The organism is Pedobacter polaris (assembly GCF_005116505.1).
GTDB classification, from domain to species: Bacteria; Bacteroidota; Bacteroidia; order Sphingobacteriales; family Sphingobacteriaceae; genus Pedobacter; species Pedobacter polaris.
Genome location: NZ_SWBR01000001.1, coordinates 922,741 through 980,411, shown reverse-complemented (window position 1 = coordinate 980,411; position 57,671 = coordinate 922,741). Strand labels below are relative to the sequence as shown.

General features: G+C 35.6%; 45 protein-coding genes and 1 pseudogene (2 of these 46 only partly in view). 19 read left to right on the top strand and 27 right to left on the bottom strand.

Annotated elements, in window-relative coordinates; genetic code table 11:
- The 3 genes from FA048_RS04340 to FA048_RS04330 form a co-directional block, all read right to left on the bottom strand.
- Positions 1-722, bottom strand: partial view of a hypothetical protein gene (locus FA048_RS04340; protein WP_136838976.1) — the 5' portion only. Its footprint begins 235 nt before the window's first position; the window shows 722 of its 957 coding nt (coding positions 1-722); its start codon is at positions 720-722; its stop codon lies off the left edge, out of view.
- Between the two features lie 9 nt (positions 723-731).
- On the bottom strand, positions 732-1,286 hold the full coding sequence (locus tag FA048_RS04335) for an ORF6N domain-containing protein (RefSeq protein WP_136838975.1): 555 nt from the start codon (positions 1,284-1,286) through the stop codon (positions 732-734).
- Between the two features lie 123 nt (positions 1,287-1,409).
- Positions 1,410-2,027, bottom strand: coding sequence for a DUF1579 domain-containing protein (locus FA048_RS04330; protein WP_136838974.1), 618 nt, complete (start codon positions 2,025-2,027; stop codon positions 1,410-1,412).
- Positions 2,028-2,522: 495 nt separating this feature from the next.
- On the opposite strand from FA048_RS04330, the gene FA048_RS04325 reads away from it, so the two are divergent.
- Together FA048_RS04325 and FA048_RS04320 are read left to right on the top strand one after the other, a co-directional pair.
- Positions 2,523-2,729, top strand: coding sequence for a YtxH domain-containing protein (locus FA048_RS04325; RefSeq protein WP_136838973.1), 207 nt, complete (start codon positions 2,523-2,525; stop codon positions 2,727-2,729).
- 25 nt (positions 2,730-2,754) lie between these two features.
- Positions 2,755-3,441 carry a class I SAM-dependent methyltransferase gene (locus tag FA048_RS04320; protein ID WP_136838972.1) on the top strand — a complete coding sequence of 229 codons (687 nt, stop codon included), beginning with the start codon at positions 2,755-2,757 and terminating at the stop codon, positions 3,439-3,441.
- A 25-nt stretch (positions 3,442-3,466) separates the two neighbouring features.
- Here the strand turns inward: FA048_RS04320 and pepT are convergent.
- Positions 3,467-4,719: pseudogene (pepT, locus tag FA048_RS04315) on the bottom strand (peptidase T).
- Between the two features lie 173 nt (positions 4,720-4,892).
- Between pepT and FA048_RS04310 the strand changes: the two are divergent.
- The 3 genes from FA048_RS04310 to FA048_RS04300 are packed head-to-tail and all read left to right on the top strand — an operon-like array spanning position 4,893 to position 7,985.
- A complete protein-coding gene (locus FA048_RS04310; RefSeq protein ID WP_136838971.1) occupies positions 4,893-5,573 on the top strand; it encodes a porin family protein in 681 nt (226 codons plus the stop codon).
- Between the two features lie 50 nt (positions 5,574-5,623).
- Entirely contained in the window at positions 5,624-7,366 is a 1,743-nt protein-coding gene (locus tag FA048_RS04305) for a M14 family zinc carboxypeptidase (protein ID WP_136838970.1), read from the top strand.
- 4 nt (positions 7,367-7,370) lie between these two features.
- A complete protein-coding gene (locus tag FA048_RS04300; protein ID WP_136839408.1) occupies positions 7,371-7,985 on the top strand; it encodes a rhomboid family intramembrane serine protease in 615 nt (204 codons plus the stop codon).
- On the opposite strand, the gene FA048_RS04295 is transcribed toward FA048_RS04300, so the two are convergent.
- On the bottom strand, positions 7,968-8,936 hold the full coding sequence (locus FA048_RS04295) for a hypothetical protein (protein ID WP_136838969.1): 969 nt from the start codon (positions 8,934-8,936) through the stop codon (positions 7,968-7,970). The two genes, FA048_RS04300 and FA048_RS04295, sit on opposite strands and share 18 nt — an antisense overlap.
- Before the next feature lie 139 nt (positions 8,937-9,075).
- Positions 9,076-10,209 carry a hypothetical protein gene (locus FA048_RS04290; RefSeq protein WP_136838968.1) on the bottom strand — a complete coding sequence of 378 codons (1,134 nt, stop codon included), beginning with the start codon at positions 10,207-10,209 and terminating at the stop codon, positions 9,076-9,078.
- A gap of 69 nt (positions 10,210-10,278) precedes the next feature.
- Here FA048_RS04290 and FA048_RS04285 point away from each other — a divergent pair, with 69 nt between their 5' ends.
- Entirely contained in the window at positions 10,279-11,310 is a 1,032-nt protein-coding gene (locus FA048_RS04285) for a dipeptide epimerase (RefSeq protein ID WP_136838967.1), read from the top strand.
- A 49-nt stretch (positions 11,311-11,359) separates the two neighbouring features.
- Here FA048_RS04285 and FA048_RS04280 read toward each other — a convergent pair whose 3' ends face one another.
- The 3 genes from FA048_RS04280 to FA048_RS04270 all read right to left on the bottom strand — a co-directional run bounded on the left by FA048_RS04280 (position 11,360) and on the right by FA048_RS04270 (position 12,720).
- Positions 11,360-11,545: a DUF6358 family protein gene (locus FA048_RS04280; protein ID WP_136838966.1), complete on the bottom strand. Its 186-nt coding sequence runs from the start codon at positions 11,543-11,545 to the stop codon at positions 11,360-11,362.
- Positions 11,545-11,862: a rhodanese-like domain-containing protein gene (locus FA048_RS04275; RefSeq protein ID WP_136838965.1), complete on the bottom strand. Its 318-nt coding sequence runs from the start codon at positions 11,860-11,862 to the stop codon at positions 11,545-11,547. Before FA048_RS04275 ends, FA048_RS04280 begins: the two co-directional genes overlap by 1 nt.
- A gap of 228 nt (positions 11,863-12,090) precedes the next feature.
- The gene (locus tag FA048_RS04270; protein ID WP_136838964.1) at positions 12,091-12,720 is read right to left on the bottom strand and encodes a hypothetical protein; all 630 of its coding nucleotides are present in this window, start codon (positions 12,718-12,720) and stop codon (positions 12,091-12,093) included.
- 310 nt (positions 12,721-13,030) lie between these two features.
- Between FA048_RS04270 and FA048_RS04265 the strand changes: the two genes are divergently transcribed.
- The 4 genes from FA048_RS04265 (at position 13,031) to FA048_RS04250 (ending at position 20,777) form a co-directional block, all read left to right on the top strand.
- Positions 13,031-14,143, top strand: a complete 1,113-nt coding sequence (locus tag FA048_RS04265) for a DUF4407 domain-containing protein (RefSeq protein ID WP_136838963.1) — start codon at positions 13,031-13,033, stop codon at positions 14,141-14,143.
- A 123-nt stretch (positions 14,144-14,266) separates the two neighbouring features.
- Positions 14,267-16,096: a M61 family metallopeptidase gene (locus FA048_RS04260; protein WP_136838962.1), complete on the top strand. Its 1,830-nt coding sequence runs from the start codon at positions 14,267-14,269 to the stop codon at positions 16,094-16,096.
- Between the two features lie 39 nt (positions 16,097-16,135).
- Positions 16,136-17,449, top strand: coding sequence for a M20/M25/M40 family metallo-hydrolase (locus tag FA048_RS04255; RefSeq protein WP_136838961.1), 1,314 nt, complete (start codon positions 16,136-16,138; stop codon positions 17,447-17,449).
- A 25-nt stretch (positions 17,450-17,474) separates the two neighbouring features.
- Entirely contained in the window at positions 17,475-20,777 is a 3,303-nt protein-coding gene (locus FA048_RS04250; protein ID WP_136838960.1) for a S41 family peptidase, read from the top strand.
- Positions 20,778-20,949: 172 nt separating this feature from the next.
- Here FA048_RS04250 and FA048_RS04245 read toward each other — a convergent pair whose 3' ends face one another.
- From FA048_RS04245 to FA048_RS04235, 3 genes are all read right to left on the bottom strand, one after another.
- On the bottom strand, positions 20,950-21,447 hold the full coding sequence (locus FA048_RS04245) for a GNAT family N-acetyltransferase (RefSeq protein WP_136838959.1): 498 nt from the start codon (positions 21,445-21,447) through the stop codon (positions 20,950-20,952).
- A gap of 132 nt (positions 21,448-21,579) precedes the next feature.
- Positions 21,580-22,146 carry a thiamine pyrophosphokinase gene (locus FA048_RS04240; RefSeq protein WP_136838958.1) on the bottom strand — a complete coding sequence of 189 codons (567 nt, stop codon included), beginning with the start codon at positions 22,144-22,146 and terminating at the stop codon, positions 21,580-21,582.
- A gap of 105 nt (positions 22,147-22,251) precedes the next feature.
- Positions 22,252-22,857, bottom strand: a complete 606-nt coding sequence (locus tag FA048_RS04235) for a hypothetical protein (RefSeq protein ID WP_136838957.1) — start codon at positions 22,855-22,857, stop codon at positions 22,252-22,254.
- Positions 22,858-22,907: 50 nt separating this feature from the next.
- On the opposite strand from FA048_RS04235, the gene FA048_RS04230 reads away from it, so the two are divergent.
- Positions 22,908-23,408: a DUF1579 domain-containing protein gene (locus FA048_RS04230; protein ID WP_136838956.1), complete on the top strand. Its 501-nt coding sequence runs from the start codon at positions 22,908-22,910 to the stop codon at positions 23,406-23,408.
- Between the two features lie 24 nt (positions 23,409-23,432).
- Here the strand turns inward: FA048_RS04230 and FA048_RS04225 are convergent, their stop codons facing one another.
- A complete protein-coding gene (locus FA048_RS04225; RefSeq protein ID WP_136838955.1) occupies positions 23,433-24,533 on the bottom strand; it encodes a DNA alkylation repair protein in 1,101 nt (366 codons plus the stop codon).
- A gap of 410 nt (positions 24,534-24,943) precedes the next feature.
- On the opposite strand from FA048_RS04225, the gene FA048_RS04220 reads away from it, so the two are divergent.
- The 5 genes from FA048_RS04220 to FA048_RS04200 are packed head-to-tail and all read left to right on the top strand — an operon-like array spanning position 24,944 to position 29,263.
- Positions 24,944-26,281: a hypothetical protein gene (locus FA048_RS04220; protein WP_136838954.1), complete on the top strand. Its 1,338-nt coding sequence runs from the start codon at positions 24,944-24,946 to the stop codon at positions 26,279-26,281.
- Between the two features lie 5 nt (positions 26,282-26,286).
- Positions 26,287-26,814 carry a hypothetical protein gene (locus tag FA048_RS04215; RefSeq protein WP_136838953.1) on the top strand — a complete coding sequence of 176 codons (528 nt, stop codon included), beginning with the start codon at positions 26,287-26,289 and terminating at the stop codon, positions 26,812-26,814.
- Positions 26,815-26,820: 6 nt separating this feature from the next.
- Complete coding sequence (locus FA048_RS04210; protein ID WP_136838952.1) at positions 26,821-27,321, top strand: hypothetical protein; 501 nt, start codon at positions 26,821-26,823, stop codon at positions 27,319-27,321.
- An 11-nt stretch (positions 27,322-27,332) separates the two neighbouring features.
- Positions 27,333-28,292 (top strand): DUF6175 family protein, encoded by a 960-nt coding sequence (locus FA048_RS04205; protein ID WP_205943418.1) that lies wholly within the window; start codon positions 27,333-27,335, stop codon positions 28,290-28,292.
- 14 nt (positions 28,293-28,306) lie between these two features.
- Entirely contained in the window at positions 28,307-29,263 is a 957-nt protein-coding gene (locus FA048_RS04200; RefSeq protein WP_136838951.1) for a hypothetical protein, read from the top strand.
- Positions 29,264-29,398: 135 nt separating this feature from the next.
- Here the strand turns inward: FA048_RS04200 and FA048_RS04195 are convergent, their stop codons facing one another.
- Positions 29,399-30,214 (bottom strand): SDR family oxidoreductase, encoded by an 816-nt coding sequence (locus tag FA048_RS04195; RefSeq protein WP_136838950.1) that lies wholly within the window; start codon positions 30,212-30,214, stop codon positions 29,399-29,401.
- Positions 30,215-30,332: 118 nt separating this feature from the next.
- A complete protein-coding gene (locus tag FA048_RS04190) occupies positions 30,333-32,723 on the bottom strand; it encodes an outer membrane beta-barrel family protein (protein WP_136838949.1) in 2,391 nt (796 codons plus the stop codon).
- A 61-nt stretch (positions 32,724-32,784) separates the two neighbouring features.
- Here FA048_RS04190 and FA048_RS04185 point away from each other — a divergent pair, with 61 nt between their 5' ends.
- Positions 32,785-34,524, top strand: a complete 1,740-nt coding sequence (locus FA048_RS04185) for a histidine kinase (protein ID WP_136838948.1) — start codon at positions 32,785-32,787, stop codon at positions 34,522-34,524.
- The gene (locus FA048_RS04180) at positions 34,521-35,219 is read left to right on the top strand and encodes a LytR/AlgR family response regulator transcription factor (RefSeq protein WP_136838947.1); all 699 of its coding nucleotides are present in this window, start codon (positions 34,521-34,523) and stop codon (positions 35,217-35,219) included. Before FA048_RS04185 ends, FA048_RS04180 begins: the two co-directional genes overlap by 4 nt.
- Before the next feature lie 20 nt (positions 35,220-35,239).
- Here FA048_RS04180 and FA048_RS04175 read toward each other — a convergent pair whose 3' ends face one another.
- The 9 genes from FA048_RS04175 to FA048_RS04135 form a co-directional block, all read right to left on the bottom strand.
- Complete coding sequence (locus tag FA048_RS04175; RefSeq protein ID WP_225872471.1) at positions 35,240-38,386, bottom strand: GH92 family glycosyl hydrolase; 3,147 nt, start codon at positions 38,384-38,386, stop codon at positions 35,240-35,242.
- 46 nt (positions 38,387-38,432) lie between these two features.
- Positions 38,433-40,775, bottom strand: coding sequence for a GH92 family glycosyl hydrolase (locus tag FA048_RS04170; protein WP_136838945.1), 2,343 nt, complete (start codon positions 40,773-40,775; stop codon positions 38,433-38,435).
- 19 nt (positions 40,776-40,794) lie between these two features.
- Complete coding sequence (locus FA048_RS04165; protein WP_136838944.1) at positions 40,795-41,682, bottom strand: ROK family protein; 888 nt, start codon at positions 41,680-41,682, stop codon at positions 40,795-40,797.
- 15 nt (positions 41,683-41,697) lie between these two features.
- The gene (locus FA048_RS04160) at positions 41,698-43,107 is read right to left on the bottom strand and encodes a sugar porter family MFS transporter (protein ID WP_136838943.1); all 1,410 of its coding nucleotides are present in this window, start codon (positions 43,105-43,107) and stop codon (positions 41,698-41,700) included.
- Between the two features lie 24 nt (positions 43,108-43,131).
- Complete coding sequence (locus FA048_RS04155; protein ID WP_136838942.1) at positions 43,132-45,450, bottom strand: GH92 family glycosyl hydrolase; 2,319 nt, start codon at positions 45,448-45,450, stop codon at positions 43,132-43,134.
- A gap of 17 nt (positions 45,451-45,467) precedes the next feature.
- Positions 45,468-47,300, bottom strand: a complete 1,833-nt coding sequence (locus tag FA048_RS04150; protein ID WP_136838941.1) for a class I mannose-6-phosphate isomerase — start codon at positions 47,298-47,300, stop codon at positions 45,468-45,470.
- Positions 47,301-47,412: 112 nt separating this feature from the next.
- Entirely contained in the window at positions 47,413-48,168 is a 756-nt protein-coding gene (locus tag FA048_RS04145; RefSeq protein WP_136838940.1) for a DUF3823 domain-containing protein, read from the bottom strand.
- A gap of 10 nt (positions 48,169-48,178) precedes the next feature.
- Positions 48,179-50,110: a RagB/SusD family nutrient uptake outer membrane protein gene (locus tag FA048_RS04140; protein WP_136838939.1), complete on the bottom strand. Its 1,932-nt coding sequence runs from the start codon at positions 50,108-50,110 to the stop codon at positions 48,179-48,181.
- A gap of 101 nt (positions 50,111-50,211) precedes the next feature.
- Positions 50,212-53,277, bottom strand: coding sequence for a SusC/RagA family TonB-linked outer membrane protein (locus tag FA048_RS04135; protein WP_169306810.1), 3,066 nt, complete (start codon positions 53,275-53,277; stop codon positions 50,212-50,214).
- Between the two features lie 440 nt (positions 53,278-53,717).
- Here FA048_RS04135 and FA048_RS04130 point away from each other — a divergent pair, with 440 nt between their 5' ends.
- The gene (locus FA048_RS04130) at positions 53,718-54,446 is read left to right on the top strand and encodes a GntR family transcriptional regulator (protein ID WP_136838937.1); all 729 of its coding nucleotides are present in this window, start codon (positions 53,718-53,720) and stop codon (positions 54,444-54,446) included.
- A 7-nt stretch (positions 54,447-54,453) separates the two neighbouring features.
- Here the strand turns inward: FA048_RS04130 and FA048_RS04125 are convergent, their stop codons facing one another.
- The 3 genes from FA048_RS04125 to FA048_RS04115 all read right to left on the bottom strand — a co-directional run.
- Positions 54,454-55,296 (bottom strand): endonuclease/exonuclease/phosphatase family protein, encoded by an 843-nt coding sequence (locus tag FA048_RS04125; RefSeq protein WP_136838936.1) that lies wholly within the window; start codon positions 55,294-55,296, stop codon positions 54,454-54,456.
- Positions 55,297-55,336: 40 nt separating this feature from the next.
- Positions 55,337-56,884 carry a sulfatase family protein gene (locus tag FA048_RS04120; protein ID WP_136838935.1) on the bottom strand — a complete coding sequence of 516 codons (1,548 nt, stop codon included), beginning with the start codon at positions 56,882-56,884 and terminating at the stop codon, positions 55,337-55,339.
- Between the two features lie 158 nt (positions 56,885-57,042).
- Positions 57,043-57,671, bottom strand: partial view of an alpha/beta fold hydrolase gene (locus FA048_RS04115; protein WP_205943417.1) — the 3' portion only. 169 nt of this gene lie beyond the right edge of the window; 629 of the gene's 798 nt are visible here — the last part of the coding sequence; the start codon falls outside the window, past its right edge — the gene reads right to left on this strand; the stop codon is at positions 57,043-57,045.

Below are 57,671 nucleotides of genomic sequence, written 5' to 3'. Positions count from 1 at the left end.
AAAGAGGGCAAATCGTTAATCTTCCCAGAACTTTGAAAGTTATCGACTGAAAATTGATTGAAGTTTTTAGTGGTAAGGCTGTTTTCAATCATAAAGTTATAGAGTTTCCTTTGTTTTTTAACGTCTGTATATTCTTCATAAAAACTCGCTTTATTTTTTGAAGTTAAACCGTTGTCTAATAGGAGTTCGTATATGGGGATTTGATCTGAAGGTAAAGATGATTGTTTTTTAGGGGGGCGTGGAAGATAGGTTCTTTCGCCTTCGATCACCGATCTATATTCTGGGTACTTTTCTAACATTTTCGTAGTTAACCCTTCGTCATCTACATCACCATATTCTGGATATTTAGCTTTCACTATTTTAGCAAACTTTATTCTGGATAATTGTTTGTTGATAGTGGAAATTTTTGAGTTTGATTTCATTGAAGATAATGTCTGACCACCAAATTCAGCATACGGATCATCAAAAGCAGAAAGATCAAACTCAGCGAGGTCTATTTTTTTAATCGGTATTCCGAATTCGTCTAATTGTACTTGAAATGTTTTTCTTAAACTATCCAACTCTGCCTGTTTAGTTTTTAATTGTTGGCTGAGCTCAACTGTATTTTTCTTTTTTATAAAATTATAACTATATATGCCGCCATAAGTAAGTATGACAGTAATTACGCATAAAAAGAAAAGCAAAAACTCTCTTGCAATTATTTTTTTCTTTTTTAAATCCATAAGCTAAATCTACAAATCATCAGGCTTAAAACCAATTCGTTTTCTGGGCTGGTTTTCCTTGTCAATTAGCTTATCCAAATAACTAAAAACAAGTTCAATATTCTTATCGTGATTTTGGAGGTGTTTTTTAATATCGGCAATTTCGAGTTTTAATTCGCTATGTTCATTTAGCAGTTTCCGCAACCTTGTAAAAATTCTTACAATTTGGATGTTTACTTGGATGGCTTGCTGGCTGTTTAAAACACTTGAGAGCATTAGTACGCCATGTTCTGTAAAAACAAAAGGTAGTTTTCTTCTGCCTCCACGACCATCTTTCTTTGAAACAGTTTTTGATATCACAAATTGTGATATCAAAAGCTCCCACTCAGCTTCATTTAGCTGGAACATAAAGTCTTCAGGAAATCTTTCTAAATTTCGTTTTATAGATTGATTTAAAACACGAGTCTCAACCCCATAAAGCTCTGCTAAATCACTATCAAGCATTACTTTTTGATTTCTTATCTCATAGATTTTGTTCACAACAATATCATCAGATATTATTGCAAGGAATTGTTTGTTGGTCATAGGTAAACCAAATATAACCTAATATTTACTTTTTTAGCGCACAAACTACGACTTCAGGTTTGTAAGAGTTATTCTACAAAAAAGCCCAAACAAGTGCTTGGGCTTTTTAAAAGTCTATTTAAACTATCTTTTCTTCAGCACAATAGACATGGTTTTAACTTCTTTACCACCTTCTTTAGTATCAAACATTTCCATGTGTTGGGTTTTATCATCAATAATCTTCAATGTCTCTCTCATCATAATATCCTTACCAGTGACCACATCAGTAGCTTTCCCTTTTAGGTTCATGGTCATTGTCTTATCATCAAAAGCTCCTTCCAAATACATCAACCCAGTTCCCATATTATCAATCCAAGTGCTGATATATACTTTTCTTGAATTATCATAGGCTAAGGTATTCATTCCTTCAAATGGCATTCCATCAACATCTCCTTTATAACTAGACTGTTGATATCTTCCACCTAAAATCATTTCGGTTTCACAAACTGCTTTATTTACACTGGTATCCCCACCCATATAAAAAGTAATTTCGGCATCCCATTTACCATCAGCTTTTGCTAACATTTTATGTACATCACCAGGTGTCATATAGGCAGCCCAAGCTTTATTCATTGCAGCTGTATCAATTGGCTTTTCAGCTACATTTACTTTTGAAGTGTCAGACGATGCATCTTTCTTTTCACTATTACATGCTGCAGCAAGCAGTGCTAAGCAACACAAAGACATCATTAATTTTTTCATGTTTTTAATTTTTAAGTTTTCCTAATTGTTTAAACAAAAATCACATCCTTTGCTCTTTTAAGCCTTTTACTAAATATACGGTAAATTGTAATACTACAGCTAAACAAAAAGTAAAGCTAAGAGATAGAAATATTCGGGTATCATTACTTACAAAGTTGTACTCAAATGAAGATATTAGGATATTTATAGCCCCATACATTATAAAACATACGTAATACAAACTCCATGAGCCTGTTAAATAATGCCATATTTTCCATTTGTATTTGTCAAGTTGATAACTTCTTAAACAAAGCCAGTTAAAAATTATAACCATAAATATTCCGGCCGTAGAATTTAATGTGCCATCTTTAAGGTATATCAATACATAAACAATGGCAAATATTAAATTAAAGTAAGAGAGTTTTTGAAGCATGTTGTTGTTTAATGGTTTAAAATGCAACTTATAATGAACAATTACGTTTTAATATTGTTAGGAATTTATAAAAAACTTAGATTATGACAAAGCAAACAAAAATTTTAGCAGGATTATTAGCTGGCGCTGCTTTAGGTGCCGTAGTTGCATTAGTTATTGCTTCTGATAAAGATGATGAATTAAAAGGAAAAGTAAGTGACTGGTTTTGTGACCTTTTAGATAGTTCAAAAGACAAAATTGGCTCAGTAGGTAGTTTGGTAAAAGATACTTTATCAAAAGTTAAAGCTTAGTTCCTTCATTAGTTATCTTTGAAGCATGGATGTATTCGGAAATGCTTTATTAGATTTTTATAATAATGGGGTGGCCGATACCTTGTGGCTCCATAATTCTTACGGTGAGCCTGAAGAAATGCCAATCGACATTTTTTTTAGAACTGAAGAAGAAATGCCACCCTTAGAACATACAGCGCTAAGCTTGTGTTATGGTAAAATATTAGATATTGGCGCTGGAGTAGGGAGCCATGCATTAGTATTGGAAGAATTTGGAATGAATATTACAGCAATAGATATTTCGACTAATGCTGTAAAAATCATGAAACAACGTGGTGTTAAAAAGGCTTTTGCACAAGACATTTTTTTGGTAGCAGAAAAATATGACACTCTTTTATTTTTAATGAATGGCATTGGTTTAACTGGTACATTGCAAGGCTGTATAGCTTTTTTAGAAAAAGCAAAAAACTTAATTAATCCTGGTGGACAACTGCTTTTTGATAGCTCAGACATTTCTTATCTGTACGAAGACTTAAAAGAACCCGAAAATCAATACTTTGGTGAAGTAAGTTTTTGTTACGAGTATCAAAAACAAAAAGGAAATTGGTTTAATTGGTTGTACTTGGACCAAGAAACACTCATCCGTATAGCCAAGCAAATTGGTTGGCATTGTGAAATTATTTTTGAAGACGGTGAAGATCAATATTTAGCAAGGTTAAAATTGATTAGCTAATTTGCAAATTCACTAATTTATCACATTAGCTTCTCTCTTCCCAAATACAGGCAATATTGATAATGGTTTGTCGGCTTTCTCCATATCCTGAACAGAAACCCATTCTTGTTTACCATGAAAGGCATGTTCTCCAGCAAAAATATTAGGGCATGGTAGTCCCATGAAAGACAAACGAGAACCATCTGTTCCTCCTCTTATGCTACGCTTTTTAGGTATTATTCCTGCTCTTTTTATAGCTTCAATGCCATTTTCAATAACCTGAGGGTATTTATCCAATACCTTTTTCATATTACGATATTGTTCTGTTATTTTAAATTCATATGTAGAGTTTGGGTAAGATTTCAGCACATCTTTAACTAAATTTTCTAATGTAGTTTCATGAGCCTTTAACAAATCGTCATCAAAATCTCTAATTATAAATTGCGCATCTGCTTGTTCTGCTTGCCCATGAAAACTTACCGGATGAATAAATCCTTCTTTCCCGCTGGTAGTTTCAGGTGTTAATTTATCTTTAGGCAAGGCCGACATAAGATCTCCCATTGCTTTGATTGCACTTTCCATTTTTCCTTTGGCAAAACCAGGGTGAGCGCTCACACCATGAATGATCAGCTTAACGCCATCCGCAGAAAAAGTTTCATCTTCAATGGAGCCTAATGTTTCCCCATCTACTGTATATGCGAAATCAGCACCCAATTTCTTGAGGTCTGCCTTATCTACTCCCCTCCCAATCTCTTCATCAGGTGTAAATAGAATTTTCACTTCCCCATGCTTAATATGGTTATTATGAGTTAAAAAAGCAGCTGCTTCCATAATCGCAGCTAAACCTGCTTTATTGTCTGCTCCTAAAAGTGTAGTGCCACTTGCAGTAATAATATCATTACCTATCTGGTCTTTTAAATCTGGATGATCGCCCAATTTTAAAATTATTGAGCGATCATCTGGCAGAACCAAATCTTCTCCTTGGTAATTTTCATGAACAATTGGTTTTACATCTTCTCCACTACAATCTGGTGAGGTATCCATATGAGAACAAAAGCAAATTACTGGAACTTTTTTATTTGTGTTTGCTAAAATGGTTGCATATACATAACCATAATTATCCATATGGGCATCTTCAATGTCGATTTCCTTTAATTCATCTACTAATACCTTCGCTAAATTCTTCTGCTTTAAAGTAGATGGGCAAGTTGTAGAGTCTGCATTAGACTGTGTATCTATTTTAGCATATTTGATAAATCGCTCTTGAAGTTTTTGTTGCTTATTTGTATAAGTAGTCATGATTTTTCAAAAATACTTAATAAATACAATAAAGATTATATTTTTGTAGCTAAGGCAATTGATACCAAAACTTTAAAACCATCTTACTATTTCTGTTTTACCAGAGTATTTAGTTAAGATTAATTCAATTTTGGTTCAGTTGATTCGAAACATTTTCTAAACATACCCTACAATTGAAAAGAATAACGCTTATACTCACAATCCTATTCACAAGCTTGGGGCTTTTCGCTCAAACTAATTTTTACAAAATTAGCATTGGCGGCGGGGCTGGCACAACACTTGCCTTTGCAGATTTGAATAAGAAAACATTGGCATTTGCTGGCTATGGTACCCTTGATTACTTTATAACGCACTATGTTAACATTGGCTTTGAGTTTCAAAAAGGTGAGCTCGCAGGTGGCGATATTACTTTTGACCCTAACAATAGGCAATTTATTAACTCTTATATTTCTGGCACAGGCAATATCAAGGTTCAACTTGGTGAATTTTTAACTCAATACCACCTCAATAATGTTATTTTGAACAACCTTAGAGGTTTATATGCGGGTGTTGGATTTGGTTATATTAAAAATAAAATATCTAATGTTAGATATTATGGGGAGAATTATTATCCGGGTGCAGATAAAAGCGTAGAAGGCATTGTACCAATTAATTTAGGCATCAATTTTTATTTCCCAGACAAATGGGACCATACTCGCTATGCCATAAACTTAAATCTTCAAAATACGATTGCTATAGGAGAAGGCTTAGATGGTTATGGATCATCTGGCGCAAAACACAATGACATGTACTCTTATTTTTCTGTAGGAGTTAGGTATCATTTTGGACCTTTCGGTTTAGATAAAAGAAGATAATTCTTAAATAAAAAAAGTAATTTAGGAGGCTTTAACCAGTTCATCATTTTATGAAAAGACTATTCCTTTTTTTGTTGCTTTTTATTTCTATTTCGACTTTTGCCCAGCAAACTCCTTATGAGCTGAGTAATAAACTGGCAACTACCACTTATGAAGAAGCCATAAAATTTTATGAAGGTTTAGCAAAGAAATATCCTCAACAAGCTAAACTACTCACTTATGGACTTACAGATTTTGGCAAACCTTTACATCTGTTGGTGTTATCAAAAAATAAAATCTTTGACCCTGTTGCGTTAAGAAAAAGTGATAAAAGAATTTTTTTAATCAATAATGGCATTCATCCAGGAGAGCCAGAAGGTATAGATGCAAGCATGATGTTTGCTAGAGACTTACTTAAAAATAATAAGCTATCAGATGATGTGATAATCTGCATTATACCTATTTATAATATTGATGGGAGTCATAACCGTAGTGGAACATCTCGTGCAAACCAAAATGGACCAGTTGCTTACGGCTTTAGAGGAAATAGTAAAAATTACGATTTAAATAGAGATTTTATCAAAACTGATTCGAAAAACTCCCAAGCGTTTCAGCAAATCTTTAATACCTGGCAACCAGAAATTTTTGTAGACACTCATACAAGTAATGGTGCAGATTACCAATACACAATGACACTTATCCCAACTCAAAAGGATAAGTTAAATCCGATTTTATCTAGGTACCTAACTAATACTCTTGTACCTGATTTGTATAGTAAAATGAAAACCAAGGGCTTTGAATTAATTCCTTATGTAAATTCTATTAATGAAACTCCAGATGCTGGGATTACAGGATATATAGAATCTCCTCGCTACTCTACAGGTTATGCTGCCTTGCATAATTCTATCGGTTTTATGCCAGAAACACATATGCTTAAAAGCTTTGATAAACGTGTAGAATCAACTTATAAATTATTAAATACCTATACGGAAGTAATTGTAAGGGATGCAAAATTAATTGGTCAGAACAAACGTAAAGCAGATGAATACACAGCAAGTCAAAAAGATTTTACATTAGACTGGAAATTAAATCGCACAGTTTACGATAGCATTGAGTTTAAAGGTTATGCTGCCAAATATAAGTCTAGCGGGGTAAGTGGTACAGATAGACTGTATTATGATAGAAATGAACCTTACACTAAAAAAATTAAATACTGGGACAAGTTTGAACCAAGTTTAATAGTTACCAAACCAATTGCCTACATCATTCCAAAAGCTTGGGATAAAGTGATTGCACTGCTGAAACTAAACAATGTTAAAATGCAACAATTGGCTAATGATGCGAAGTTGGATTTAGACATGTATTACATAGGCGAAATGAAAACCGGAACTCGGCCTTACGAAGGACATTATTTACATTCGGGCGTTAACTTAAATACAGTAAAACAAAAGGTACAATACTATGCCGGTGATTATGTAGTGTATGTAAATCAATCTAATAACCGCTATATTGTTGAGACTTTGGAGCCGCAAGCCATCGACTCATTTTTTAATTGGAATTTTTTCGATTCTATTTTAGGTCAGAAGGAAGGGTATTCTAGTTATGTTTTTGAGGACACGGCAACTGAGCTACTAAAGAAAAACCCAGAGCTTAAACAAAAATTAGAAGAAGAAAAACAGAAAAATCCTGATTTAGCAAAAAGCGGAAGAACACAATTAGACTTTGTTTACAAGAACTCTGACTATTACGAAAAAACTTACATGCGCTATCCAATTGGAAGACTGCAGCAGGACACCAAACTAAACTTGAAATAACATGATGCAATATTTAAATGACACCCCTGTCGCTTCCATTATATTTTTATTTACAATAATTACTAGTGTTTATGCTTTTAATGATGCCACACTATACGGCAAATTTATGATGCATCCGTATTCTATAGCTAATGGTAAAAAGTATTATACATTTATTACCAGCGGACTAATTCATGCAGATTGGATGCACCTATTCTTTAATATGTTCACCTTTGTTGCATTTGCATTTAAGTTAGAAACTTTAATTGGCCATTGGCAGTTTGCACTACTGTATTTCGTAAGTATGGTATTGGCAGATATTCCATCCGTTATAAAACACAAAGCAAATTTTCGTTACAATAGCTTGGGAGCTTCAGGAGCGATAAGTGCAGTTTTGTTTAGCTATATTTTATTTTATCCGTTAAGCAAGTTGATGATTTTTCCAATACCGTTTGGCATTTGGGCGATAGCTTTTGGAGCATTGTATTTGATATATTGCTATTTCATGTCTAAACAATCTCGAGACAATATTAACCATGATGCTCACTTTTTTGGTGCATTAGCAGGCTTAGTAATTACGCTTATTTTAACACCAGGAATTATCCCTCACTTTTTAAATCAACTAGGAATAGGCGGGTAACAAAGGCTCCTCAAAATAACTCATTGGAGCAGTTGGATCCTTAATAATTTCAAAGAGTGTATGGCCCCAAGGTTTCCAAAAATTTTCTAACACTTGACCGTAAGTTTTATTCGTCCACACATCAAAAAGCGCCTTATTTTGAGTTCCTTTTAAGGGCATGGCGTCTATGTAAATTACACCCTCAACTGGCATAATATTATATTCTGGTAAACGATTAAATAAATAAGCTGAATAGAAAAAACGAGCGGCAATTTCTTCAAACTGTTGCTCTGATACCGCTTTTTTTTCTATCGAATTTAATATCTCTTGATGGTATCTTTTGTTTGTTCCATTATCTTGTAAACAAGCAATAATGCCAAAATCTTTAAACTTTAAAGAGAAAGTTAAGGTATTAATTTCATCTCTAAAACTAAAAGCAGTCTCAGCTTTTTCTAGTGGAACAATTATGATAGACCAAGGTGTAAAATCTTCTAAAACTACATCACGATATATGCTTTGTAACATGGTATGCAGGTTGCCAAATTTATGCATTAAACCTTGCGACATATTCATTCCATCACCACTTAATTGTTGTAAGCGAATAGCACCTTGCATTTCGATATACAAAAAGCTATACATTAATTTACCAATCCAGTTAAATAAATCTAGTTCAGGCAAAGCTGAAACCCCTTCGAAACCTTTGCCAAAAGCTAAAGCAATTTTATCTTCTAGTGGCGAAATGAACTGATCGAACACGGTTGTATTACAAGGAACTACTAAGCTTTTATAAGTTCTAATTGTTTCATCTAGTAATTGGATCTGCTCATTGCCTGTTAAGTTTGCCATAGATAAAAGCCAGTCTGGCAAAACATTAACAGTTACCAAAGGCGAGGGAAAAGCATCGCCACTTAAAAAGCATTTATCGTTTTTGAAATCGAAGTTTTTGAAAGGTTTGTATAAAGCAGTATTCATTGCTGCAATATTAGCTAATAAATTAATAAGGTAAATCAATACCAGGTCAAAAGAGTGCTGGGGTTAAAAGTTGAAGGTTACGAGTTACAGGTTTAAGCGCCTTATCCCATACCTCGTAACCTTTAACCCGCAACTCTTATTAATATTTATTATAAAAATAACTAATCTCATCTACCAATTGCGCATAAATTGGTTTGGTAAACTCAACAAATAATGCTGCTGGTGCAGGAGGTAATAACTCTCTTCTTTTAGTCATCTGCAATTGTTGTTTACTCAAAGCTCTTTCATCTCCTTTATAGCTTGCCCAGCTATCTTGCCATAGATAAGTTCCTGGCAATCTTTGCTGGCGGATGATTTTATTAGTTTGATAGTCAAAAATTGTCATCGCTAGCAAACCAGATGAGGAAACTTGTTTATCAAAAACACTTAATGTAGCTCTAACGGTTCCGTACACTTTACCATTTGCCCTGCTATCGCTAATTAAAACGCTATCCTTTTTCAATTTCTCTACTCTTTCTTTCACATAAGTCTGTCCAACAATAAAATCATCAAAGCTCATTCTTAATACTTGATCTGGTGTAATTTTCTGAGCATTTGCTTGTTGCTCTGAGTAAAAAATCACAAACCTATTTGTTTGGTAACTTCTCATGAATTCGCTAACCTGATCTTGAAAATATTGATTACTCAATTGGTAATAGCTACTATTTACTTTTACAGGTTGCACTACAACTTTAACAACCGCAGCCCAATATGCATCATCCATTTTATTTTTCACGTCTTTATAAGTAGGATAGAAATATTGTGCTTTTTCGAAATTGTAATATGCACTTTTAGCGCTAACACGATTGTTTTCACTCATTTGATTTACGCCCAAAGTATAACGAACTTCGGCAGCTTTGTATTTACTATCTTCAACTTCGTTAATATATTTTTGAGGGTTTTTTACCAAAGTTAAAGCAACTGGTGAACTATTAACCTCATCACTCAGTTGGTTAATTTTTTGATAATGGCTTAAAATGGTCTCCCATCTTAACACATCAGAAGAAACTTTTGCTTCATCAATTTTACGCAAATGTTCTTTTAAAGCTAAATCATATGCCACAGGCAGCACATACATCGCTTCTGCATTTTTAGGTGCACTTTTTAATCGATCAACCGATTTAAAAACAGATTGGTCATAGTTTCCTTTTTGCAAAGCTTTTTTTCCGGTGGTACATCCAACAATTAGTATGGATAAATAAAGAAAATACCGTAATCTTGAAATAGTTTTCATGGTAATAGTGTTTAGCGTTAACAAATATACTGTCGGCACGAATACCTTTTATAAACAAGACGATATAGAATGAAAATAAGTTGCAAGGAATTTGAATTAGAATTAAAACATCCATTTTCAATTTCGAAATTTACAAGAACAAGCACGCCATTATTGCTCCTAAAGTTAAATTATGAAGGCTTTATTGGCTATGGAGAAGCCAGCATGGTTCCATACATGGGAGAAAGCCAGGCCAGTGCCACAGCTTTTTTGTCTAAAGTAGACTGGAATAGGTTTAAACATCCATTTGATTTTGCAGAGATTCATCATTATTTAGATGAAATTGAACTTGGAAATCCAGCTGTAAAAGCAGCTATTGATATTGCCTTAAATGATATCAATGGAAAAATTTCAAATCAGTCTTGCTCAACAATTTATGGTGCAGACAAAGCTAAAATGCCAATTACTTCTTATACTTTGGGTATTGACACACCAGAGGTGCTGAAAGAAAAAGTTGCTGATGCTAAAGGTTTCAAAGTCTTAAAAATAAAACTAGGTAGGGATAACGATAAAGAATTGATCCAAACTATTAGAAGCGTAAGCGATTTGCCTTTATATGTTGATGCAAACCAAGGTTGGAGTGATAAAAAGCAGGCCATTGACATGTGCTATTGGCTACATGACCAAGGGGTTTTGTTAATTGAACAACCTATGGATAAAAATAATTTAGAGGGAAATGCCTGGTTAACACAAAGAAGTCCAATACCTATTTTAGCCGATGAAGCTGTACAGCGTTTAGGTGACATGGATAACCTGAAAGGTGCATACCATGGCATTAACATTAAGTTGATGAAGAGCGCAGGAATGTATGAAGCTCATCAGATGATATTAAAAGCTAGAAGCTTTGGAATGAAAATCTTGATAGGCTGTATGAGTGAAACTTCTATTGCTACTTTAGCAGGTGCAGCATTAGCCCCTCTTTGCGATTGGGCAGATTTAGATGGACCTTGGCTAACAAAAAATAATCCATTTGATGCACCAGAAATGAAAGATGGGAGATACGTACTAAACGATTTACCAGGTTTGGGATTGACAGGAATTGATGAGAGGTTGTTTGGGTAGGTAAAAGGTTAATGGCTCATAGACTATGATCCATTGACCATCAACCAAACTACTTCTTCAAATCTTTTTTCAAACTCTTAATCAACTGGATTTTAACATAAATAAACGCCACAAAAGTTGCTGCAAAAAATGCAACAACTAAAGGGCTATTATTATTGTAAGACCACCCCATACCAATAATGGATAGGATAATGCCTAAATTAAAAAGTACGTTAAGAATTATCTTTTTACGCATTAGTAAACTGGCATATTAGGATCATAAGCTTCTTGCCAAGCTAAAATTCCACCTTTTAAATTATATAAATTATCAAAACCATGTAATTGCTCTAATTGCATAATTGCAGCAGCACTTCTTTTACCGCTACGACATTGCACAATTACAGGTTTATCTGTAGCAATTTTATCAGTTTCAATTAAAATACCTCCCAATGGGATATTTAATCCATCAAGATTAGAGGTTTCATATTCAAAAGTTTCTCTAACATCAATCAATTGAAAATCTTCTTTGTTATCTATTTTTTGTTTTAGTTCTTGTACCGAAATCTCTTTCATATGTTTATTTTTATGTTCCTTATGGTTATATGGAGCCTTTGAGAATTTAAATAATCACTTCATAAAATTAATGATTATTTAAATTCTGTTGGGTTCATGATTTTAATATTTTTTCAAATGTACAAAAATCAATAGTAAGGTCAAGTCTTAGAAAAGTCTTAAAAACAAAAATCCCAGTTCAAAAAATGACTGAGATTTTTAAATGCTATTAAGCGTTTAATTTCGCTATTATTTTGATTTATTACCTGTCATCGCTTTGTTGGTAGCGATTAAGTTCTGCGTCATTTTAGCATTGTAAGAAATTTCTTGTTTTAAAGCGACAAAGGCATTTTTAATGTAAGCCATAGATTTTAAAGCTTTCATCGCTTTCATTACACCTGCACTTTTAATTTCACCTGGCATGGTTAATAATTCTTTAGATGATTTAACCAAATCTATACCCATGGTTACAAACATTTTAGACAATGCAATCAATTGATCTGGTTGTATTGGAGTTACATTAGTAGCTGCAGCACCATCCATTGTTTGGCCAGTTACACTTGCATAAAATTGCGGGATTGAACCCCTAGTAGTTTTCATTTGATCTATTAGCTTGGCTGCCATACTTGTTAAAGCATCTAGCCCTGCAATACCCGTTTCCTTTGGAGCTTGTAATTTATCTACTTTAGCTAATTTTTCTAGAAATTCTTCAGATTTAGCCAAGGCAAGTAAAGTAGCTCGCTGTGCTTTTAATTCGTCTAACGACATTGTTTTCGAATCAGAAACCTCGGCAGGATTTTCTGTAACATTCTCTTCTTGAGCACTTGCAGTAAAGCCTAAAGATAGTGCCAACACTGCGATTAGTAATAGTTTTTTCATCTGTTTAATTTGTTTAAGTGATGAAGCTATCATGGCCTTAATTTTTGATTGAAAGAACATGATGTTTCATGGTAATTATTTTTCAATAAATATCAGAACATCAATAACTTACATCAATACCGTGCTTTTGGTATTTTTATATACCCAATGCTACGTAGCCTGTTTTTGGTACTTAAACCATAATCCTTTAATACAACATAGAATACCTATTTTAGTAATTGCGAATGTCTTCGTACTTTTTTAAGAAAATCTGTAACAACTTGCTTGTAAAAGCGTTTAATAATTAAATCTTGATTAATTACTGCTAATTATGAATGGCATCTCTCGCTTCTTTTGGTTTTGCTCTGGCGCCCACCTATCTACTTTAGAAAAACATCCTACCGAGCACAACAAATACCTGGGCATCGGTGCAACCATATTTTTTACTGGATTATTTGCAGCACTATCTGGTGGTTATGCGATGTATTTCGTTTTTAAAGGCGGAGATTTTGCTTGGTTATTCGCTTTATTTTTTGGTATTATTTGGGGCTTGGCTATTTTTAATATGGATAGATATATCGTATCCAGTATCAATAAAAATGCAACAACAAATAAACAGCTTTGGCAAGCTACACCACGGATTCTTTTAGCTATTATGATTGGAATGGTTATATCTAGGCCCCTAGAATTAAAGATTTTTGATAAAGAAATCAAGGAACGTTTAAATGTGAGTTATTTAAATGGCCAACGCTCTAAAATTGATACTTTAAATAAAGCTTTTGAGAAAAAATACACCATTGAGATAGGGAAATTAAATGATGCTAAAGCAGAGCGAGATTCATTAGCAGCGGCCATAAAGGCGGATAGACAAAAGTTGAATTTCGAAATTTTTGGAAATAAAACCAATGAAACTTCTGGTGTAATGGGCTATGGACCATATGCTAAAAGAAAAGAAACAGAACTAAAGCAACGCGAACAAAATTTAGACACGTTAACGAAAGATGTGCGACAAATGGAAAAATTTGTTGATAACAGAAAGCAGTTTGATGGCTTAATGACCGAAAAGTTATATACCACAAAACAATTAGATAGTTTAAGTAATATTGCAGGTTTTGCTGATAGAAACTGGGCTTTAGGGCAGTTAAGTTATAATGTTGATGGTACGAGAGACACAAATACTGCAATAGCGGTTACATTTATTGGACTGCTATTTATTTTCTTTGAATGTTTACCCGTCTTTGTAAAACTAATGAGTAGTCGTGGCCCCTATGATGAAGCTGTAGAAAACATTGAAATTACGCAGGTTCATTTATCTAACAAAGACAGAGAATATGAAGTTGAAGTTGCCGATGGAATTCATGAGACTAGGGTAGGCACAGAGATAGAAAAAAGAAAAGAACAAATTCGAAATAAAGCTAGAAAAGATCTGTTAGCTGATGATTAATTTATTCTTTTTCTAGTATTTATGATGCAACCTTTCTACGATTTAATCGTCTTTTAAGTAATAATTGTCACACAATTTCTATTTTTTAACGAATAGCGCTAACTTAAGGCAATATTTAATTTTATGAAGAAAATTATCCTCAGCTTAAGTTTAATCTTAACTTGTTTAGCTGTGAGTGCGCAGCAAAACGCTGTTTTTTATGAAGTAAGTTTCCCAAATGCCATTCATCATGAGGCTGAAATTACTATGGTTTTAAGAGAGGTACCTACTGGTCCGCTGAAGATTAGGATGAGCCGATCTTCTCCTGGCAGGTATGCAACGCATGAATTTGGTAAAAATGTTTATAATTTCAAAGCATTTGATGGAAATGGCAAGGCTTTAAAAATAACTCAACCGGCGGGTGATGAATATACAATTCCAATTCATGGCACAAACGTAAAAATTACCTACACCTTATTTGGCAACTGGATTGATGGAACTTATACAGGTTTTGATGAAACACATGCTCACATTAGCATGCCAGCAACTTTCGCCTATCCTATTGGCTGGGATAATCGCCCAAGAAAAGTAAAATTCAATTATGATGAAAAACAGAATTGGAAAGTTGCAACCCAATTAAAGTTAGAAGGAAATGGCATTTATACTGCGCCAAATCTGCAGTATTTTATGGATAGCCCAACAGAAATTGCTGCCTATAAAACTGCCAGTTGGGAAGTAAAAAACCCAGATGGGAAAATTCAAACTATTCATTTGGTTTCTCATTCAAATGACGAACAAACTACTGTAGACAACTATGCAACAATGTTAAAAAAAATGGTTGCAGAGCAAGGTGCAGTTTGGGGAGAATTTCCAAATTACGATTATGGAAATTATTATTTCTTGCATGATGTACTACCAGAGTATGCAGGAGATGGAATGGAGCACAGAAACTCTACTGTAATTGTGCAGCGAACTCCTAAAATTGCTGGATATGAATCTAATTTACTGGGCACATTTTCTCATGAATTTTTTCATGCCTGGAATGTAGAAAGATTAAGACCAAAAACATTAGAACCATTTAATTTTGAACATTCTAATGTAAGTGATGGTCTCTGGTTAGCGGAAGGTTTTACCCAATATTATGGAAGTTTATTATTAACAAGAGCAGGTTTTAAAACACAGGAAAATGCTGCTCAAACCTTTAACGGCATAGTAAATACTGTATTAAATTCGCCTGGCGCAAAGAACTTCTCCCCAATACAAGCTAGTCAATATGCTGTTTTTGCCGATGCGGGTGTGGCGATTGATCAAACTAATAAAAGCAATATTTTTACCTCATATTATATCTACGGCGCGTCAGTTGCTTTAGCATTAGATTTACGTTTAAGAGCAGAATTTAAGCTCACACTTGATGATTACATGAGAGCGTTATGGAAAGCGCATGGAAAACCAGAAATTCCATACACTATTCCAGATTTAGAAAAAGTATTAAGCCAGTTAACTAACAATCAGTCATTTGCCTCAGATTTCTTTAAAAACTATGTTTACGGAACAGCGAAAAATGATTATGCTAAATTATTGCTAAATGCTGGTTATGTTTTAAGAAAAGCTAGTCCTGGTGTGGCATACGCAGGTTTTGGAAGAATAAATTTTGAAAATGGCAAAGCAACATTAGGTGGTACAATGCAAGGCACACCTGCTTATAATGCCGGTTTAGATATCGATAATATCCTTTTAACAATGGATGGTGTTGAAGTAAAAGATCAAGCTGCGATTACTAAAGTTACTGAGGCACACAAGCCAGGAGATGTAATTACAATCACTTACAATTATCATGGCCAAGAAAAATCAACCAAACTTACTTTCACTGAAAACCCTGCATTAGAAATAATTTCTATAGAAAAAACAGGTGGAGTTTTAACTCCTGCAATGCAAAATTTTAGAGATAGCTGGCTAAACTCTCAAGTAAAATAAAAACCCATTCCCTAAAGGGGCATACTAAACAATATAAAAATGAAAAAAACAATTTACACCCTACTTGTACTTTTAGTAGCAAGCGTTGCAAATGCACAAGACATCAATAAAATTATCACAAAAGATTATGTAGACCACTTGATTAAAAGTTTAAGTAGCGATGAAATGCAAGGCAGAAGGACTTTTACGCCAGGTATTGATAAGGCTGCTACTTTTATTGAAAATGAGTTTAAACAAATTGGTTTAAAACCATTGGAAGGTGCCACAGGTTATCGTCAAACTTTTTATAAATATCAGCTTAAGCCTACTGTAACATCAGTAACAATTGATGGGCAAGCAATTGCTAATGACAACATTGCTATAATAGGCAATAATGCGAAGGAGTTAAGTTTTGATCAAACCAACAGTGACGGTTGGATTAAATTAGACCCTGAAAAAGATTTCATGAGCCAATACAGAACAATTAGCAGAAGTGGCAAAAAACAAGTGGTGCTGGTTGATGTGAAGTTCATAGATATTTTCAAACGCTTAAAAAGCCAAGGAGGAAGAACAGTTGATGAAAAAGACCTAACTGTAACAAAACAAAGTGCTTTAGTTTTTATTTTAGATAAAGATACTATTGCTAAAGAATTCAAGGTAGAACTGAAAAACGATGTCGTAAAAATGCCTTTATTCAATGTAGCAGGTATTATTCCGGGTAAATCGAAAGCAAAAGAATTGGTAGTTTTCTCTGGCCATTATGATCACAATGGAATTGTTGCTTCAAAAGATGGCGATAGCATTATGAATGGTGCAGATGATGATGCTTCTGGAACATCAGCAATGATTGCTTTGGCTAAATATTATAAAAAACTAAACAATAACGAACGTACCTTAATCTTTGTAGCTTTTACAGGTGAAGAAATGGGAATGTTTGGTTCTCGTTATTTCTCTCAGCAACTAAATCCGGATGAAGTAGTTGCCATGTTTAATATAGAAATGATCGGAAAAGATAGCAAGTTTGGCAAAAACACAGCATTTATCACTGGTTACGATAAATCAGATCTTGGAAAAATATTGCAAAAAAACTTAGAAGGAACTGAGTTTACTTTTCATCCAGACCCATATACTGCACAAAGTTTATTTTACAGAAGCGATAATGCAACATTAGCTGCTTTAGGAGTTCCGGCACATACCATTAGTACAGATCAGATTGATATAGATCCACACTATCATCAGGTTACTGACGAATACAAAACTTTAGATGTAGAGAACATTTTATCTACCATAAAAGCGATTGCTAAAAGTGCGGTAAGTATAGTTAAAGGAGTAGATACACCAAGTCGCATTCCTAAATTAACTGGAGCTCAATAATATCAAAAACCAAAAAACTTAAAAAATGAAGATCAATAAATTAAATCGGCTTTTTTTATTAGCAGGCCTATCAGTTTGCTTCACAAATGTAGCCAACGCTCAAAACAATGAAACTTTACTACTCCGTAGTCCAGCTATAAGCAGTAATAATTTAGCTTTTGTTTATGGTGGAGATATTTGGATCTCAGATCTAAATGGAAGCAACCCAAGAAGGTTAACGGTAAATCCAGCAGTAGAACAAGCACCGGTATTTTCTCCCAATGGGAAATTTATCGCATTTACAGGAAATTATGATGGAAACAATGATATCTATATAATTCCTGTAGAAGGTGGTGCACCTAAAAGGGTAACTTATCACCCGAATGGAGATTTGGTAAAAGGTTGGTTAAGCAATGATGAATTGTATTTTACTTCTACTCGAGAATACAATTATGCATTAACATCAAGAATGCATCGCATTAAGGTTGACGGAACTGATGAGAAACCATTACCAATGCCAGAAGCTGTACAAGGTTCTCCTTCTGCAGATCAGCGTTATTGGGCCTATACAAAAAACACAGATCCATCAGACCGTTCAAATGTAGCTTTTAAACGTTACAGAGGCGGAGGCATGCCAAATGTTTGGATTTTTGATACCAATACTAAAGAAATCGAAATCATTCCTGGAAGTAATTCAAACAATGTAAAACCGCAATGGATTGGCAATAAAGTTTATTTCCTATCAGATAAAGATTTAACACTAAACCTTTACAGTTATGATGTAAAATCAAAAAAGGTGGATAAGTTAACTTCCTTTAAAGACTTCGACATTAAATCTTTATTGGCTGGTAACGGAAAATTAGCTTTCGAGCAAGGGGGTAAAATTCACATTTTTGATCCTGCTATTAACAAAGAAAACACAGTTAGCATTAGTATTCAGGCAGATGCTCCATATAAACGTGTTAACTACAAAGATTTAGCTAATGATGTTCGCAACTTTGATATTTCTCCAAAAGGCGTAAGAGCTTTATTCGAAAGTCGTGGTGAAATTTTTACAGTGCCTAAAGAAAAAGGCGATGCTAGAAATATCTCTAATTCTCCTGGTAGCTATGAGAAATATCCAGCTTGGTCACCAGATGGAAAATACATTTCTTATTTATCTGATAAGAATGGAAAATATCAATTGGTCTTGCAAAATCAAGTAACCAAAGGTGAACCGGAATATATTGATTTGGGAAGCACCCACTTTTATTTCTCACCTACTTGGTCGCCAGATAGCAAGAAATTATTCTATAGTGATGCTCACTTGAACTTGTACTATATTGATATCAATACTAAAAAACCAATCTTGGTAAAACAAGACAACCTAGGTTCGCATACCAATAGAACATACAATCAACTGCAACCATCTTGGTCGTTAGATTCTAAATGGATTTCTTACGTTGCAACTTTACAAAGTGGTGTAAGTGCGATTTATATTTACAATTTAGAAAAAGCAACCCATGCTCAAGTTACTGATGGAATGAGCAATACTGCCAATCCATCATTTAGTAAAGATGGAAAATATTTGTTTTTTATGGCTAGTACAGACATTGGTTTAGCCGGTAGTGGTTTGCACATGTCTGCATATCAACGTCCAGTTAGTTTTAATGCTTATGCTTTAATTCTTGCTAAAAAAACACCTTCATTATACAAAACAGAAAGTGATGAAGAAACTGTAAAAGCTGAAGAGCCTGCAACTCCTAAAAAGGAAGAGCCTAAAAAAGACGATAAAAAACCTGCTGACAAAAAAGAGGCGGATGCAAAGCCTAAAGCTCCTGAAAACAAAGCTATTGTTATTGATTTAGATGATTTGAGCAATAGAATAATTGCTTTGCCACTATTAAATGGTTTGGCCGTTCTTGATGGTGCTGTTGAGGGGCAATTGCTATATCTTAAAAATGGAGAGATGAGTTCACTCGACTTAAACAAGATGGAAACAAAATCTTTAGTAACTGGAATTGGTGGTTTTGGGATTAGTGCCGATGGTAAAAGTATGATTTATACGTCTAAAGGTAGCTATTACATTGTTCCTGCAGCCCAGAAACCAGCAACTCCAGAAACAGGAAAAGTTAAACTAGATGGAATTAAGGTATTAGTAGATCCTGCAGCAGAGTGGAAACAAATGTTTAATGAAGTTTGGGAAATGGAGAAAGAATATTTTTATGTAGAAAACATGCATGGTGCAGATTGGCCAGCTGTGAAAGCGAAATATGAGAAATTCTTGCCTTACGTTAACCATCGTTCTGATTTAACTTATTTGTTTAATGAAATGATGGGGGAAATGGTAGTTGGACACAATTACATCAATCCTGGCGATGAGCCTACTGCAACTGCTATTGCTGTTGGAATGCTTGGTGCTGATTATGAAATTGAAAATGGCTATTACAAAATCAAAAAGATTTTAAATCGTTTAGATTGGAACCCAAGCTTTAAAGCACCTTTAGCAGAACCAGGTTTAAATATTAACGAAGGCGATTATATTGTTGCTGTAAATGGAATTCCTGTAACGTCAAAAACTTCAATTTATAGCTTGTTTGACTATACAGTTGGTAAACAAGTTGCCATTAAAGTTAATACGAAACCAAGCCTAGTTGGTGCAAGAGAAGTAGTTGTTCTTCCTATCTCTATTGGTTCTGAAATGGAATTGAGAAAAATGGAATGGGTAGAAAGAAACCGTAAAAAAGTAGATCAAATGAGTAATGGCCAAATAGCCTACGTTTATATGCCAAATACTGGTCAGGATGGTTTTACTTATTTCAACAGATATTACTTCTCTCAAATGGATAAAAAAGCGTTGTTAATGGATGAACGTAACAATGGCGGTGGTTCTGTAGCAGATTATGTAATTGATCTATTGAGCCGTGATTTAGTGAGCTATTGGGCAATTAGAGATGGTAAAAGTTTCACTACTCCTGGTAATGGAATTTTCGGCCCTAAAGCAATGTTGATTAATGAAAACGCTGGTTCAGGTGGTGACATGATGCCATATATGTTCAAAAATAAAGGTTTAGGAAAATTGGTTGGCCGCACCACAATGGGAATTTTGGTTGGTATTAGTGGTTATCCTAAATTATTAGATGGTGGAAGTATCACTTCTCCAAACTTTGGTATTTATGATACTAATGGAAAATGGATCATTGAAAATGAAGGTGTTGCACCAGATATTTTTGTGGAACAAACACCAAAAGACTTACTAGAAGGTAAAGATCCTCAGTTAGAAAGAACTGTAAAATTACTTCAAGAGGAAATGAAAACTTTTAAATATCCGAATGTTGTGAGACCTAAAGATCCGATTAGAGGACATTAATTCAGTTGGCTGTTGGCAATTGGCAGTACCTTGTATAAGCTAAAGCTCGGACCAGCACCTGTGCTTGTCATTCCCATGCAAATGGGAATCTTAAGCAATAGAAACTTAGCATCGCATTAAGATGCTAAGTCAAGCTGAGCATGACGAAGCGGTTAGAAGACACTGAGAACTACTAACTAAGTTCCAGTTCCATTACATAATCATCCATAACGAATCCGTTGCCAATATTTAAGGTAACGGATTCTTTTATTTTAAAGCCCGCTTTAAGGTAAAAATCTTTGGCTTTATTATTCTTGTTTACGTTTAGCTCTAATGATTTTCCACCGTTGCGCTTGGCTAAATTAACTACTTCATTCATTAATATTTTCCCCACACCTTTCCCATGCATTTCAGGTAACACATAAATTTTATGCAGTTTATAAATATCATTTACAGCATCAATAATAGAATAGCAAGCAAAACCTGCATCTTTATTCTCTTCAGATGCAATCAAGAATGCATAACCCTTTTCTAATTGCGACAACAATTCGCCTTGGTTATACATTAAATTGAGCATATATCTGATTTGTTCTTCACTAATGTATTCGCCATAAGTAGCTGGCCAAATACGCTCAGCTAAATCGCTTACAATTTGCATATCTTCTTCTTTGCCTTTTCTTAAAAGTATCATTTTAGTAATTTATAGTCGTTCGTTATTCCCATGAAAATGGGAATCTTAAAGCAATACACAAAACTAAATATCTTTTGCCGTATTACGATACCCAATCGAATTGGGCATGAATTACTTTCATACTAAGATATATCAATGCAATGGTTCACTCAAAAATAGATAGTCAGTTGTGAAGTTAAAGCTCACAAAGCCATCCTTCAAAACCACAAAATCTCCACTTTCTTCTTGCTTTAAATTGTTTGTTTCAAAGTAAGAGACAATGTCGATGCGAAAAATCGAACCTGCTGGTTTCCACACACTAAAATCATCTTTTATAGCGTAGCTTTTTTCTGTTTCTGTAAATAAAACAATATTAATTTCAGGCAAAAAGCCCACTAAATCATCAAATTTATTTTCTTTACTAATGATATTTACGGCTGGATATTTTTCAGCAATTAGGTACTTAACTACCGTTGGTAAACTATCTGTCTGGCTATAAATCCACTTTGTGTTTTCTTGTATAGCGATACTATCATCGTTACCAAAAGCCACATCAACCTTTAACCCTAAAGAAATTGCTTTCTCATATTCGTTTGCAGCTACAACTAAAGTTGGGCTCCATTCCAATAGCTGGCCTAAATATTCTTCGTCGAAATTACCGAGTTTATGAATGTATAAAGCTGGCTCTTGTTTTTCTCTTACAATGTGATGTGATGACATAAAGCGAAGATAAAAATTAAATGCGTTAGATTACATTTATGTTAGTCTGTGCATTTTTTAAATCCTTCGACAAGCTCAGGATGACAGCATTTGGCAGGAAATTATCTATTTGCTAAACTTAGAATTCTTAAAAGCATTGATTAAAATATCCTTATCAGTTTCATTATTATAATTGATATTTACACCAAAATCATATCCTTTAATTAATTGGTTATACATTATTTGGTTCATCAAAACTTCGCCGCTTGGACCATAAAGCTTAATGTTAAATGTATAGAAAGTATTACCGGCAATGATTGCTGTTCCTGATAAAGTATCTACCTTAATTTTTTGATTGGTATAGGTATCAAAAATCAACTTTTTAACCAATTGGTTATTGGCTATATATTCGCCATCTCTACTTAAATCATAAGGCTCTGCTGTTGCAGAAAGTGAATTAAACTGATTTTTCTGGAAGTTAACAAGGTGGATTAAATTAGTGTTGCTCACCTCACCCTCTGCAACTTTTCCTAAAGCTTCTTTTCCCTTTTTTTCATTGGCTTCTATCCTATTTTGGCTCAACGGTTTATAACCTTTCGGAATTTCAATTGTCCATCCAATTTCCTTACTGGTATAAGTTTCAAACTTTGGTTCATCTGTTTTAGGAGTTGAAGAATTGCAAGCCAATAAAACACTTGCAAAAATGAGGAGATATAAAAGATTTGATTTCATATATCGATGTGTAAATTGTAAAATTAAATAAAATATGTATTTTAGTATTGATGAGCAAAAGTAAATTCGAAATTAGCAAAGAAAGTGGCCCACATCTTAGATTGGCAAGCCTAGCGGGCAATTGGGATGGCAGTACACGTACTTGGTTTGAGGCTGGTGTATTGGCTGATGAGTCACCCATGCGTGGAAAAGTAAGCGTGATAATGGACGGCAGATTTATTAACTATGAATATACAGGTACCCTAAATGATAAACCCTATGAAGGCAGTATGATTTGGGCTTACGATTTAGGAAACGAGAAATGCCAATGCAGTTGGGTTGACAGTTTCCACATGGGAACAGCAATTATGCATAGTGAGGGGAACGAAACAGGAAATGGCTTTGCAGTTACTGGACAATATGGTTGGATTGGTATAGGCGAACCTTGGAGTTGGAGAACTGAGCTAGAAATTATCAACCCAGATCAGTTTATCATTAGGGCCTACAATATTTCGCCAGAAGGTGAAGAAGCAAAAGCTACAGAAACAATCTATCACAGGATAAAATTATAATTATTTGTCATTACTATTGGTTTGTCAAGCCAACAACTCAAAATCTCCGATAGCTTTTTCCATTCCATTTACCATAATTGCTAATTTATGGTGACCTGGGTAAAATTTTCTAGTGGTAATTAATTTAAAACTTTGTCTACGTTTTACTTTAACTTCTGCTCCTGCAGGATAAGCTCTCTCACTAATTTTAAAAACCTTTCCTGCTAAACCTCCATTGTTTTTGAGGTAGTAAAGTGTATACTCTAGCCTAATGTAACGTTCTATTTTATCTTGATTTTTGATAACGAAAGAAAACTCAACCACACCTCCAATATTAATTTTTGGAGTTTCAATATTAAAATCAATAACTGATAAATGATTTGCATCTAACCCATAAAAACTTAATATTTCTGGATGTCCACTTTTTAATAAACTTCTACAAGCATGTTTAATAATTGCATCAGTTTCCTTACCTAGTCCTTTCCAGTTTTTAGCAATTTCGATAACAACTGCTGGATTATCTTTTGTGATATCATTTAAATTATTGGCAACACTCCTCCGTACATATTCTGATGGGTCATTCTTCAGGTTTTCTAAGATTGGAAGTATTAAAGTTGGGTCTTTTTTGAGTGTTGGGATTGCTGCTCCCCAAGGTAATCGAGGCCTACTACCCTCACTAGCAAATCTACGTACATGATGATTTTCATGAGTTGACATTCTTAACATTTCTCCCATCATTTGATCACCATATTTAATCAAAAATGGTCTAACAGCAAATTCAGCACTGATAAATTGTGTTAAAAATTCTAGTGCTTCAACCGAGTTTGTATAATCATCTAATCCGTAAGTTGCGATGTAATCTGGTAAAAACATAAATACCAAGCCTTGGTCTCCAAATCCATCTGCTCTTAATTGACCTACAATTGGTTCTATTAATTTTGCACTTTCTGCAAAATTATTTGGCATAAAACTATGAAGTACCTTAGTAGTATGCTGTACTCTTTCTTTCCATTCCATCATTAAAAAAGCATCCGATAAAATTGCATTCATAAACTTTTTAGAGTGGAAATTTGGCAACGCTTTTTCTAAACTTGCAGCTAATTTTTCGTAAAATGCTTTATTGTAAATGTCTTTGATTAATCCCATAATTCTTCGAATTTAATCAAAGACAAGAAAGAATTGGAACTAAGATTTCAACAAAATAGATGTAAATAAATTTTACTACATAGACTCAAACACCTTGTATCTATGTACTTAAAAAGCTTGGGCATTTAATCATCAAATTTTTAATACAATGTCCTTCTTACAATTTTTTAACTCAAGCCTTCGCTATCGTAAGTAATTCGCTTATAGCAAAATACCTAAAACTAGGTATTTTTTCTTGCTTCTAATATGCTGACATTTAGAGAATTAAAATTAACCAAACAAAAAACAAACTAAATTAAATACTAAACGACGCAAGCAAAAAACTAACTAACCCATGATAAGTATGGGCAGTTTTTAATTTTCCTAACTCGTTATTTTCTGGCTCTCAAAACCAAACAAACAATAATTTTATGAAAAAAGTACAACCTTTAATTGTCCTACTTGGGCTACTTTTTGGTTACATGGCTGTAAATGCCCAAACTGTAACAGGCGAAAAAGATTTGAAATACCGCCGAAATTCTCTGCACCTTATTATACTTGAATCTGAAGAGTTTCCACGAAAGGAAACGGTAATGAAAGCATATGGTGATGCTCCTTTTCCAGAAAAATACAATAATCATTCTATAGGGTTTAATTCTTTCGACCCTAAGCAATATACTGTAGGTGATGCCGAAAAAAAAACAGATGGTGCCAAAAAAGGTCTACTCAATAACATGGGTGGGGCAGCACTTTCTGGAGCTACCTCAGCACTCTCTGACAATGATGGCTCTGACATGCCACTTGTTATTGATAAATTTATTAAAGACAAAAAAGTAGCTAATCAATTAATAGCCAAATGGTTTAATCGCCAAGCAGATGGCTCATTTGATATGAAACTTGTTGGAGAAAGAGGTTCATACAACGCCAGTGAGATGGAGGCAAATATTGCAAAAGGATCTGCAAGAGGAACTGCCTCTTTAGCAGATGCAGGTGAAGAATTGATTAAAAACACCTTCGTAGTTTTTACAAAATTGAAATTTGTAAGCAATGAACCCGTTGCCGCAGCAATTAGATTAGTTGCTAAGACACAAACCGCCAAGTTGCCATTTTTTGCACAAACAATTGCAAATAAAGCAGCAGATGCAGTTTACAACAAAACCAAAGAAGGTTATTCTGTTTGGACAACTTCTTATTTATATCGACTTAAATGGAACGACACAACTTCGGCCATTTTTTATGATAAATATTGGATGGATAAAACAAGTAAAGATTTAAAAAAGAAGGATGCATTTATGAATTCTAATGAATTTGAAATGGAGTTTGTTGGCAGTGAAAAATCAAGCACACTTGTTACATTTTCTTTAAAATCTAAAAGAACAGAAGATGAAACAGTAGCGTTGGCAACAGTTAGAAATGTAGAAAATGTTTTTGCCAAACTTCAAAAATCGTATGATGTTTTTAAACCAAAAACCCCACTCTTTTCTGGAGAACCAATAACTGCAAAAATTGGCATGAAAGAGGGTTTAGAGGGTGGTGAAAAATTTGAAGTTTTGGAACAAACTGTGGATCCTAAAACGGGATTAACAGCATACCTTAAGAAAGGAACCATTACTGTTGATAAAAATTCTATTTGGGATAATCGATACAATGCGGGAACTGCTGAAGATGAAGAAAATAAAAAAGACAAGGACAAAGTTGCATTAGATAGAACCACATTTAAAGGTGGGAAAAATTACTTTGCAGGCATGTTAATCAGACAAATAAAGTAAAAACCATGAAAAAAACCATATTAAGTTCGCTCTTATTATTTCTATTTATTGCAGGGCTTTCTATTAAATCTAATGCTCAAGCACACGCCAAGAAAAAAGCAGATGAACAGACAGAAGCTTGGAGATACGAAATTGAAGTAGCTGGAACTGGTGTACAGGGCTCCTATTTAGTTAAAGTATGGTCTTATTCTAAAAGACCAGCAGTAGCGATAGAACAAGCAAAGAAAAATGCTGTTCACGGTGTTATTTTTAAAGGATTTCCTGGTAAAACAGGAGTAGCTGGCAAGCCACCTTTAACTACTAACGTAAATGTAGAGGAAGAAAAGAAAGAGTTCTTTACAGATTTTTTTGCTGACGGTGGAAAGTACATGAAGTTTGTCTCTTTAACAACAGACGGATCTATAGCCGCAGAAGACAGAATGAAAGTGGGTAAAGAATACAAAATTGGAGTTTTAGTTTCTGTTAATGTAGCCTTGTTAAGGAAAGATTTAGAAGAAGCTGGAATCCTGAAATCTCTTAACGCTGGTTTTTAATATTAAATGATGAAAAATAACTTTTTAAGCTTAGCTGTTCTTGCCACATTGTTAGCTTCTACAAGCTGCTCAACTCCAAAAAAAGTTGCAGGCAATTACTACAACCACAAAACAGAGTGCCTAAGTGTAGAATTGGATGGAACTCAAATTGTAAATGCTTGGTCTAATACAGCCGAATCTATTACCGTAATAGAACAGGCTAAAAGGAATGCGATAAACGATGTTTTATTTGTAGGTCTATTAGAAGGTAAAAACAATTGTAACGTACAACCTATTCTTGCAGCCGCAAATATAAAATCTAATAATGAGGCTTACTTTAATAAGTTTTTCGCTGCAGGTGGGCCATATATAAACTATGTTTCGGTTAAAGATGATAAGGTAGAAATGGCTTTTTGGAATGAAAAAGATCCAGAGATTATTAAAAAAATAATCAACAAAGGGTTTATTCTTAGACTTAACAGACCTGCTCTTAAAGAAAAAATGATTGCCGATGGCATTCTTAAATAATATCAAGACATATGAAAATAAAAATCATAAAAATAATGCTTGTGTCTTTAATGATCATGAGCTATGCTACACCTGGATTTTCACAGGCAAAAAAACCAACAATAATGGTAGTGCCAAGTGATGTTTGGTGCAACCAAAATGGTTATATGAAAGCATTTAACAATCAAGGAACGATAGAAAAAGTTCCAGATTATAAAAGGGCTTTTCAAGAAAATAGCGATCTGTTAGCAATGATTAGTAAAATTAATGGATTAATGGCCGATAGAGGTTTCCCCTTAAAAAATATGGAATCGGTAGTTAAAACTTTAGAATCAGAAAGTGCTGAAAATGCTATGCTTTCATCAAAAAATGGAGGCGGTATTACAGAAAGCCCGATTGATAAGTTAAAGAAGACCGCGAAAGCAGATATCATTATGCAACTCACTTTTGAAGTGCTTAAAGTTGGACCTAAAAAATCAGTCCGCTTTACACTACAAGGTATTGATGCCTACACTGACAAAGAAATCGCAACTGCACAAGGAACCGGAAATCAATCGTTTTCTGCAGATGTAGCCGTTTTATTGGAAGAAGCCATTATAGATAAAATAGACAATTTTAATATTGGATTGCAGCGTCACTTTGATGATTTATTTGCAAACGGAAGAGAAATTATTGTGAGAGTTAAAAAATTCGATACCTGGGCAGGCGATTTAGAAAAAGAATATAACGGGGAAGAATTGGGAACATTAATTGAAAACTGGATGAAAGCAAATACCGTTAAAGGAAGATTCAGCACAAGCGAATCAACAGAGAACATGTTGCTTTTCGAACAAGTACGCATTCCACTTTATGATTCTTCTGGTAATGCTATTGATGCTAGAGGCTTTGCGAGAAACCTGCAAAAATTCTTAAGTGCAGCACCTTTTTCAATTGTAAATAAATTGATGACAAAAGGCCTTGGTCAAGCAGTAATTGTTTTAGGAGATAAATAACTAAACGAAAAAACATGAAAAAATTATTATATTTCTTACTTGCCTTTTCGCCTTTATTTGGTGCTTTTGCTCAAAATAGCCAAGGTAAGGTTGACGATTTTGGAAGAATTACCTTAGCAGCTTATGTTCCAGATCAAATTGATGAAATGCCTGCTGCAGCAAAAAGTATTCTATCTAATAAATTAAGCCAAGTTGTTACGGAAGGCGGAATGGGCGGAAGCGCTATGAATGAACGTTTTATTATTACGGCAAACGTTAACGTAATGTCTAAAAATATAACCGCAACAGCACCCACAATGCACGCTTTATCTTTAGACATTACCCTTTACATTGGTGATGGTATTGATGGAACAAAATTCGCAAGTACATCTTTAAGCATCAAAGGTGTGGGTGAAAATGAAACAAAAGCCTATATTTCTGCTTTAAAAGGCATTAACTCAAACAATAATGCCATTAAATCTTTTTTGGAATCTGGAAAGACTAAAATTTTAAAATATTACAACACCAAATGTGATTTCATTATTAGTGATGCACAAGGTTTGGCTAGCCAAGGTAGATATGAGGAGGCCTTTTATAAATTATCGGGCATCCCAGAAATTAGCAAAGATTGCTATAATAGAGCTAGGTCAATAATTATCCCTATTTACAAAAAACATAGAGATAAAATTTGCCAAACTAAACTGATGGAAGCAAAAACAATTTGGGCCGCAAGTCAGAATTATGAAGGCGCTGTTGCGGCAGGAGATATTTTAAGCCAGATAGATCCTACTTCATCTTGTTATGGAGAAGTGAAAACATTTGTTGGGCAAATTGCCAAGGGTGTTAAAGAAAAAGACAATAAAGAATGGAAATTTATATTTAATCAACAGCAATTGGATGCGGATGTGCTAAAATCTGCCTACAGTTTAGGTATGGCTTATGCCAACCGTCAACCACAAGCGGTAGTCTATAACGTTAAAGGCTGGTGGTAAATTAATCTTTCTTGCTCAAAGGAAAAAGAGTGACCACATAGATACATAGCAGTTTTTGTCATTCTGAGGAACGAAGAATCTAATGGATAAATTCATGGTATAGATTCTTCGCAGGCTCAGAATGACAAATTTTATTTAAACCCCACTATTCACAAAGAACCCACCATCTACATTGATCACTGTTCCAGTTACAAAAGCAGAAGCATCACTTAACAACCACTGTAATGCGCCTATTAATTCATCGGTATCTCCGAAACGTTTAAATGGAGTTTGCTTAATTACTAAATTACCACGTTCAGTGTAAGAACCATCTGTATTGGTTAGTAAAGCCCTGTTTTGTTCGGTTAAAAAGAAACCCGGAGCAATTGCGTTCATCCTTACCTTATCCCCAAAACGATTGGCCAATTCTACGGCAAACCATTGCGTGTAACAGTCTATTGCGGCTTTACCCATGCTGTAACCCAAAACCCTGGTTATTACTCTTTTTGAGCTCATAGAAGAAATATTTACGATGCTTCCTGTTCCCGCTTCTAACATCGCTTTACCAAAAATCTGTGTTGGGATTAATGTTCCCCAAAGATTTAATTCCATTGCTTTACGCATCCCATTTACATTCATTCCGAAAATGTCATCGTCTTTCATAATGATGGCTTCTGGAATATTTCCACCAGCAGCATTAACTAAACCATCTATTCTCCCAAATGCAGCTAAAATTTTATCTCTGGCGGCTTCTAAGGCTTTTTCATCCAGTACATCTGCAATTAATGCAATTGCATTACCCCCATTTTTTATTACTTCATCAGCTCTTTCATTGGCAACTTTTTCATTTCTTCCTAAAACCCCAACTATTCCGCCAGCTTCAGTGATACCTTTTATAAATGATTTTCCTATTATTCCTGTTCCACCTGTTACAACGATTACTTTTCCTTCTAAAGAGAATTTATTATCCATTATTATATTTTTTGGCTATTACTTAAGTCTAATTTCGAAGGTAGTAAATCTATTGCTCATAAGGGAGTTTTCAAGTTTCAGTTCTAAAGATGATGCGTTGAAGAGTATATTGATTTTTTTAATTTCTATTCCCACTTTTTGCCTGTCGAGCTGCATCTGATTTAGCGTTAAAGCGATAAGTGAAACTCAACCGATACCTCGCAGCGTTGAAGTTAGTAACTTGATACAGTTCATAATTCTCTCCTTTTGTAGTTCTTCTGGTTTGTCTGGAATTTAAGATATTTGTGCCATCTAAAACTAGTGTAGCTCTATCGTTTAGTAAATTTTTGCTAGCCCCTATATCAACAAAACTGATGGCTTTTGTTGTGCTTTGTGCATTTTGTTGTGCACCAGTTAAGTTATATCTGGTTTGGAAGCTGAATTGTTTCGGAAACTTAAGCTGCATGCTTATTCTTGACGTTAAAGTATGGCCAGAGAAATCTAAATTTTTGTTTTGATAGGTTCCTCTTTGTTTAAAATCATACACATTTAATTCTCCATTTAACTGTATCCATTTTTTAGGATTAAACAAAACCGAAAGTTCAAATCCTTTCCTTATTTCCTCATCTATATTAACTGGTGAAGTAATAAAAATACCACTTGCATTTCTATAAGTAAAATCCTGAATGTAGTTTTTTGTTTTTTGATAATAAATTGATGGATTAAATGTCAGTGTTTTCCAGTTTTGTAAAAAGCCTAGTTCTAGTACATCTGCATAAGATGGATTTAAGTCTGGATTGCCGACAAATTGTGAGTTGAGATCTGTAACTTCATTAAAGGGATATAACAGAAATAAGGACGGTCTATTGATCCGTTTGCTATAATTCCATTGCAATGTGGCAGTTGGTGCAAGTTGATAACTTAGGTTGATAGATGGGAATAACCTACCATATTCTTTTTGGTTATAGTAGGTTTTTGTCTTGTCCTCAATTTCAATTTTGGTTAATTCGGTACGCAAGCCTAGCATAAAGGATAGCTTTTTAAAATTATGGCTAACCTGTAAATACCCACTTCCAATCTTCTCATTGTAATCTAAATTGTTATCAATACCCTCGTAAACTTGCCAGTTATTGCCAACTTGTTGTTCAGCTAAATAATCACTTGTAACCAATCTGTTTTCTGCTTTTATGCCCATTTCAAAAGTTGTTTTATTTACTGGAATTACAAAGTCCGTTTGCAAAAGAAAATCTTTGCTAGAGCCTTCTGAACTTGTTCGAATGGTTTGATAGGTTTGGGATGTAGGGAACATTTTTTCAGTAGCTAAATTCCAATCTTTATCGCTATTCCAAAAATCATAGAGCATATCAATGGTCCATTTTTTTCCTATAGTTTTGAAACTTTTGGTATAATTAAATTCAATCTGATTATAATCTCTAATCTCACTTGAGGTTCCGTTTCGTAATAAAACACTATCTATTTTATAGTCTGATGCGCTGTAATCATACCCCAATTTAATTTTATCGCTATCATGTGTAGCATTCTTAAAAAAAGCAGCAGTAATTGTATTTTGTGCGTTCAAGTAAAAATCTGCACCTAAATACATGTTCTTTCCATCATCATGCCTATTTTCATTTTGTATATTAGTTAGGTAAGTACTGGTGTTTGGCAATGCACTAACCTGGTTAGTTTTGTATAAGCCAACGTAATCAGAGTTTCTGTATCCAAAAGTGGAGAATAGATTGATCTTATCAGATTTATAATTAACACTAGGCAAAATTCTTGCATCGTTTGGCAAACCAGCAATTAACTTAACCTGCCCGTTAAAACCTACCTTTTTATTTTTCTTTAACACTACATTAATAATTCCAGCTGAGCCCGCAGCATCATATCTTGATGATGGATTGGTAATGATTTCTATTTTTTCTATCTGATCTGCAGGAATTTGATCTAACATGTTTCCTTGAACAAGCCCTGTCCTACGGCCATTAATCAATACATTTACATTGCTATTTCCTCTCAAGCTAATTCCTCCGGTGGGGCTAACTGAAACGGATGGTACACCATTTAACAAATCATTTACAGAACCATTCTGTGATAAAACATCTTTACCAACAATAAATGTTTTCTTATCTAGCTTTAAACTTACTGTAGGTTGTTGTCCTTGTATGGCTACTTCTTTCAACAAAGTTGCATCTTGTACCAAAAAAGAAATGCCTAAATCTAGCTTAGCTTCTTTAACAATTGTAATCGCTTTTGAAAGCGGTTTATAACCCATAAATTGAATCTCTAGTGTATAATTCCCGCTAGGAATACTATCTAAACTAAACTCCCCTTTGTCTCCACTCATCCCACCAGCAATGATTTTTTTAGTTTCGTTTTTTAGGGAAATGGTTGCATAAACTACAGGTTGTTTTGTGGTTTCATCTAGTAATTTACCATGAATTATGGTAGTGCCTTTTGTAGATAAATTTTGTGCACCAACATGGATAAATAGGACACATAACAATAGTATTAAGATAGTTTGTTTCATAATTGGTATTTAAAATATGATGCAAGGATAGCTTAGAGAAATTAGGAATATGCAAAAAAACATGCCAACTGCTCTACAAACTTTTGAACGACACCTAAGTGTTTCAAATTCATGTTACCTTTACCAAATGCAGCGCTTAATTTTAGTATTCTTCTTGTTGATCTTGCTTCAATCTTGCAAAAATGGGGTCGACTTTGAAGAAACAGAACCGGCTTTTAAAACAGGGGATAGCTTAATTTGGGCTAGTAAAAATTACAGCAGTACCCATTGGCGAACAGAAAGAGGGAATACCAAACAAGCAATTTTTTGGATCAGGTTTAATCCCGTCATCCATAAAATAGAAAACCCTAAAGAACATATTGGTTTAGGAGTTTATGCTTTTGGCGCTTTTGAAGTTTATTGGGATGGTGTAAAAATAGGTGCAAACGGGCAGCCCGGCCTAACCACCAAAAGTGAAATTCCCGGTACGCACAATAGCATTTTCCTAATTCCAGATTCTTTGTCAAAACCTGGCAAGCATGTTCTGGCCCTGAGGGCTACACAGCAATATAAAAGTGATGAACAGCGGGCTGCTGGTTATAAAATTGATCATTACGATCAGCTATTAGAAATGCCTTTGATCATGACATCTTTCATGAATTTAATGGCTGGTGCATTTTTAGTAGTTTCACTTTATTATTTTTTTCTATTCGCCAACAGCAATAGAAGAGATTATACCACTCTCATTTTTGGGGTTACTTGCTTTTTATTTTTTGCCCTCCTCATTGCAGAATATATCAAGTTTTATGTAGCTATTCCCTACACCCATTTTTACCTTAGGCTAGAGATTATTGGCTTTTTAACCATTCTAGTTTCCATCTTAGTTCCTTTGTATTTTTCTATACAATTTAACTTTCGCAAAAAACTTTGGCTCATTAGTGGCCTTGTGTTGGTGTTAGCAGGAATCTATATTTATAATTTCAGAAGCTATGATTTATCGGCAAAATTATTTAGCCTTTCTATGTGGTTTGCAGCTGTTGTTGTAGTAGTTAATGCCATTGTTAAAAAAGAAAAAGGAAGCGTACTGGTTTTTATTGGTCTACTAATCAGCATGGCATTAAACTATTTTTTGGTGTATGATTTTGGTATTTTTATTTGTTTTACCATCATTGTATTATGCATGCTTTATTTACATGCCATTAAAGCGAAAGAAATTGAAAAAGCACATCAGTCTTCTATGTTGCTTTCCTCAAGATTAAAATTAGAGTTGTTGAAGAAAAATATCCAGCCACATTTTATCAAAAACACCTTAACTTCATTAATTGACTGGGTAGAAGAATCGCCAAAAGATGGTGTAGTTTTTATCGAAGCACTTGCTGCAGAATTTGATGTGATGAATGAAATTGCGGAGGCAACTTTAATTCCGATTGCCAAAGAAATAGAACTGTGTAAAGCACATTTAGCAGTAATGCATTTTCGAAAGGAAGTAACCTACCAATGGACCGAAAAAAACATTGATCCTTTAGCTACCATACCACCTGCAATTATTCATACCCTAGTTGAAAATGGCATCACACATAGCTTGGCGCTAAACGATGGCAGTATTGGTTTTATATTAAGTTTTACGCATGATCAACATTTTAAAACATACACACTATTGGTAAATGCTAAAAACAGATTAAAAAAACAACAGGCAAAACAAAGTACAGGATTTAAATATATCATTGCTCGCTTAACCGAAAGTTACGGGAACAATTGGGACTTTGAATCAGCAGCTGTACCCGATGGTTGGTGTTCTATTATTAAAATTAAAAACGAATGAGGATTTTAATTATTGAGGATGAAAGCCGAATAGCCACAAGGATTGAACGGATGGCAATGCTTTTCTTTGGCAACAAATTGAGCGCTATACACCGTTGTGATGCACTGGCTGATGGCCTTTTGTACTTAGAACATCATCAGGTAGATTTATTGTTGCTTGATTTAAACCTAAATGGAGAGGATGGTTTTGATGTTCTAGAAAATTTTGTTTCTCGTTCTTTTCACACCATCATCATTTCTGCTTATACGCATTTGGCAATTAAAGCTTTTGAATATGGAGTACTCGATTTTGTACCTAAACCTTTCGATGAGCAAAGAATAAATCAAGCTTTTTTAAGGATGGCTACAGTGCAAAATACGGCAACTACAGCGATGTCTTATTTGTCCGTAAAAAAAGGAGGCAGCATGCTATTAATTGATATTAAAGAGCTATGTTATGTGAAAGGGGCAGGCATTTATACAGAACTACATCTCTTAAATGGAAAATATGAACTCCATGACAAATCTCTAGAAAAACTGCAACAGCTTTTACCAATTAGTTTTCAGCGCATTCATAAATCTTACTTGGTGGCCACACCCTGTATCGAGAAAATAATGGTTAATTCTGGAAGTAAGTATACTCTTTTGCTTAAAACAGGTGAGGTTTTACCTATCGGACGATCTAGGTATAAAGAACTCAAAAGTAAATTGATCTGATATAAAATCACTACATCATTTTAGTTTTCTTCATCTGGCAAAGAGGTTATTCCCCAGTTTGTATTTGGCTTTGCACCCATTTTAAGTATTAACTTTCCACCTTTCAATAATTCACTAGACCTGAACCAAAAATTAGTTAATTGTTTTCCATTTAGCGTAGCACTTTGAACATACTTGTTTTCTCTAGAGGCACCAATTGCTTCAATTTGAAAGTTCTTTCCTCTTCCGTATTTCTCACCTAAATCTATGGTTACGCTTTTAAAGATTGGGCTTCCTATTTCGTAAATTGGATTTGCCCTGGTACCTCCATCTATTTGAAAAAGCCCTAAAGCTGCCATGATATACCAAGAGCTCATTTGACCTTGATCTTCATCACCCAAATAGGCATTTGCAACTCCATAGCCGTAATAACGGTCTACAATTGACCGGCTCCATTCTTGTGTTAACCAAGGTTGTTTTACCCAATTAAACAGAAATGCAAAATGCATAGATTGTTGGTTTCCTTGCGTAACAGGATAATCCCAATATTGATCATTTGGCGCATTGAAACGCCATTTAACACTTTCTTTAAATCCCCAACTTAAGCGTTCCTTAAACCGATTTGGTCCAATCATTTTTGCCAATCCATTTACATCTTGTGGAACAAAGAAAGTTAATTGCCAAGCATTTCCTTCTACGTAATGTTCGTTTCTTCCAGACTGAAATGGATCAAAATTCGGGAACCAAGAACCATCAGATTTTCTCATTCTGGCATAACCACTTGCGGTATCAATTGCATTTTTCCACCAGTTAGCTCTTTCACTATATTCTTGGTATTTGGCTGTTTTACCTATTGATTTTGCAAGTTGTGCCAATGTCCAATCATCATAAGCGTATTCTAAAGAATTAGAGAACCTTCCTTTATCATATGGCACATAATGATACTTCATGTAAGCTTCAAAATCTTGATTTCCTGCAAGTGCGCCACCAACTTTTGTTTGTGGAGTAGACAATGTTTTATCCGCAGCTGCGAAAGCTTTATTTACATCATAATCTCTAATGCCCATTTGATAAGCACTTACAATTAAGGGAACTTCATGTTCAGCTACCATAACTGGAATATATTCCATACCTGCCGGACCTTTTGCCAACCAACCATTCGCATCATACATGGCCAACTGAGATTTTACCCATCTTGATGACCACTCTGGAGTAACTAGGTTCCAAAACTGGTTCAGGTTCCAGAAAGTATTCCAAAAAGCATCACAACCTAAAGCAATTCCATCTGGGGTATTAAACTGCTGAATTTTCTCTGTAGCATCTACCCATTTCCCATCTACATCACTAAAGGTATTTCTACTACAAATAGCCCTATACATATTCGTATAAAACCTTACTTTTTCTCTTCTATCATTGCTAGTGGTTTTAACCCTGCTTAACAACTCATTCCAAACATTAAGTTGATTGTTTTTAACTTTTTCAAAACTCCAGTCAAAAGGTTTAGTAATTTCTGTTTCCAAATTTTTAGCGGCACCTTCTATACTTACATAAGACATTCCTGTGCGCATTTGCACCACTTGTTTTTGCCTTGTATCAAACTCAACAAAGGCTCCAGCATCTTTTGCATCTTTAATATTAATTAAATTCTCTGCACCAATCTGATCATCTACCCAAGTACCAAATTTTTTAATGGGTTGATCAAATTCTATCACAAAGTGAACAATATATTCTTGTTCACTAGATCCTGCTTGTGCAATCCATACTTGAGGCGCAAATTGTTTACTGTATCCCTCAATGCGATAATCACTCACCCTTTTTAAAGTTACCTCAGCTAGGTTGTATCTATTTTCTGCTGGGGTTTGCAAATCGATCATGATCCTAGAATCTGTTGCTTTAGGATAAGTATATTTCATGAAACTTGCCCTAGAAGTTGCCGTAACTTCGGCTTTAATGCCATAATCTATCAAATCTACTTTATAAGAACCCAAAGGAGCTTGTTCGGTAGATTTATCTATTCTAGAACGGTAACCTTCTCCTGGAGCGCTTCTTTGGTCGCCAACCTTAATCTTTAATGGTCCATTAACAGGTAACATTCCCAAACCTCCCATTGTCCACTCGTGTATATGGCTAAAAGCACCAATACTTTCAAAAGTTGGATCATAACCTGCTTGCCAACCTGCATTTTGGTTATCTGGACTTAATTTAACCATGCTAAAAGGCATCCAAGGACCCGGCCCAATCATCCAACGAGAGTGAGCTGTTCCAATTCTGGTATCAACATAATTAGCAAATGAACCTAATGGTTTTGGAGCACGAGCAACCGTTCCGCTTTCTATAACAACTCCATTTGTTAAAACTTCATATTTGCTTTTTTTAACAACAGTAACAGCTGGCATTGGTACTTCGAATTGATACCGTCCGGTTTCAATCTTTTCTTGAAAAACCAATTTTCCATCTAGCTTAACAACCATGTTTGGCTTACCAGTCAAATGCTCTACATCTACCAGTAAAGGCTGCGAGCGTTTTCCATCTGCTAAAACTTCATAGTTTGCTGGTTCAATTGATCTTGCATATGCCATTTTTGGAGTCTTAACGTTAATTTCGGATGAACCTTCTAACCTTACTTGATCAAAAACCATCCAAGAACCATCCAAAGAAGTCAACTGAATTTCATTTCCACCATTATGCAAAGCACCTGCTCGAATAGGAATCTCTATGATGTATTCTTTAGCTGCTGCCATATCTCCTGACACAACATTACTTTTCTCTGCTATTGGTAATTGTTGAACCGTGCCTTTTCCATTAATATTTACTTTAAATAAAGGTGGTTTTTCTCCATTATATCCAATTAAATCAATTACCAGTTTAAAATTTTTAGTTGGGGTAACTTTACTCAAATCAAACAGAATATTTAACAAATGAGATCTTATACCAGCAGTGGGCGCAGTACCTCCCCAACTATCTTTTGGGCCAGGCAATACATACGGGAAATCTTTAGCGGGGTTTGAATAACCTATTAGATAATATCGGTCTTCCCAACCAAAATCATATTCTAAAAATTTCTTATAATCTGTTGGCGCAAGTGCTAATCCTGAAGTTAAGTTATCAGCCTTTCCTATTTGCCAGATTACTTTATTTTGAGCAAAAGTAGGTGAGCTAATGGCAATAACCATTAGACAAAAAAGCATTTTTAATGGCTGAGCACACAGGTTAATTGATTTAAATTTTATCATCTTAATATTGATCTTTTGGATTAGCACCCATTTGTAAAGTTAATTTTCCTCCATTTTGTAAATCTTTTAATCTTATAAATGGAGATGATAATTGTTCTCCGTTTAGATTAAAGGACTGCACATAAATGTTTGTAGCATTGTTATTTTTAACTTCAATGGTAAAATCTTTACCATTGAAATATTTCTTATTTCCTTTGATTTTTATTTTATCAAATAAGGGACTTCCCAAGCCAACCTTAGTATCTGGAGCTGTAAAGCCTTTCACATCAAACAAACCCATGCCCGAAATTACATACCATGCGCCCAACTGCCCTTGGTCTTCATCTTGTCCGTAGCCGTAGCCGTGAATGCCATCAGTTCCGTAAAATTCATTACAAATTGCTCTTACCCATTTTTGGGTTAAAGATGGTTTTCCGGAAAAATTAAACAGCCAAGAAATATGCAAATTTGGTTGATTGCCATGATTATACAACCCTTCCAGTCCAGAAAAAGCATCGAGTTTAGTACCGCCACCAAAGCTGTTCTTTTGTGAAGTGGAAAAAATACTATCCAATCGATTATTAAAATTTGCCTTCCCCATCTTGGCAATTAAAGCCGCAGGATCATGAGGAACATAGAAAGTATATTGCCACGCATTACCTTCTTGAAAGCCTCTCCAAGCTTCACTTGGTTTAAAATTTTCTATAAATTTACCATTCGCCCACTTAGGGTGAATCAGATTCAGTTTTGGGTCATAAAGCTGCTCCCATCCCTTAGATAAACCCATTAATTGCTGATAGTCTCTTTCTTTGCCCAATACCTTAGCCCATTGTGCAACAGCATAAGCGCTAAAGGCATATTCTAAGGTGTGCGATGCCGAATACTGCCATCTTTCTCCTCCACCCGTTCCTTTATCCAAGTGTGGTACGTAACCATATTTCACAAATTGATCAACGTCTAATTTTCCAGCTCCATGTGGTCTATCCTTACCAATCAATTCATTTTTCAAGGAAGCTTCATAAGCTAAATTCACATCAAAGTCTTTAATGCCAGCCATATAAGCACTTGATATCGCTAAACTTACAAAGTTTGTTCCTACGCCAGAAACATACCTGCTATTGGCAATACCATCTGCCAACCAACCTGAGTCTTTATAAACTAGGAGCTGACTTTTTATCCAATCTGAATAATATTCTGGATAAGCGATTGCCCACAATTGAGTTAAGTTCCAAAAGCCGCCCCAAATTGCATCTGTATTGTAATGGTTATGGATTGGTTTGTTATTTGCACCTAAGGGAATGTGCCCTATTTCTCCATTGTTTTTAGGATAAGCACCATTCACATCACTGGCTAAACCTCTGCCTAAAAGCGCATGATATAATCCAGTATAGAATTTAACCATGTCTTTCCTTTCCTTCGACTCCACTTTAATTCTACCCAAATAATTTGCCCAGTTTTTTTCTGCAGTAGCTTTCGCTTTATCAAAAGAGAGTTTTTTTGCCTCAGCATCAAGGTTCAGTCTGGCGTTTTCAATCGAGGTGTAAGATAAGCCCGCTTTTATGGTGATGCTTTCTTGTTCGCTTGTAGAAAATGTTAAATATAGTCCCGCTCCCTTTCCTGTGATTTCAGTTTTTCCACTGGAAATTTCTTCGCCTTTAAATACTCCAAAAGCGATCGGTTTTTTATCCAGCACTGCTGAAAAATACATTGTTACTTCTGCACCCGGCTGATATTTCTGAACGTAAACAGGTAGTGTGGTTACATAACCTTCTACCCTGCCATCTGCAGTAACATACACTTTTGCATCCTTCACCTCGCCACCTTCTCCTTGCTTATGACCAATATCAAATAGGATGTGAGCTGCTTCGGAAGCCGGGAAAGTATAGCGATGAAATGCTACCCGTTGAGTTGAGGTTAACTCTGCTTTTACTCCATAATCTTTTAGTAAAACCGAATAATAACCAGGACTTGCAATTTCATCTTTCCGATCAAATGTAGACCGATAACCATGCTCTGGTGTTTCTAATTTTCCGGCAAGTGTTTCTAGTTTTCCTGTTATGGGTGCAAATACAACTCCTCCAACTTGAAATTCGTGGAAGTTAGCAAAGCCTTCAATAGAATGATGGCGCTCATCATAACCAACTGCATCCCAGCCATGCGCATTTCCGTAAGATCCATTAGTAGAAGGTGCTGGTTTTGCCATTCCAAATGGAACAGCTCCCGGTGTAAAATAAAACCATCGGCTATGCGCAGTTCCAATTTTTGGATCTACATATTGCAGTAAACTTTTATCAGCTTGCGCTTTAGCCTCAGTTAAACCAATTATAAACAGTAATGTAAATAGGATAGAGCAGGTATTTTTCATCGTAATTATCTTAAAAATGCTAGTTGTGTAGGTTTATGCTGTTATTTTTCCAATAACTTGCAGCACCCATTAAAGCTGCTTCTTCGCCTAAAAGGGCAACTTTTATCTTAATATTTGGAAATCTATTTTGGATATTGGCAAATAACGCTCCTTTAAACAGCTTGAAACTTTTGGCAATGTTGCCACCAAGCACTACTACTTCTGGTTGGGTGCTGGCCACAAAGTCAGTTAAAAAATCGCCAAGGTTATGTCCAAATTCATTAAAAATTCTTTTTACCCTAAGGTCTTTACCAACCAATTCGGTTAATTCCTTCACCCCATTGATATTGATACCCGTAATTTCATAATATCGGCGAGTAAACCATCTGGTAGATAGATAATCTTCGGCCACGCCCTGTTTAAAGGGCAATTGCCAAAGGTTTGCATTAGAAGCTACTCCATTTTCATAAATACAAGAACCCAAACCTGTGCCTAAGGTAATGCCAATTGCTTTTTCAAATCCACTGGCTGCACCACCAAATACTTCACCTTGAAGAAAGGATGCCGCATCATTAACCATAGAAATATCAGCAGGTTCATTATTAAGTTTTGAAGCCAGTAATTCCTTAATATTTAAGCCGTATAATTTCTCATATTTATTTTGATCCTTGATTAAACAAATTCCTTTTTCGTAATCAAACGGACCAGGCATGGCTAAGCATACCTTACTTATTTTTAGGTCTTTTTTTGCTTTCAAAATAGCTCGGCTCCACACTTCTACTATTTGATCATAAGAAGCGTGTGAATCTACTTTTTCACGAATAGTAGATCCAGACAAAATTTTCCTATGCTTTAGGTCTACCAAGGCAGCAGTAATATGTGTCCCGCCAATATCAGCCCCAATCGCTATCGAATCATTGTTCATCATCAGTCTCTGTAATTATTAATGAACAAAAGCTTGATCATTATCTCCTTTTTCTTTCCAATCATTTTCAATCTGTTCTAAGGATTTACCCTTTGTTTCAGGCAATAATTTATATACAGATACAAAAGCTACTAAACAGAAAAAAGCAAAAAACCAGAAGGTGCCTGCACTCCCAATTTGCTTTAATAAAATTGGTGTAATCTGTCCAACAATGGTATCTGCTACCCACATCACCATAATGCTAATGGCCAATGCTCTTCCCCTAATTGCACTTGGAAAAATTTCTGATGCCACTACAAATTTTAATGGCCCAATTGAAAAAGCAAAACAAGCTAAAAACCCTAGTACACAGATTAATAACCAAATGCTGGTTGTGGCTTCATAGTAGAAACATATACCTGTTAAAATTAAGGTAATTGTTGCCCCAGCTGTTCCAAACAAATACAGTGGTCTTCTTCCCCAACTATCAACTTTCCAGATGGCAACTAGTGTAAATAACATATTGGCAAGACCAAAAATAATCTGACTAATTAGCGAGTTACTTAAAGAAATACCTGCATTGCCTAAAATGGTAGGCCCATAATAGATGATGGCATTGATACCACTAAACTGAGAAAATAGAGGAAGCAAAATACCTATTAGTAATGCTTTGCGAACCCCAGGGGCGAATAACTCTTTATAAGAGCCTGCTTCGTTTTTAATGTTTTGTTTTGATAAGCCTGCTTCTATTTCGGCTTTAGGCTGATTAGTAATTCTGTTAATGATAGACACGCCTTCAGCTGTTCGCCCTTTTTGGATTAACCAACGTGGGCTTTCTGGAATCATTAACAATCCAAAGAAAAATAAGAGTGCAGGAATTACGCCAAGGCCCAACATTCCACGCCAAACTTCTGCATTAAAAATATTGGTTAAACCAGAAGTGCTAAGCTCTTGTATAGATACCCCGTTTAACAAGGCTGCATTACTTAAATAAGCAACTAGAATTCCGAAGGTTAATGCAAACTGATAGTAAGTAACTAATCTGCCTCTAATTGCTGATGGTGCAATTTCAGAGATATATAAGGGTACTACATTAGAGGCAATTCCTATACCAATACCACCAATTAACCTAGAGCCAATTACACCAGTTAGGTCTGGCATGATTGCGCAACCTAAGGCTGAGATAATAAATAAAATAGCGGTTAAAATCAGTGGCTTTTTTCGCCCTAACCTATCGCTTAATTCCCCTGAAAAAGCTACACCAATTATACAACCCACCAATGCAGATGAAACAAACCAGCCTTCTTGTGCTGCAGAAAGTGTAAACTGTTTTTGAACTAGCGGTAATACACCAGAAATTACAGCCATATCAAATCCAAAGAGAAAACCTCCTAGTGAGGCAACTAAGGTGATGGTTAAGAGGCTAATCCGTTTTTGTTCGTTATTCATATAAGGTTATATTTAGGTCTATTGTTATTTTTTTATTGGAGACATAGATGGTGGCGCATCTGTTGGCTTAACTCCCCATTTCATATTTGGTGTTGCACCCATTTCTAAAGTTAAAGTCCCGCCATCAACTAAGTCTGCATGGTAAAACCAAGGCTTAGTGAGATCTTTGCCATCAAGCTTTGCAGATTGAATGTACCTGTTTGCATCTGAAGTATTTTTAGCCTCGATTACAAACGTTTTGCCTGAATAATATTTATCATCTAGCGCAATTGTAATCTTGTTAAAAATTGGGCTTCCAATTTCATAAAATGGTTTTGCCGAAACGCCACCATCTGTTTCAAATAGACCCATTGCTGCCATCACATACCAAGCACCCATTTGTCCTTCGTCTTCGTCTCCAAGCCAACCATGATAAGGTGTTGAACCGTAATACTTGTTCATGATTTCTCTTGTCCATTTTTGAGTGAGCCAAGGTTTACCTGCATAATTAAACAACCAAGCTGCTTGCATATTAGGCTGATTGCCATGATTTACTGGAACCAAATCATATTGATCGCCTTCTGCATTAAAATTATATTTTACTGATTTCTCAAACCCCTCATTTAAGCGATTATTGAATTCATCCTTACCCATTAAGTTGATAATGCCTTGCACATCATGTGGATTGAAAAAACTGTATTGCCAAGCATTGCCTTCTAAATAGCCGGAGCCACTAAAACTTGTACAACAATAGGGACTCCAATCTTTAACCCAGCTTCCATCTCGGTTTTTCATCCTGATATATTTTGTTTCAGGGTCGAATACATTTTTGTAATTACCAGCTCGTTTTAAAAACAGCTCGTATGAGTCTTTTTTACCTATTGCTTTTGCAAACTGAGCCACGCACCAATCATCATAGGCATATTCTAGCGTATTTGAAACTTGACCTTCTTCATGCGGCACATACCCTAATTTCATGTAAGAATCGAAAAACCTGTTTCCTGCAAAGCCATTTTCTGGGGTTTTTACACCATTTGTAGTTTGCTGATGCAGCATGGCTTTATAAGCTGTTTCTATATCAAAATCTCTTATCCCTTTTTGATAAGCGCCTACAATTAATGGAATTTCATGTGAGGCTTCCATAATCCCAGAATATTCAATTCCTGCCGGACCTTTAGGCAGCCAACCGCCTGTTCTGTAAATTTCGATAAGTGATTTTGCCCAGTTGCTGGTTATATCTGGATTGACAAGCCCCCATAGCTGATTTAAGTTCCAAAAGGTATTCCATAAAGCATCTGAGCCATAAACAGGAGAATTGGATTGTTGTATCTTCTCATTTACATCAACATACTTGCCATTCACATCGCTCCAAGTGGTACGGGCAACATAAGATCTATAAAAATTTGAGTAGAATTTCTTCTTGTCTACCTCTGTGCCACCTTCTACTTTAATCTTGCTCAACATGGTGTTCCAAACGTTTCTTGCATTTAATTTAACTGCATCGAAACTCCAGTTAAAAGGGTTCATTTCTGTATCTAGATTAAGTCTAGCCTGCTCAATGCTTACCAATGAAATTCCGGTTTGCATTAGAATAACATCGCCTGCTTTTACTTTAAAATCTGCAAACGCCCCAACTCTTCCTTTCCCTAAAATCTCTTTAATTTCCTTTTGTACTTTATTGCCATTCCAGCCACCAAAAGATTTCATTGGTTTATTAAATCTTACCACAAAGTGAACGGTGTACTCATTCCAGCTCCATTTCTGATGCGAAAATCCTTCTATTTCTGTATCAGATATTCTCGTAATCTTAGCGTTAAGAATATCTGTTTTAGCTTCCCCAGGTATATCTAAATCCAACAGGATATGCGCTTCCTCATGGGCTTCGGGATAAGTAAATCTAAAAAATCCTGCCCTAGTGGTGCTTGTTAGTTCTGTACGGATGTTTCCGTTCATTAAGGTAATGCCATAATAACCAGGTGTAGCCACTTCTGTGCTTTTGTCAATTCTCGACCTGTAACCAGAAGTCCAGCCCGTTGTTGGCGCATCAGCAGCGCCACGATAAGTGCTCAACAAGCCAACAGTTGGCATTACAGAAAGGCCAACCATTGTCCACGAGTGAATATGGCTAAACCCACCAATGTTGTTTAATGAATATTCATAACCTGATTTCCAAACATCACCCTGATTATCTGGGCTTAATTGTACCATTCCAAATGGCATAGTTGCTCCTGGATTTAACATCCATCTAGATTCTGAAGTGCCCAAAAGTGGATCTGCATAATCAACAGGTTCCTTTTGCTGTGCATGAAGCGACAAACCTACAGAGAGTAGCAGTAAGAAAAACAATAGCTTTTTTAAATGCATTATTCTATAACCTTATTTTAAATAGAAAGATTGACATGATCCTTAACAAATGCTTTAACCACCTTGGCTTTGCCTTTTCCATTGTTTAAAATGGTATAACTTTTTGCAGCAGCTGGTACAACAAATGTTTCTGCATAACTGAAACTCATTTGAGTACCGTCTATGGTTTGTATGGTAACCGTACTCCCTTCAACCAACATTAAAATATGACAAACGTTATGAGTTTCAATAGTTACCTGATCATCAAATTCAATGCGATGTACATCATAAAAATGCTCTTGGTGAGTTGGCAAATGGATAATTTCATAACCTAAACCACTTTCAATTACTTTAGGTTTAGCAATCAGTTCATCTTTTACGCTTTCCCCTTTTCTATCGAAATTTAAATTTTTAAATGCATGGTCAATATTAATTGGTCTTGGATGTCCATCAAGCCCCATTCTCATCCAATCGTACATTTTAAAGGTGAAAATATAAGGTGTTGCACTAATTTCTAACACTAAATTGTTGGCTCCAGCACTGTGCACTGTTCCATTCGGAATTAAAAATAAGTCGTGTTTATTGGCATCTAGTACTTGTACATATTTGGTAATATCTATTTCTTTGCTGTGTTCTTGACTGTCGTCTAATTCTTTTTCAAATGCTACCGGATCAATATCTTCCTGAAAACCTAAATAAACTTTAGCATCCTCTTTACAATCTAAAATGTAATAAGTTTCGTCTTGAGTTAAATTTTCTCCAAACTCCTTCCTAATGTATTCTAAAGATGGATGGCATTGAATAGAAAGATTTCCACCATCAAAAGTGTCTAAAAAGTCAAACCTGATAGGAAATTCTGTTCCAAATATCGGCTCGTGTTTACCTAAAACAGCGGGCGCCTGTTGATTCATTAAAAAATCGAATGAAACTTCTAACAAGTTGCCATCACTTTCAAAAAGCACTCCATTTTCTGGTACAATTAATTCGAATGACCAAGCATAATTTACCTCATCCTTGTTTAATCCCTCAATTTTTTCTTGCATCCAATGCCCACCCCAAGCACCCGCCTCAAACCAAGGTCGTACACGAAAAACAGATTGGCTCATTTTCTTTAAGCCTTGTTGCAAATCTGTGCTGAAAACCCAATTGATAGAATCTTTCCATTGTGCATCTACTACAACAGTAATATCAGCTAAAATGCGTTGTTTATGGTCATTTAATATAACCCAATCAACAAAGTACGATCTTTTATAAGCCTCTAACTGACCCTCAATTTTAGTTGTTCCGAAATTGGTTGCTGTACCCGCACGAAATCTATATTGTATTTCATTCTTAGGAACTTCAAGGTATATAATTGGTGTCTCCCAGTTTAAAAGTGCTGCTCCAATGCCAATAGCAATATTTACATCACATTTGGGATCTGGTTGTAAGCTAGAGAATTGATCTTTATGAAAGAAATCTTCAATGTTCAAGTCTGTTCTTTTGCCCCAAACACTTTTTTCCTCACCCAAAAAAGGTGCAATTAACTTTTCAATTTCTGTATTGCCCTTCAGCTTGTCAGCAATACAAGTCCACCTTACAGTTACCCCTTTTTTCTTTAATTCTTTATCAATAGCATCTTGAATTAATTCCCAAAACACACCATTAAAACCATCTATTCTAACATTTTTTTGTGCTATAATCCAGTTAGCTAAAGATTCATAGCCGTTATTTATTTTTCCCTCTCCCAGTGAGTGATAAGGATAGATATCATATCCTTGGTCGGCTTTTTCTCTATTGTTAATGTTCTGTGGTAATATGGTTTCGGAGCTCGATCTCCAATTGTTAATTATCGGCTCATTCTTATCTAATACGTTAGCATTTACTTTCATATAAAACGTTGTTCTCTCTTGTCTCAATTGTGGGTTGTATATTTACTATCTGCTTAACTCATTTACAACAAGTTAAGCAGTTTAATTTTAATCTTGCGCAACAAATACCTGTTTATGGTACAGTTATCATTTTTACTTCATTGTAATTATAGATATTAGCCCCGAAAGCAATCCTGGCACCAATTCTCAAGTAAACTTCCCTGGTTTTCGGCAAAACAGGGGTAGTAATGGTTTGGTTAGTACCTAACAGTGCATTGGCAGCATTTCCGGCGTAAGTTGTTTTGGTAGACCAAGCGAGCATAAAGTTATTATTGCCCACATATTTTGTTCCGTTAGCGAAAAGGTAAGCGTCTGTAATATTTTGTTGAAATAGTGGATTAGCAGTACCTCTTGTTATTTTGTAAGTTGCTGTAACTGTTCCATTGGCATTTAATACCGGTTCTCCAACCCATTCTACACGCAAGAAAGGCTCTACAGCAAAGTCAACCGTAGTGGTACCCCCTCTTACCTCTACTGTTTTACCATTATCAACTACTGGTGTAGTTTGCACTAAGGGTACAAAGGCACCTTCTACAGTCATTCTATAAGTACCTGCAAAAATTTTAGTATTGATATAAGTACCATCTTGAAAACTTGCCAAGAATTGGGGTGTAGCCGTAGGGCTCCAACTGAGCTCAATAATTTTTATTCTTGTACCTGCGGTATTGTCTCCAGTAACTTCAGTTTGCACTGCTTTTCCAGTATTTACATCAGTTACAGTACCCTTTAAGGTTTGATCTGGAGCATCGTAATTGTCAAATTTTGAGCATGAGCTTGCACTTAATGTGGCAAGGCAAATTGCGATATAATATATGATTCGTTTTTTCATGATATCTAAATTACCATCCTGGGTTTTGAACTAGATTTAAGCTTTTAGCAATAGCTGCTGTTGGAATTTGTTGATAGTACCACCTAACTTGAAAAGTAAATTGAACACTTCTTTCTTCAAAACGAGAGTCCATAATGTATTTACTCTGATCAGCCACCATTATTGGCAACAATGCTCTATAAATTGTATTGCTTTGTTCTGCATCGGCAATTCTCCACCTCTTCATGTCCCAAATGGTTTTGTTTTCGAAAGCCAACTCTCTTCTTCTTTCCATGCGAATATCATTAGCCGTATTAATAGCAACGTAAGGTGTTGCCCCAGCACGATCTCTAATTTGGTTAATGATGGTTAAGGCCTCTGTAGCATACGTACCACCTAATTCATAAGCGGCTTCGGCTTTATTTAACAATACTTCTCCATAACGAAGTTCCATCCATTGTTGCTCTGAACGACCAGGAATAGTTTCGGCAGTTGCTTTATCTGGATTTAAGTATTTTCTCACATAAAATCCTGTAAAGGTACCTCCCGTTGCATTGACACCTATGGCAGTGAATACCCCACTTTGTCCTGCTCTAGTAATTTTAGAGCCGTTAGAAATTGTCACTAAATTAGTTGCATCAAGATTGGCCGCAACAGTAGCAGAACCTAAAACAGTAGCAGGATAAGCTGCTGTAGAGTTGGCTGGTAATATCTTACTTAAGCCACCTGCCGAACTTCCGGTATAAACACCTCTACGTACTTCTATAGGTATCCCTTTAAAGGCATCACCTGGTAAAATTACTGTAGCTCTTAATCTTGGCTCAGCATTGGCAAATAGATCGGTTGTATTGTTAAACATAATGTACTTACCAGTTCCATCAAGTACTTGGATCGTTCCATCAGGGTTTTTAGGAAAGCCTTCAAACATTTCAACAAAATTTAAGGTAGGTAACACTTCTGATGAGTAGTTTCCTTGCGGACCTTCTAATTGTTTCGGAACACTTAATGCATCATAACTGTGCACCGCATCTGGAAATTTATACTGCCTAACAAATATGGCCTCTGTGTTACTGGCAGTTTGGTCAGTAAACAAGTTTACAAAGTTGTTATATTGGGCAGCTTTATCACCCGCAACCCACTTGTTTTTGTACAAGCTGTATTTACCAGTTAAGAGGTTAGCCGCATCATAAGCAGCTTGGAAATAAGTTGTTGCTTTGCTTGAAGGAATACCGCAAAGACGTACATTACCAGACGTTAAGTTAATGGTGTTGTATTTGGCAATTGTACCCGCAAAAAGCATGGCCCTTGATTTAAGTGCTGCTGCTGCATATTTGTTAGCTCTTCCCATTTTATTGGTTTCAGGCAAGTCAGCAAATGCTTGATCACAATCTGTGGCGATAAAATCATACACAGCTTCTTCAGCTGCACGAGGAATTCTCAGCTCTTCAATTTCAGAAGCCAATTCAGAAATGGTCTGCCCAGGGCTAGTCAATAGTTTATCAACAATTGGTACACCTCCGTAGCGTTTTACCAAGGCAAAATAAGTAAAGGCACGAATAAATCTTGCTTCAGCTATCCAGTTTTTAATTTGCTCTGGCTTATAATTACTCGCATAAGCAGGCAAGGTCTCCATAAAGTAGTTACAATCACGAATTAAGGTATAAGCGGCGCTCCAGTAGTTAAAAGTTTCGGTCGCATTTCCAGTATCTCTACTAGATGCTTCTCCGGTAACCGCAGCAGCAGATCCTACTTGGGCATTTTGATTAAAGCCTCCTGCCGGATGATATTTAAAATCTTCAATAGGCATAGTGATATAAATCCTAGACATGTAGGCGCTAATCCCTGCTTCTGTACCAAAAATATCCTTATCCTGGATAATGTTTACAGGTGGAACATCCAGTTTCTGACAAGCTGTAAATGATGTAATCAGTACAGCAAATAGTATATATAATTTCTTTTTCATCTGTTTATTTATTTATTTTCAGAGGTGATGAAGCTATCTTGATTTTGTAGACATCAGCCTGTGGGGTTTGGAAAAATAATGATGGTTTCATGGCTTTGTAATTAAAGTTTAATGTTTACACCAAAAGTGAATTTCTTATCCAGCGGATAAACGTATCCAAAATCACTTGATGGGTGTTCTGGATCTAAGAATTTAAGATCGGTAATGGTAAGCACATTAAAACCATTGGCATAAACCCTTAGTCCCTTTATACCTAAACGGTTATATACTTTTTGTGGTAAACTATAGCCAAGCTCTATGGTCTTGATTCTAAAATATTTTGCGTTTTGTGCGTTAGCTAATGTATTGGTAAAAGGAACAGTTCCTGTATAGGCATAATAGCCGGGTATCCATTGTGTATTTGGATCATATGGATCTGCTGTTGGGTCTGCAGGATGGTACCTATCTAAGAATTGCTCTAAAGCATTACCGCCTGCCCAAAGTGGGGTATTTAACTGTTCAAAGTAAGAAACGTAAACATTACCAGCACCACTGATGGTGGTATTGAAATCCCATGCGCCATAACTTGCTGCCAAAGTTAAACCGTAGGTTAGGGTAGGTAAGCCAGAAGTAGAAATTGGGTGGTTATCTAAAATATTTATATTTCCATCTCCATTCCAATCTTCATATCTATAATCACCTACAACAGTGTTTCTTGGCACATAAATAGAACTGTTTCTAATGGCATTCCAATCCTCAAATTGTCCAGTTGCGCCATAACCCCAATACAAGTTATTCCAGCGGTTTTGGGTAAAGGTGCTATTGTTCCAATTGAGGTAAGAGTTACCAGCTCGGGCAGCAACACGGGTAGTGTTCATGGTACGGGTAATGCCCATTGTACCTTTAACAGAATAGAAGAATTTACCCAATTGATTGCGATGGTTAATTTCTAAATCGATACCTCTAGAACGGTCACCATTTAGGTTTTCTTGAGGGAAATTAGCGCCCACAACATCGGGTAACGTAGTAGCTTGTGTAGCCAATAATCCGCTTCTGTTTCTTACAAAATAATCTAACGAGAAGCCAATTAAACCATTCCAAGCTTCAGCATCAACACCAATATCAAGTGTTTTGGCTTCTATCCAGCTGATAAAAGGATTGGCTAAGCCCCTGCTTGTAGCGCCGTTGATGAAATTTCCATCAAATACCGACCCTGCAGGCGTAGCAGTAGGTGTTCCTGTAGATGGATAGGTATAACCTGTAAGGAATTGATAAGTTAAAGAACCATCATCTCCTAGCTTACCATAAGAACCGCGAAATTTAAAGGTATTGATAAATTTAAGTGGCGAATCTTTCCAGAATTTTTCTTCTGATATGCGGTAACCTACAGAACCATAAGGGAAGAAACCATATTGTTTATTTGCCGTAAATTTAGAAGAGCCATCTGTTCTAAAACCAAATTCTGCTAAATATTTACCCGCATAATCATAGGTGAACTTTCCAACATAGGAAGCGGTTTTGTTTTCGAACAGGTTAAGCTGGTTGGTAGACATTGATCCAATTTGATTTAAGCTATTACCTGCCAATAATTGATCAACTGGGATAGAAAGCTCTCTTTGCGCTTGAAAATTGTCTCCTTTTAAGGTACTTGTTTCATACAATACCAATCCGCTTACGTTGTGTGAACCAAAAGATTTGTTGTAATTAGCTGATCCTTGGAATAAGCTTGTTGGGTACTCATAAAACTCTCTTCTAATGGTAGATGGAGATTTTTGTAAGAAGGGATTATAAGTATTGGTTGCTGCAGTATAGGTGTATAAATTATAGGTTTTGTTATAAATCTTGTTAGTAGCAACTTGGTAATCATAGCTAAACAAACCTTTTAAACTTAAACCTTTAATAAAAGGCAGGTCGTAAGTTAAACTTGTGGTAGATTGGAACCATTTGTTTTGCAGAATTTTATAACCACTTACATCTGCATTGGCATGTGCATAAGCATTTAATGAACTTGGTACGTTTGCTAAATATTCTCTATTGCCATTTGCAAAAATAGGTTCAGTTGGTGCTTGGTACCAAGTACTTCTAATTACCCAGTAGGTGTCTTCTAAGAGTTGGTTCTTTTGGTCAATAATTCCATTTAAATTCACATCAAAGGTTAAATTTTTGGAAAGCTTGCTCGTTAGGTTTGTCCTTAGGTTGTAGCGTTTATACTTTAGGTCATCCGATTTAAAAAAACCATCTTGATCTTGAATGCCCAAACTTGCAAAATAATTGGTGTTTTCGCTTCCGCCAGATGCGCTGATATCATGCTGTTGTTGAGGAGCAGAATATCTCAATACTGTTCCATTCCAATCTGAAGCAACTTTAGCACCTGACCTATAAGCCTCAAAATCTGCCGCAGTGAAACGGGTAGTTCCTTTTACGCCAGCTCCAATGTTGTGCATTTGAATTTCGTTGGCCAAAGTCATGTATTGAAAAATATCAACCGATTTTGGCATGTAAGAAGGTCTTTGAACCGAGTAAGAACCATTATAGTTTAACTGTACCGATCCTTTTGCTCCTTTTTTTGTGGTAATTAAAACCACCCCATTTGCAGAGCGAACCCCATAAATAGCGGCAGATGCATCTTTTAGTACGGTAATACTTTCAATGTCTTCTGCGCTTAAACGTGAAAAATTGTTTCTAACTACCCCATCAATTACTACCAATGGAGAGCCTAAACCCCTTACATCAAAAGTGGTATTGAAACTTCCGGGCTCACTACTATTTTGTACCACACGAACACCCGCAATTTTACCCGTTAACATATTCTGAACATTCTCGTTCTTTGTAGTTACAATTTCTTTGGAAGTTATAACTGAAACAGCGCCTGTTAAGGTTGATTTTTTCTGTGAACCATAACCTACTACAACCACTTCATTTAGATCTGAGGCAGTAGAAGTTAAGGTAACATCTATTTGTGTCTGATTGGTGATAATAACTTCATTGGTTTTATAACCAATCATGGTAAATACAAGCGTTTCTCCAACATTGGCGGTAATGGCAAATTTTCCATCTGCTGCAGTAGTGGTTGCATTTTTAGTCCCTTTTACGGTAACTCCTACCCCTGGCAGTGATCCTGTATCATCTTTTACAGTTCCTGTAATCTTCACCGTTTGGGCAAAGGCTGCACTACCTATGCAGCACATTAAAAAGATAGAACAGACTAATAATTTAAACGGCTGCAGCTTGTAGCGCGAAGGCCTGTGGTGCAGCTCAGAATTGTGCGACAGCAAACTAGATTGGTTCAGTTCTTTTTTGCTGAGGCGATTAAGTAAAAATGATTTCATAATTAATAATGCTAACTCAATTTGGTTTAATACTTGAATTTGATTGTAGGCTTTTGGTATTGATCATGAAGTATGGTACTTCGGCATTCGAATTACTTAAGGTAAATCAGAAACATTGCGAATATTGACATCCAATGTTTCCTTTCTTTTTGAATAGGGTTTTACCAATTTCATACTGAGGATATTAAGGGTTTATACAATGGTCATGTACAAACATATAAACATTCTTATTAAAAACAAATATTTATTTACTTTTGCTATATAATTTTTTATTAGCTTAATTGCTTGTTAACATTCAGATGAAATTTTCTATTGACCACAAAAGCCACATTCCATTACACATACAGGCAGAGGAATTGTTGCGAAATCTAATTAAGGATCCACAGTACGCTACAAAGTTTCTTCCTAATGAGGTAGACATGGCTAAACAGTTGGCCATTTCTAGAACAACATTAAGGCAGGCCTTAAATAAATTGGTTTATGAGGGCTTACTGATTAGAAAAAAGGGCATTGGAACTAAGGTTGCAGAGGTTTCTGTGAGCTCTAAATCTAACAATTGGTTAAGTTTTTCTCAAGAAATGCAAGCTAGGGGCATTCCAATCAAGAACTTTGAGCTTCACATTAGCTGGGTAACGCCAGATGAAAAACTGGCCCACTTTTTTGACATTAGTGCCGATAAAAAGGTTTTAAAGTTAGAGCGATTAAGAGGAAGATTAGAAGGTCCGTTTGTTTACTTTATTTCTTATTTCCATCCTAGAGTTGGCTTAACGGGGGAAGAAGATTTTAAACGCCCGCTTTATGAAATCTTAGAAAAGGACCACTCTGTGGTTGCCAATCTGTCTAAAGAAGAGATAAGTGCAAAAGAAGCGGATAAATTTATCAGTGCCAAACTAGAGGTAGAGCCTGGTTCTGCCATTTTGGTGAGGAAACGCTTTGTTTACGATCAAGGAGATAGACCAATTGAATTTAACCTGGGCTATTACAGGGCCGATAGCTTTGTATATACCGTAGAAAGCCGAAGAGATTAATCTCTGGCTAATAATTTAACGTAACCACCACAGGATAGTGATCTGAGGGCAATTTGCCATTAAATAAATTGGTTAATATGCCATAGCGTTTTACCTTAAATTGCTTGGTTACAAAAACATGATCAATACGGGCATTACTTTTACTTTCAATCTTAAAACCATTAAAAGTAGGTCCTGTAGCCAGTTTTATGGGCGATAAAACAAAACTATCTTTTAACAAGCCCGATTCATTTAGCGTTTGATAAGCCTCAGAATTTTGATCTGTATTAAAATCTCCTGTTAGAATGGTAGGCGTGTTGCCCGTCATCTGTTTCATTTTAGCCATGATGAGTTTGGCACTTTCACGTCGAGCTAGTAAACCCACATGGTCCATGTGTACGTTAAAAAAATTAAACACAAACCCTGTTTTAATCTCCTTAAATTGTGCCCAGGTACACACCCGAGTTAGCGCAGCATCCCAACCTACATTTGGCTTTTCGGTATCAGTTGGTGAAAGCCAAAAATTACCACTTTTTAAAAGTTTAAACTTTGCCTCTTTGTAATATATGGCCGAATGCTCGCCTTTTTGCCCTCCATCTCTTCCTACACCAATCCATTTGTAACCAGGTAAACTATCCGAAAGGTTATTTAACATGTGGTGAAAACCTTCCTGCACGCCAAAAACATCCAGTTCATTGAACTTAATGAGTTGGGCAATAACAGGATAGCGCAAACGCCAACCATTGCCCGCAACAGAGTCTGATTGGTTATCATAACGCAGGTTATAAGTTGCTACATTTAGTTGCTGGGCACAAAGTGAGCCTGTCACAGCTACCAATAGGAGGATTAGTAAAGCAATTCGTTTCATCATTTAATTGGAATATGGGTTTGAAAATAGAATGGGTAGCATTTTAGGGCTCGTCTTTATACTTTATTTGCAAAGCTGTTAACCTTTCTTTTAAAGTTATAAGGAGTGCTGCTTGTTTTGGATCGTTATATAAGTTGTGCATCTCTGTTGGGTCTCTTTTAAGGTCGTATAACTCCCAAGCATCAACCGGATCGTAAAAATGTATCAATTTATACCTTTCTGTTTTTATGCCATAATGTTTGGTTAAGCCGAAAGATTTTTCATAATAATGGTAATACACTTCTTTTCTCCAATCCTTATCCTTGCCTGTAGTAAGGAGCTTTTTCATTGAAGCACCCTGCATATCCTTGGGAACATTGATCCCAGAAAGGTCTAATAAAGTTGGTGCAATGTCTAGGTTAAGTACAGCAGCACTCGTTTTTTGCCCCCCTTTAAAACCAGCTGGATATTTGATCATCATTGGTGTTCTAAACGATTCTGTGTACATAAACCGCTTGTCGTACAGGCCATGCTCTCCCAAATAAAATCCTTGATCAGAGAGGTAAACCACGATGGTATTTTCTGCCAAATGTTGGTCTTGCAGGTACTGCAGTACCCTTCCAATGTTATCATCTAAAGAATTAACCACTCGCAGGTAATCCTCCATGTAGCGTTGAAATTGAAATCTTACTACCTCATCTTTTGTATGTAAGGTTTTAAAAATGGCGTACTCCTTTTGGTAAGCGGCATCCCATATTTTTCGCTCTTCTGGTTTTAGTCGTTGTATCTCTCTTTCGTACTCCGCAGGTGCCCAGTCATTTACGTTATTAATGGGGCAGGTATCACAGGGTATTTTACTGTCATAACGGATATCCAAATGATCTTTCATGGTTACCTGTTGTATTTGTAAAGCTTTCCTGCCTTGGTAATCATCATAAAAATTAACAGGCAACTTAAATTTCTGGTCGTTAAATTTGTCTAGGTATTTTAATGGCGGCATTACATTTCGGTGCGGCGCCTTGTGGTGCAACATTAAAAAAAATGGGGCCTCATCTTTATTCTTGGTGATCCAGTCTAGCGCCATATCTGTAATCACATCACTTACGTAGCCGGTATAGGTGGTGTCTTTGCCATTCTTTTTAAAGGCTGGGTTGTAGTAATTACCTTGATCTGGTAAGATATTCCAATAGTCGAAACCTGTTGGTGTACTAAACAGGTGCCATTTGCCTACTATTGCGGTATGATAGCCATTCCTTTTGAAAATTTTTGGTAATGTTTCTTGCGCCCCATTAAAATAAGTACCATTGTCTTTCATCCCATTGAGATGGGAATATTTTCCTGTCAACAACACTGCCCTACTGGGGCTGCAGACGGAGTTGGTTACCGCAGCTTCTTTCATTAACATCCCTTCTTTTGCAATACGATCTATGTTTGGGGTGTGAATGAGCTTGGATCCATAGGCGCTGATGGCCTGATAAGCATGGTCATCTGCTACAATTACAATTACGTTTGGTTTTTTAAGCTGGGCATAGGCCGTAGCTCTTAGCAATGGTATCCCTAAGAACAGTAGCGCACAAAATTTGAGAAAGAAGGGGTTTTTACTCGCAGCCATAAATTTGGTTTCACAAAATTGCTTAAAACTTTGATGGTATGTGTGTACATACAAATATATTTATTTTAAGTTATTTTCCAAATTTTTACCGCAACAGGTAAACATAGTTTTGTTATGTGTGAACTTGTGAAATGGTGCGCTGTTTTCTTAAGCTTGTTTTATTTGGCTGCCAGAAATTCATTCAGCACTGCAGTAAAATATTGTAGCGTTTCTAGGTTAGGATTACTTGTCATGATCTCACCTAAATAACTTCCATGCGTGCCTGGTAAAATGGCCAAACGACCTTTTTCGAAAAGGCGATACATTTCTACCGCATGTTCTGGCGTTGGTAAATCTTGATCGCCAATTAACACCAATACAGGAGCTTTAATGGCCTTTAAATCTGCTGCTTTCCAATCTTTAAAGTTTTGCATGCGTTGCGAATCTTTGGTAAACATATTCATCAGTGCTGCAGGATTGTTGTTTACTTTAAGGAACTCATCTTTATAAACTTGCGGCATATCACTAAATTTTGCATTTGCCATCATTTCCCAAAATCCGGCAGGTGCGCCATCTCTTTTATAAAATGCAGAGGCTACAATTAGTTTATTTACCATATTTGGATGGCGCATGCCTATTTCCATTGTGGTTTGCCCACCATTGCTAAATCCAAAAATATCTGCTTTTGCTATGTTTAAGTGTTTAAGTAAGGCAGCAACGTCATCTGCATCTTGCTGAAAAGTTTCTGGCGCAGCTCTATCTCCAGAATGGCCATGTGCTTGCAGCTCTACCGCAATTACCTGATGTG

Coding starts and splice junctions, on each gene's coding strand:
- FA048_RS04335 (WP_136838975.1), bottom strand. CDS start 1,286: ATGACCAACAAACAATTCCTTGCAATAATATCTGATGATATTGTTGTG.
- FA048_RS04330 (WP_136838974.1), bottom strand. CDS start 2,027: ATGAAAAAATTAATGATGTCTTTGTGTTGCTTAGCACTGCTTGCTGCA.
- FA048_RS04325 (WP_136838973.1), top strand. CDS start 2,523: ATGACAAAGCAAACAAAAATTTTAGCAGGATTATTAGCTGGCGCTGCT.
- FA048_RS04320 (WP_136838972.1), top strand. CDS start 2,755: ATGGATGTATTCGGAAATGCTTTATTAGATTTTTATAATAATGGGGTG.
- FA048_RS04305 (WP_136838970.1), top strand. CDS start 5,624: ATGAAAAGACTATTCCTTTTTTTGTTGCTTTTTATTTCTATTTCGACT.
- FA048_RS04300 (WP_136839408.1), top strand. CDS start 7,371: ATGCAATATTTAAATGACACCCCTGTCGCTTCCATTATATTTTTATTT.
- FA048_RS04295 (WP_136838969.1), bottom strand. CDS start 8,936: ATGAATACTGCTTTATACAAACCTTTCAAAAACTTCGATTTCAAAAAC.
- FA048_RS04290 (WP_136838968.1), bottom strand. CDS start 10,209: ATGAAAACTATTTCAAGATTACGGTATTTTCTTTATTTATCCATACTA.
- FA048_RS04285 (WP_136838967.1), top strand. CDS start 10,279: ATGAAAATAAGTTGCAAGGAATTTGAATTAGAATTAAAACATCCATTT.
- FA048_RS04280 (WP_136838966.1), bottom strand. CDS start 11,545: ATGCGTAAAAAGATAATTCTTAACGTACTTTTTAATTTAGGCATTATC.
- FA048_RS04275 (WP_136838965.1), bottom strand. CDS start 11,862: ATGAAAGAGATTTCGGTACAAGAACTAAAACAAAAAATAGATAACAAA.
- FA048_RS04270 (WP_136838964.1), bottom strand. CDS start 12,720: ATGAAAAAACTATTACTAATCGCAGTGTTGGCACTATCTTTAGGCTTT.
- FA048_RS04265 (WP_136838963.1), top strand. CDS start 13,031: ATGAATGGCATCTCTCGCTTCTTTTGGTTTTGCTCTGGCGCCCACCTA.
- FA048_RS04260 (WP_136838962.1), top strand. CDS start 14,267: ATGAAGAAAATTATCCTCAGCTTAAGTTTAATCTTAACTTGTTTAGCT.
- FA048_RS04255 (WP_136838961.1), top strand. CDS start 16,136: ATGAAAAAAACAATTTACACCCTACTTGTACTTTTAGTAGCAAGCGTT.
- FA048_RS04250 (WP_136838960.1), top strand. CDS start 17,475: ATGAAGATCAATAAATTAAATCGGCTTTTTTTATTAGCAGGCCTATCA.
- FA048_RS04245 (WP_136838959.1), bottom strand. CDS start 21,447: ATGATACTTTTAAGAAAAGGCAAAGAAGAAGATATGCAAATTGTAAGC.
- FA048_RS04240 (WP_136838958.1), bottom strand. CDS start 22,146: ATGTCATCACATCACATTGTAAGAGAAAAACAAGAGCCAGCTTTATAC.
- FA048_RS04235 (WP_136838957.1), bottom strand. CDS start 22,857: ATGAAATCAAATCTTTTATATCTCCTCATTTTTGCAAGTGTTTTATTG.
- FA048_RS04230 (WP_136838956.1), top strand. CDS start 22,908: ATGAGCAAAAGTAAATTCGAAATTAGCAAAGAAAGTGGCCCACATCTT.
- FA048_RS04225 (WP_136838955.1), bottom strand. CDS start 24,533: ATGGGATTAATCAAAGACATTTACAATAAAGCATTTTACGAAAAATTA.
- FA048_RS04220 (WP_136838954.1), top strand. CDS start 24,944: ATGAAAAAAGTACAACCTTTAATTGTCCTACTTGGGCTACTTTTTGGT.
- FA048_RS04215 (WP_136838953.1), top strand. CDS start 26,287: ATGAAAAAAACCATATTAAGTTCGCTCTTATTATTTCTATTTATTGCA.
- FA048_RS04210 (WP_136838952.1), top strand. CDS start 26,821: ATGATGAAAAATAACTTTTTAAGCTTAGCTGTTCTTGCCACATTGTTA.
- FA048_RS04205 (WP_205943418.1), top strand. CDS start 27,333: ATGAAAATAAAAATCATAAAAATAATGCTTGTGTCTTTAATGATCATG.
- FA048_RS04200 (WP_136838951.1), top strand. CDS start 28,307: ATGAAAAAATTATTATATTTCTTACTTGCCTTTTCGCCTTTATTTGGT.
- FA048_RS04195 (WP_136838950.1), bottom strand. CDS start 30,214: ATGGATAATAAATTCTCTTTAGAAGGAAAAGTAATCGTTGTAACAGGT.
- FA048_RS04190 (WP_136838949.1), bottom strand. CDS start 32,723: ATGAAACAAACTATCTTAATACTATTGTTATGTGTCCTATTTATCCAT.
- FA048_RS04185 (WP_136838948.1), top strand. CDS start 32,785: ATGCCAACTGCTCTACAAACTTTTGAACGACACCTAAGTGTTTCAAAT.
- FA048_RS04180 (WP_136838947.1), top strand. CDS start 34,521: ATGAGGATTTTAATTATTGAGGATGAAAGCCGAATAGCCACAAGGATT.
- FA048_RS04175 (WP_225872471.1), bottom strand. CDS start 38,386: ATGCTTTTTTGTCTAATGGTTATTGCCATTAGCTCACCTACTTTTGCT.
- FA048_RS04170 (WP_136838945.1), bottom strand. CDS start 40,775: ATGAAAAATACCTGCTCTATCCTATTTACATTACTGTTTATAATTGGT.
- FA048_RS04165 (WP_136838944.1), bottom strand. CDS start 41,682: ATGATGAACAATGATTCGATAGCGATTGGGGCTGATATTGGCGGGACA.
- FA048_RS04160 (WP_136838943.1), bottom strand. CDS start 43,107: ATGAATAACGAACAAAAACGGATTAGCCTCTTAACCATCACCTTAGTT.
- FA048_RS04155 (WP_136838942.1), bottom strand. CDS start 45,450: ATGCATTTAAAAAAGCTATTGTTTTTCTTACTGCTACTCTCTGTAGGT.
- FA048_RS04150 (WP_136838941.1), bottom strand. CDS start 47,300: ATGAAAGTAAATGCTAACGTATTAGATAAGAATGAGCCGATAATTAAC.
- FA048_RS04145 (WP_136838940.1), bottom strand. CDS start 48,168: ATGAAAAAACGAATCATATATTATATCGCAATTTGCCTTGCCACATTA.
- FA048_RS04140 (WP_136838939.1), bottom strand. CDS start 50,110: ATGAAAAAGAAATTATATATACTATTTGCTGTACTGATTACATCATTT.
- FA048_RS04135 (WP_169306810.1), bottom strand. CDS start 53,277: ATGTGCTGCATAGGTAGTGCAGCCTTTGCCCAAACGGTGAAGATTACA.
- FA048_RS04130 (WP_136838937.1), top strand. CDS start 53,718: ATGAAATTTTCTATTGACCACAAAAGCCACATTCCATTACACATACAG.
- FA048_RS04125 (WP_136838936.1), bottom strand. CDS start 55,296: ATGATGAAACGAATTGCTTTACTAATCCTCCTATTGGTAGCTGTGACA.
- FA048_RS04120 (WP_136838935.1), bottom strand. CDS start 56,884: ATGGCTGCGAGTAAAAACCCCTTCTTTCTCAAATTTTGTGCGCTACTG.